This is a genomic window from Flavobacterium cauense R2A-7, from assembly GCF_000498475.1.
Taxonomy (GTDB): domain Bacteria; phylum Bacteroidota; class Bacteroidia; order Flavobacteriales; family Flavobacteriaceae; genus Flavobacterium; species Flavobacterium cauense.
On the sequence record NZ_AVBI01000001.1, the window covers coordinates 403700 to 461370 of the forward strand.

Genomic DNA, 57671 nt, shown 5'->3' on the forward strand with positions numbered 1-57671 from the left:
TAACTTTTGCACTATCTCCCTCTTTTACAGGTTCTTTAGTAAAATCAGCAACGGTACATCCGCAATTTGACTGAACATTTTTTATAACCAAATTATCAGAACTCTGGTTTTTCACAAAAAAAGTATGGTTGACAGTATCTGAAATCTTAATTCTTCCAAAAACAAAATGCTTCTCTGAAATCTCAATTTTAGTATTGGAAGGGTCTAATAGATTATTTATTTCGTCTCTTTTGAAATAATAAAACAATCCTATAACAATAACAACTACTAAAATTGCAACTTTAAAAATATTTTTCATAGCGCTAAATTCTTAATCAATTACTTACACATAACCCATTACAAACTTCTTGCAACCACCATCCACAGTTAACGGTTCTTTCACAAGACCAAACAAAACAAGAACTTCCCCAAACACACCAATCATCAGATGAGCTACAATTACAATTACTTGTTCCGCCGCCACCGCCGCCGCCAATTTCACCTTCTCCGGGTAATTTTTGTGAAATAACGGAATCGTCTACATTGTCCAAACTAGAAAAATAAGAAATCAATTGAGCTTGGGTAAAAAGTAATTTCCCAATCCTCTTCATTTCAGGCAAATATATATTATAATATTGTGCGTGATTTTCAAAGGCATTCTCTTCAAAATATTCCATCCTTAAAGTAGCTGTTAATTGATGTACAAACTCCTTTTGCGAACTATTTAAAACATTTGAATTCTTTAGTGAGTTTAATTTATTATTCCCAATGTGGAACTTATTTTCTTTTGACAACATTCCAAAGGCTATTTTTTGACTATCACCCTTTAAGTTTTTACAGCATTAATCTTTTGGATATCAACCGAACTGACTCCCTCATTTTCACAAGATGAAAACAAACAAATTATTAAAGTCAGCAACCCTAATTTTTTTAGTAAATTCATTATTTATATATTTTTTTCAAATTTAAAAAAATGAAAAAACTACAATTATTATCTATGAGTTTTAAAAAACAAAGATTTTTCTCTAAATTTTTTTATTTTAAATAAAGTAACTATACCACGCCCTGCGCTAACATAGCATCGGCGACTTTAACGAAACCGGCGATATTGGCACCTTTCACATAATCGATATAACCGTCCGGATTAGTTCCATACGCCACACACGACTCGTGGATATCGGTCATAATTGCTTTCAGTCGCTCGTCCACTTCTTCTCTGGTCCAGCTCAAACGCAAGGAGTTCTGCGACATTTCCAGTCCCGAAGTAGCTACCCCTCCGGCATTCGAGGCTTTTCCGGGCGCAAATAATATTTTAGCCGCATGGAACGCTTCCACTGCTTCCGGAGTACAAGGCATATTCGCACCTTCCGCCACACAGAAACAACCGTTAGCCAGTAAGGTTTTGGCCGCTTCCCTATCCAATTCATTTTGCGTCGCACAAGGCAAAGCAATCTCGCATTTTACTTCCCACGGACATTTGCCTGCAACAAATTGAGCATTCGGGTATTTTACAACATACTCATTAATACGACCGTAACGTTCGTTCTTAATTTCCATGATGTAGGCCAGTTTATCCGCATCGATACCCTCCGCATCATAAATATAACCGGAAGAATCCGAAGCCGTAACCACTTTTCCGCCCAATTGCGTTGCTTTTTCAATGGCATATTGCGCTACGTTTCCGGAACCCGACACCACTACCGTTTTTCCCGCAAAGCTCTGCCCTCTGGTTTGCAGCATACTCTGGGCAAAATAGACATCGCCATAACCGGTAGCTTCCGGACGAATCAGAGAACCTCCGAAAGTAATGCCTTTACCGGTTAGTACTCCCGTAAATTCATTGCGTAATTTTTTGTACTGACCGTACATATATCCTACTTCTCTTCCGCCAACACCAATATCTCCTGCCGGCACATCGGTATCAGCACCAATATGACGGGCCAATTCGGTCATGAATGCCTGACAAAAACGCATGATTTCAATATCGGATTTTCCTTTCGGATCAAAATCGGAACCGCCTTTTCCGCCACCCATCGGCAACGTAGTTAGACTGTTTTTGAAAACCTGTTCAAAAGCTAGGAATTTCAGAATACTCAGATTCACCGATGGATGAAAACGCAATCCGCCTTTATAAGGTCCGATAGCCGAATTCATCTGGATACGATACCCTTTGTTAACGTTTGTTTTCCCGGCATCATCAATCCAGGCGATTCGGAACATCAAAACCCTTTCCGGTTCTACCATACGCTCCAAAAGCATTTTGTCCTGGTATTTTTTATTTTGTTCGATGAACGGAATTACGGTTTCGGCCACTTCTTTAACCGCTTGTAAAAATTCCGGTTCGTTGGGATTTTTTTGGGCTACTGCCGCAATAAATGCATTGATTGTTTCTGACATATTTAAGTCTGGTTTAGTGTGTTGTGTATTAAAAGTACAAAAAAAGCGAACCAATTTGGCTCGCTTTAAAATTATTTCCCGGGAAATACTGCTTTTCTTTTTTCTAAAAACGCGGTGGTTCCTTCTTTAAAATCCTCTGTTCCGAAACACTCTCCGAACGCTTTGATTTCTGTTTCGAATCCGTTTACGCCGTCTTTGAAATTGGCATTGATTGATTGAATTGCTTTACTAATGGCAACTCCCGAATTTTTCATGATGCGTTGCGCAATTCCTTTTGTAAATTCAATCAGTTCAGCCTGAGCGACCACATGATTTACCAATCCGGCTCTGTAAGCATCTTCTGCCGTAACCATTCCGGCGGTCATAATCATTTCCATGGCACGGCCTTTCCCGATTAATTGCGGCAAACGCTGTGTTCCACCGTAACCCGGAATAACCCCTAAAGACGTTTCCGGCAAACCCATTTTAGCGTTGTCCGAAGCGACTCTGAAATGACAGGCCATTGCCAGCTCCAATCCGCCTCCTAAGGCAAATCCGTTTACGGCTGCAATTACCGGCTTGTCTAAATTTTCCACAAAATCGAATAACATTTCTTGTCCCTGAGCGGCCAAAACCGTTCCTTTTTCTACTGAAAAATTAGCAAATTCCGAAATATCAGCACCGGCTACAAACGCTTTTTCTCCGCTTCCGGTAACCACGATTACTTTCACCTCAGCATCTTTTTCAAGGCTGCCGAAACCGTGATGTAATTCTTCAATTGTAGCTTTGTTTAATGCATTTAATTTTTCAGGACGGTTAATCGTTATAAGGGCAATGCCGTTTTCTTTTTCGATTAAAATGTTGTTGTAATTCATCTCTTTAAGTATTTATGATGGGCAGTGTTACTGTAAATTCGGTACCTGCTCCTAATTCGCTTTCAAAGGTTATACTGCCGTGGTAACTTTCCACGATGTTTTTAATAATTCCCAAGCCCAAGCCCATTCCGCTGGTTTTGGTGGTAAATTTAGGTTCGAAAATACGATTTTTATTTTCAATACTAATACCCTTTCCGTTGTCTTTCACTATAATTTTTGCATTTTCACCTTCACGGAAAACATTCACAAAAACCATCGGATTTTCTTCGTCTTCCGGTATGGCCTGAATGGCGTTTTTTACCAGATTCGTGATGATTCGAATGAGTTGCGTTCGGTCTATTTTCGTGATGATTTCCTCTTCCTGAGCGTAAAAATGAATGAAATGCTCGTTAAAAATATCCAAAGCCAATTGTACCACATATACGATATTGAGCGTTTCATTTTGTTGTGCCGGAAGCGACGCAAAATTCGAAAACGCCGATGCCACGGAACTCATGGTGTCAATTTGCTGAATAAGCGTTTTCGAATAATCGTCCATTTTCTGTTTGATATTCGGGTCGGTCGGATCAAATTTCCGCTGAAAGCTCTGCACCGTCAAACGCATCGGGGTGAGCGGATTTTTGATTTCATGTGCCACCTGTTTTGCCATTTCGCGCCAAGCCTGTTCACGCTCACTTTGCGCCAACAAAACCGCACTTTCTTCCAATTTATCCACCATTCCATTATAAGCATCGACCAATGATTTTATTTCGTGACTGGAAGCATACAATTGAATTTTTTCGTTCTTTTTATTCAGTTGGGTTTCCCGAATTTTATCGCTGATAGTTTGCAGGGATTTGGTAATATAACTCGAAAGAAAATAAGCGATTACAAACGAGATAAGCAACATAAAGAGATACACCTGCCCGAAACGCGTCAGGAAATTGCGCAATTCGTCCTGATAAAAACTGGTTTCTTCCACATAAGGAAGGTTCAGGATTCCGAGCGGTTTGAATTTGGTATCTTTTAAATAACTATAGGAAGAACGGTATTTTTGTCCGTTAATCATTTGCAGGTCCACGAAACGTTTGCTGGTGGACGACTGAATGATTTTAAGAATAATCGGAGGAATCGGCTTGGCTACTTTGTCTACGGAAAAAGCGCCTTTGGAAGAAATAAGTACATTCCCTTTTAAGTCGTGAATATTGATTTCAAGACTGTGAATGTTCGCCAATTCGTAAATCTTATCTTTAAAAATAAGGGGCAGATTTTCGGTCGTTAAAGGATAGGTGGTCGTGGAAAGAATGTAATTGATGTGTTCGGTAATCGCATCTTCCTTACGTTCCAACCGATCCTGATGGTAATCGCGGGCTTCCTTTTTAAACTGATAAATGGAAACCGCAGCAATTAAGACTGATGCAATTAAGGTAAGCAGTATCATCGAAAGAAAAATTCGTAGTCGAAGCGATAACTGCGTTATTTTAATTGTTCCTCCCATTCTTTAGGACTGGTTTTTTTCTCTCACTTTTTTATAAAATTTATAGCCCAGCATCAGAATAATTGAAAAAAGGAAAATTCCGATGACGCCATAAATCCAATTGAAGGCATCTTTTAAAATCACCAGAAAAACCACTGCAAACAGAATTAACGTGGCACCTTCATTCCAGAGTCTGAAAAAACTGGAAGAATGTTTTACTTCGTTTCGTTGCAACTGCACAAAAATCTGGTGGCATTTTAAGTGGTATAAATATAGTAAGAAAACAAATCCCAATTTCACATGCATCCACGGCATTTTAAGCCAAGCATTTCCCATTGTGGTTCCGAAAAGCATCCAAAAGGCAAAAATACTAGCCAAAACGGCGGAAGGCCATGTAATAATGTACCACAAACGATACGACATCAATTGGTATTGTTTCACCAGAATATCTTGTTCCGGTTGTGGTTTTGCTTTTGCTTCCGCATGATACACAAACAACCGCACAATATAAAAAAGCCCTGCAAACCAAGTGATTACAAAGATGAGATGCAGGGATTTTATGTAGTTATAATACTCGTCCACAAGGATTAGTTTTTAGCCCAATCGGTAATCCATTTGGCGATGGTGTCCATCCAATTGTCATCGTCATTTAAACAAGGAATTGCCAAGAAATTCTCGCCTCCGTGTTCTTTAAACTGATGGTTCGCTTCCATGGCAATTTCTTCCAGGGTTTCCAAACAATCTGCCACAAAAGCCGGTGTTACCACGGCAAGGTTTTTAATTCCTTTTTCAGGCATTTTATTGATCTCAACATCGGTATACGGCTCTAGCCATTTGTCGCCCGCCAATCGGGATTGGAACGTCTGACTGTATTTTTCTTTCGGAAGTCCCAAAAGAGCCACCACTTGTTTTGTGGTTTCATAACATTGGTGACGGTAACAGAATTCATGCGCCGGCGAAGGCGTGTTGCAGCAAGATCCGTCAATTTTACAATGCGATTTGGTCACGTCGGTTTTGCGGATATGACGCTCCGGAATGCCGTGATAGGAAAACAGCAAATGGTCGTATTCAAAACCCTCTAAATGTTTTTTGATGGAATCGGCTAGATTTTGAATATAGTCTTTCTTATTGTAAAAAGCGGGAACGATGGTAAAGGTCATTTGCGGGAAATGTTTTTTACGCAGTTCTTCCGCCAACACTAAAATAGTAGTCGTAGACGCCATCGCGTGCTGCGGATACAAAGGAAACAGCATCACTTCCGTTACGCCTTTATCTGCCAATTCCTGCAAGCCGGACAACATGCTCGGATTTCCGTAACGCATCGCCAAAGCCACCGGAACATCAACCCGATCCTGTACTTTTTTATGGGCTTTCTTGGAGATAACTACTAAAGGCGACCCTTCCGGAGTCCAGATTCTTTTATAGGCTTCTGAAGAACTTTCAGGGCGTTTTCTTAAGATAATACCGCGAACCAAAAGGGCGCGCAACAAATAAGGAACATCAATTACGTATTTGTCCATTAAAAATTCATCCAAATACGGTTTTACGTCTTTTGGCTCCGGACTTTCTGGTGAGCCAAGATTTACCAGCAATACTCCTTTCATTTTTGATTTTTTTCAAAGGTAGTGTTTATTCCTGATTTTTAAAATTTGCGTATTTATGATTTTTTAAGACTTTTTTTAGGTAATTCATAAAAATAAATGCCTATTATTTAGGAATATCATTTTTTTTTGATCAAAAAAATTTTTATTGTTATTTTTTAATTAAATTAGGCTGGTCACAAATTTTAAAAACACAAATAACTAACAATCAAAAACTTAAAAAATGACAAAAAATAAAATTTAACATTTTTACACGCAACCGTTATAAAAAACCACCATCTATGAGAGGTTAACATTTGAATAACACAAAACGACAAAACTTGACATTATGAAGAAATTTACCATTATGCCCCTTATCATACTGCTAAACTTTTCCCTTCATGCTCAAGTTTCCGGAGTTGGTATCGACACTTCCAATCCGCAACAAAAATTACACATTGCATCGCCAACCGGAACTATTCGTGTTGACGGACTCAACTCACCCAACAATCCTTACAATGGAGGAGGAGTCGACAAAACGTATCCGCTCTATGTGGATTACAATGGCGACTTAACCCTTAAAACATCTGCCTACCAAAACAGTGATGGAGGAGATGCTTATTCCACTGCCGCAATTAACGGAACGGTTGCCATAATTCCGGTTGTTCAGGCAGACGATGGTTATGAAACTGTAGAAATCACTTCTTATAATTTTACCGTGGCACGCAACACCATCTTAGAAATAAAATATTCTATTAGTGTTGAAGTATTTCAGGACAATCTTTTAACCATCATTAAAGATGCTTATGCCAGAAATATTACCAATTTTTTCACCATAGACACACCAACTTTATTAGCCACAACCCGGAGGTATGCACCAAGCTCAAAATGTTATTTCAACAGAAACGATATCGTAAGCAATCCCGCAGCTTTACCGGATGCGGCTACCGGCTACATCTATAACAGTGGCACAACATACATTCCTTTAACTCCGGGGTCTCATACCCTCCGATTTTATGGCACTGTATGTTCGGGTACAAACAACCGCGCAACCTATGTACGCTTTGCCGGAGGACCAGACGCTATTTTCTTACGCCTGTATTAAAACCATTCCACTATGAAAAAGACTATCCTATATATATTATTTTTGTTGAGCTGCTTTTCTTATTCTCAAGTAGGAATCGGAACAAGTACACCTCAAAAAGATTTACACGTAGCAGGAACCACCTCTACCATACGTATTGAAAGCCTAAACAGCATCAACAAGCCCACTTTAAACGATGGTGTTAAACTGGCGCCTGTATACGCAAAACCCAACGGCGATTTAACATTAGACCCTCCAGGTTTTACTACCGGTGGTGGCGCAGGAACCAACGAACCTTTAAACTTCCTGATAAGTGTCCCGAATTTTATCCCTAACGGGCCTTTTGGAGACGGAACGGTTGTTGCCAATCCTGTTGGAGTGACGAATGCCAAACAACAAATCGTATCCGTTCCTTTTAACAGCCCTCAAAACGCGTTAATTGAAGTTCGCTACGCCATGACCATTGATCTTTCCGATCAATTCTTACCAGCCGCCGCCGCTTCAACCTTTAATGATATATCCGCAAGAGCAGTTCGCTGTTATTTTTATATTGATTTAAACAGTGACGGACTGGATGCTACGGAACTTACAAAAATATATGGACTTCACGGGGAAGCTTACACTTCCTATTCCCAAGGATCCGTAGGGTATGCCTTTATTCATGGTGTTGGTTACGGAAATATTCCTGCCGGAAACCATTCCTTAGTGTTTTTTGGAGAAACCACAGATGGTAATAGCCGAGACACTTACGTGGGCTTTGGAGGTTCAACCGATTATTTAAAAATTCGTATTTACAACTAAAAGCTATGAAAAACACTTTCACCATATTATCACTTGTATCAACCTTATTTTCATTTGCACAAGTAGGTATCAACAACAGTACTCCGCAGGAGAAATTACACATTTCAGGATCGAATTCCACCATACGTATCGAAGGATTAAATGCTGCTAACAATACTTTAAACTTAGGCGCAAATGAAAACACCCGGGTTTATGCCAATGGAAACGGCGACTTGGTTTTAAGCACAGTACCAACAAGCATCGCCATTTTATTTAATCCTGCCAATTATTTGAGCGACCCTTTGGATACCGGTGGAGCAGACACCAATCAGGTCAATCAAACCGGTGTGGGTTCCGGATATTCGCAAGTCGGTTGGCCAAGACAAACCGGACCGGGATTATCTACCTTTACTCTGACAAGACCTGCCATTGTAGAAATAAACTATGCCATTTCCTATGAAATATACAAAGCCGGAGTTCCCATTGACGATTACCATGCCCGAACCGCGCAATTTTACACCTATTTAAGACAAACCGGACCGGCTGGAGCAATAGTCACTACAGATTATGATGGGAATCCCATAGATTTCGCAGGAAATCCAGGTGCTTTGGGGTACAGCGGGAATTTTTACACCAACGGAAGTGCTGCAGGCGCAGGAGGAGGAGAAGGCTTTAATAAAAAATTCTATGCCACCGGTCACGACTATGTAAAATTAGGCCCCGGAACCTACTGTCCAATGTTTTCAGGCATTCTTTTCGTTGCCAACACAGGGGGAACCGGTGCCGTAAAAATGCAAATTGGCGGTGGAGATGATGAAGTTTTGGTTATTGCTCATTATTACAATTAAAAAACAAATTTCATATTAAAATAAAAAAGCAGTCTTACGACTGCTTTTTTTTATGTCTTTATAGTTAAAAAAAACGTTTTTACAACAATAGCATTGTTTTATGCAAAAAAACAGCATAATAAGCAAAAGCATAATAAATCAATACAATAATGTTACAAATTAGTAACCTAAAACAGCTTTTTCTTTCAATGTTTCTTCCGATTTTTGTATCATCTCCCGAAAACACTAGGGCTAAGAAAACTTCTCACACCAGCTCCTAATAATAACAAAAATAACTTTAAAAGTTATTTTTTTTAATTTTTCAATAAAAACACAATATTATTATTATATTTATACATCAACACTGATATTGTTGTAATATTTATATTTTTTTAATATTTTTTTAATACATAACGCAACCGCATGACTTAATTTGCATCTTATAAAAACAAAGCCCCCCAATTATTAACCAAATACCACAAGAGCATGAGAAACACCTACCTTTTATTCGCTTTGCTCGTTAGCTGTTTTGCAATAGCGCAAACGAGTGCCGTTGGAATTGGAACTACTAACCCTCAACAAAAACTACACCTGGGAAACGGTGTGGGAACACTTCGAGTTGAAAGTCTTGACAAAGACAACAATCCGTACAACGGAGGAAACCTAAATCCAACAGGAACCTATCCGTTATACGTTGACAGCGATGGTGTATTAGGTTTGAAATTACAAACTTTATACAACAGTGATGGCAGCGATGCAATTGACAACCTAACCATTCCGGAAACTAATGTTACTCTAGTAGGAGCAGACGCAGACGGAAAAGTCGAATCTACGTTTAAAACCTACACTATAACCACAACAAGAGCTTGTATTATAGAAGTGAAGTACAGTGTTAGTTTCGAAGTTTACGAAAAAAACACTTTAACTAAGATAAGAGACGCCGGTGCAAGAAGAATCTCAACGTATTACACTTTAGATAATGGCACGCGCAAATACGGACAGGCATCAAGATGTTACATGAACAACAACATGAATAACCCAGCTCCGTTTTTATCAACAGATGTAATGGCAGCTGTAGGTCCTGCTTACAACTCATCCACAACCTACATTCAGGTACCGGCCGGAACACACACCTTGAACTTTAAGGCAGAAATCTCCTCTAACCTACCTTCTCTTCCTACTTACGTAAAATTGGCTGTAGACACAGATTCAATTTTTATGAGAATGTACTAAAAAAGCTTGCTATGAAAAAATTTATACTCCCACTATTATTCCCTACAATACTAACAGCCCAAGTAGGAATAGGTACTTCAAACCCAACCGCTGATTTGCATGTTGCGGGCAATACTTCGACCATACGAATCGAACAATTGAATGCCACAAACGATCCAACCCACAATGATGGTGTAAAGCCTTCACCCGCTTTTGTAACAGCACTTGGCGACGTAACCCTAAACCCTTCCGGCGCCAACGGTACAGGACCAGGAGGCATAATGGCTCCCATCAATTTTTTAATGACGATCCCTAATTTCATTCCGGACGGAGCAACCAACAGAGGCGTGGTTATCAACAACACTACCCTTGAAACCAGCAAAACAGGATTAGTACGTATTGTTCCTTTTACATCACCACAAGAAGCTTTAGTAGAAGTAAAATACAGCATCACCACAATTTTGTCCAGCACCGACTTAAATACGGCATTAACTTATTTTGATGACATCTCAACAAGAGCTATCAAATATTATTTCTGTATCGACATCAATAACGACGGATTAAGTCCCGCCGAAGCAGCCAAAAAATACGGACTAAACGGTCAGTTTTATTCTTCGCACACACAAGGAATTTTAGGTTATTCCTTCACCAACGGACACGGATACTCCAACATCCCACCTGGAAACCACTCACTACACTTTTTTGCGGTTGTAGTTGATGCCGACAACAAATACACCAGTATTGGCGTTGGCGGTCAAACAGACTCCTTAAAAATCAGAATTTACAATTAAAATTACGCCTCATGAAAAAACATATATATCTTCTAGCTTCCCTTTTTCCTGTTTTATCCTACGGACAGGTAGGGATTAACACAACAACCCCGGTACAGGGAGTTCATGTGGGCGGCCCCACTTCAACAGTAAAAGTTGAAGGATTAAGCTACCCGGCAAATCCGAATAATCTGGGTCCCGGAAACACCACCCGTGTTTTCGTAGATGCAAACGGAGACCTAATGCTGGGTAATGTACAAAGTAATATCGCCATTCTTTTCGACTCGGAAAATTACTTGGATGACAACAGTAACCCCAGCGTAAATCAAATTACACAACACGGTTATGGCGATGGTTTTACCTATGCCGGTGTACCCAGAGATATTCCGAACTCAACGTTTACACTAACACAACCTGCCATTATTGAAATCAACTATTCCGTTTCCTGGAACATTGAAAAAAACGGCTCAAACAGGGTTGGAGACGGAAATGCAAGAGCCATACAAACTCTTTTATACTTCAGACAAAACAATTACTTAGGTCCCGTTGTAACGCATGACTTAGACGGCAACCTAATTGGCGGAGCTTTTGAAGTAAGCTCTGGTTCTTCTGTTATAGGCGGCGGCTTAGGACTCTCGGGACAATATTACAACAACAAACATTCCTTAAAAGGAGAATATGAAAATTTCCACAACAACGGAACCGATTATGTAAAACTGCCTGCAGGCACCTACTGCCCAATGTTTTCAGCACAATTAGCCGTTTCCGACGCCAGTAGTGCCGGTGCCATGAAAATGTACATCGGAACTGCAAAAGACGAGGTACAAATAATTGCTCATTATTACAATTAAATAAAAAACCACCCTTAAGGGTGGTTTTTTATTTATAAGCTTTTCTCAAGTAAATATTTTTTAGGCGTCGTACCGTATTTCTTTTTAAAAGCCGCAATAAAATGACTGGCCGTGCTGTATCCGATCTTTAAACCCGCTTCATTAACGTTATACGAACCGGAATCCAATAATCGGCGTGCATATTCCATTTTATAATCAAACAGAAAACCATACACCGTATCACCATATATCTGTTTGAACCCCATTTTTAATTTCTTTAGGTTCAAACCAACTTGGTCTGCCAACTCCTGCAAGCCCGGCGGCTCCGCCATATTACTGATTACAATTTCTTTGGCTTTTTTTAATTTCAGCACATTTTCTTCATCAATCAAAAACGGACATTGTTCGGCATTCGGGTCTTCATTTCGATTGAAAAACAAACTCAACAATTCATACCCCTTTCCTTTATAATACATGTTTTTAATGGAAGGATTCAGCGAATAATGAAACATCTGATTCAAAACAATCGCCATTGACGGACTGATATTCTCTTCCCCATAATATTTCTTATCCCGGTTTTGATCGCTCAGAAACGGAATGTGTTCCGCCTGTTCCGAAAACAATCCATGAAATTTCTTAATGGAAACCAAAACGGAAATTACCCAGGATTTGGGTGCAATTTCCATCTGCAAAGGCAGTTCCTTTTGCGGATTGTACAACAAAAGCGACTTTTCTTCTTTCAATTCCAACGCATAATTGCCCTGATTGAAAATAAATTTAGCACTGCCCTTCAAACCAAAATGAAATTGTATAAGTCCCATGCTTACAGGGCGTTCAAAACGCACCACTTCCTCAGAATCGTTCTGAAACCGTATTAATATGAAATCTTCTTCGATTTTTATCTCTTCCATAGAACCCATAGCGGTATTTTTTCGTAAGTATTTCTGAAAGCTATTTATTATTTTATTTAGAATCATTCAAAATAAAATCATTCAAAAAGCTTGATTTGTATACAAATTTAAAGAAATAACGCTTAAGAAACATTTAAAGGACAAAAAAATCTCTTAGCGACACAAAAAGTCCTTCCAGCGTTATTTTAATAAATCGGTTAATAATACATTTGTTTAACTTTTAGTAAAAAGTGAAAAAGCATGGAAAATAATATACCGTCAAAGCCTGCTTCATTTTATGTTGTTGGATTGAGTTATAAGAAAGCAGACGCCGAGATCAGAGGGAAATTTAGTTTAGACAACGAAGCTAAAGATAACTTATTACTGCAAGCTAAAAAAGAAGGAATCGAAAGTTTAATCGTTACTTCCACTTGTAACAGAACTGAAATTTACGGATTTGCACAACACCCTTTTCAATTGATCAAACTGATGTGTGAAAACAGTCAGGGTACCGTTGAAGAATTTCAAAAAGTAGCTTACGTATACAAAAATATCGAAGCCATTGGTCACATGTTCCGCGTAGGAACCGGTTTGGACAGTCAGATTTTAGGTGATTTTGAAATCATCAGTCAGATAAAAACCAGTTTTGTCGCCAGCAAAAACCACGGCTTAACTAATAATTACCTGGAGCGTTTGTGCAACGCGGTCATTCAGGCAAGCAAGCGCATCAAAAACGAAACGGAAATTTCTTCAGGCGCTACATCGGTTTCCTTTGCCGCCGTGCGTTATATTTTCAACAATGTAGAAGACATTTCCAATAAAAATATTTTGTTGTTTGGTACCGGTAAAATCGGAAGAAACACCTGTGAAAACTTGGTAAAACACTCCAAACACGAACAAATCACCCTGATTAACAGAACCAAAGACAAAGCCGAAAAACTGGCCCGTAAACTGGATCTGATTGTAAAAGATTATGCAGATTTGCAACTGGAAATTCAAAAAGCCGATGTATTGGTCGTAGCCACGGGCGCTCAAAACCCTACCATCGACAAAGCCATCCTGAATCTGAAAAAACCGTTACTGATTCTGGATCTTTCAGTTCCGAAAAACGTTAACGAAAATGTTCAGGAATTAGACAATGTTACGTTAATCCACATGGATCATTTGTCGCAGATGACGGATGAAACACTTGAAAACCGCAAAAAACACATTCCGGCAGCCGAAGCCATCATCGAGGAAATCAAAAACGAATTCATCGACTGGACCAAAGCCCGAAAATTTGCACCGACGATTCATGCACTAAAAGAAAAGCTGAACACCATCAAGGACAAAGAGCTGACTTTTCAACGCAAAAAAATCAGCAATTTTGATGAGGAACAAGCCGAAATCATAAGCAACCGCATCATACAAAAAATTACCAACCATTTTGCTAATCATTTGAAAGACGACAACACCCTAGTCGATGAAAGCATCGAGTGGATTGAAAAAATCTTTCAGATAGAAACTGTGAAAAATGACTAAAACCATACGCATTGGAACCCGCGACAGCGAATTGGCCTTATGGCAAGCACACACGGTACAGCATCAATTGCAGCAATTAGGGTATTCCACCGAAATAGTAGCCGTAAAATCAACCGGCGACATCATTCTCGACAAACCTTTATATGAATTAGGAATCACCGGAATTTTCACCAAAACGTTAGACGTTGCGATGATTTCAGGACAGGTTGACATCGCAGTACATTCGATGAAAGATGTACCGACCGCCTTACCGAAAGGCATCGTTCAGGCTGCTGTTTTGGAACGCGCCAATACCGTTGACATTTTAGTTCACAAAGGCAATCTTGATTTTCTTACCGGAAACGGAACCATCGCTACCGGAAGTTTACGCCGCCAGGCACAATGGCTCAACAAATATCCGAATCATACTGTGGTCGATTTGCGCGGAAACGTAAACACCCGCATGCAGAAATTACAGGAAAGCAATTGGGACGGTGCTGTTTTTGCAGCCGCCGGTTTGGAACGCATCAACCTGAAACCCGAAATGTTTATCGATTTGGACTGGATGATTCCTGCACCCGCTCAAGGCGCCATGATGGTGGTTGCGATGGAAAACGACGAATTTTCGCTGGACGCATTGGCACAGTTGAATCATATCGAAACCGAAATTTGCACCTATATTGAACGCCAGTTTTTACGAACACTGGAAGGTGGTTGTACAGCTCCAATCGGTGCTTTGGCGAAATACAACGAAATTGAAGATACGCTGCATTTTCAGGGTGTTTTATTTTCTTTGGACGGCAGTCAGAAATTCGAAATCAACAAAACGGTTGATATTTCAGAATGGAAAAAACTGGGCTACAATGCCGCTCAGGAAATCTTAACCAATGGCGGTTCCGTACTGATGGCCGACATCAAACTGAAACTGAAAAAATAATGGGTAATTCGGCTCGTATACTGTCTACCAAAAAACTGTTACCCAACCAGAAGCAATTTCTGCTGAACGCGGGATTTTCAGTTGTTGAAGCGGATTTTATCACCACAAAATCCTCCGATTTCGAGTTAAAAAACGTGAACGACATCTTGATTTTTACGAGTCAGAACGGCGTTCAGAGTATTTTACAGCATCCTAAATGCGAGGAACTGAAATCGAAAAAAGTATTTTGTGTCGGACTAAAAACGAAAGCCTTACTCGAAGAAAACGGTTTTAAAGTGGAAGCCTACACCGGTTATGCTGCCGATTTGGCTGAAATAATCACTTTAGTATATCCGAATGAAAATTATACGTTTTTCAGCGGCAATTTGCGTCGGGACACTTTGCCGGAAGCCTTAACCGAAGCCGGAATCGCTTTTAATGAAATCGAAGTCTATCAAACCCTTTTAACTCCGGAGAAAATCGACTCTAAAGTTGATGGCATCTTATTTTACAGTCCGTCCGGCGTGGAAAGTTATCTGAAAAAAAATAAAATTTCGAAAGAAATTGCCTTTTGCATCGGGGAAACCACAGCAGAAGCCGCAAATCAATTCGGAATCAAAAATATCATAATCGCCAATCAACCCACCGTTGAGAACACGATTATCCAATGCATCAACGAATTTAAATAAAACTTTGCAAAACAAGACTTTGTCTCTTTGCCACTATAAAAAAAACTATGATTAAGAACGACCTATTTCTAAGAGCTTTAAAAGGAGAATCCGTAGAACGTCCACCCGTTTGGATGATGCGTCAGGCGGGAAGATATTTACCGGAATTTCGTGCCTTACGTGATAAATATGATTTTTTCACCCGTTGTGAAACGCCGGAACTGGCCGCTGAAATCACCGTGCAGCCGATTCGTATCGTAAAACCCGATGCAGCCATCTTATTCTCCGATATTTTAGTAGTGCCTCGTGCTATGGGCATTCACGTGGAATTGAAAGACAATTTAGGTCCGATTATTCCGGATCCGATTCGTACAATGGAACAGGTCAATCAGGTTTTCATTCCGAATATCGAAGAAACGTTAGGTTATGTAATGGACGCCGTTAAACTGACCAAAGAAATGCTGAACGACGAAGTGCCGTTAATCGGATTTGCCGGTTCGCCGTGGACGATTTTCTGTTATGCTGTGGAAGGAAAAGGGTCGAAAAGTTTTGATACCGCAAAAGGATTCTGTTTTTCCAATCCGGTAGCGGCACATACATTATTGCAGAAAATTACCGACACAACCATCTTATATTTGAAAGAGAAAGTAAAAGCAGGTTGTAACGCGATTCAGATTTTTGATTCTTGGGGCGGTATGCTGTCCCCGGCGGATTATCAGGAATTCTCGTGGAAATACATCAATCAAATAGTTGAAGCTTTAGCCGAAGAAACCGAAGTTATCGTATTCGGAAAAGGCTGTTGGTTTGCCCTAAACGACATGGCAAAATCTAAAGCATCTGCTTTGGGTGTGGATTGGACGTGTTCACCAAGAAATGCCCGTTATTTAACCGGCGGAAACATCACCTTACAAGGAAATTTCGATCCGTCACGATTACTTTCGCCGATTCCTACCATCAAAAAAATGGTACACGAAATGATTGACGAATTCGGCAAAGACAAATACATCGTGAATTTAGGGCACGGAATTTTACCAAATATTCCTGTGGATCACGCCAAAGCGTTTGTGGAAGCGGTGAAGGAGTATAATCAGTAGGCAGTAGCAGTATTCAGTCAGCAGAAAATGAAAGAACAATTCTATCAATACATACAAACGCTTCAGGACCAAATCTGTAAAGGTTTGGAAGACGTGGATGGCCTGGCAAAATTCCGTCAGGATTTATGGGAGCGACCGGAAGGCGGCGGCGGAAGAACGCGCGTAATTGAAAACGGAAACGTTTTTGAAAAAGGCGGTGTAAATATTTCAGCTGTTCACGGTGCGTTACCCAAAGCAATGCAAACCTATTTTGGTGTTGGCGAAGTCGACTTTTTCGCTTGCGGACTAAGTTTAGTAATCCACCCGAAAAATCCGATGGTGCCAACGGTTCACGCGAACTGGCGTTATTTTGAAATGTACGACAAGGAAGGTAACGTGATTAACAGTTGGTTCGGTGGCGGACAGGATTTAACGCCGTATTATCTGTTTGAAGAAGACGCCAAACATTTTCACCAAACCTGCAAAACTGCATGCGACAAGCACAACCCAGAGTTCTATCCGAAGTTTAAGAAACAATGCGACGAATATTTCTGGAACGCGCATCGTGACGAAGCGAGAGGCATCGGAGGTTTGTTTTTCGACCATTGTAAAGCCACGGAAACCATGTCGATGGAAAACTGGTACGCTTTCGTAACGGAAGTCGGCAACAGCTTCCTTCAAGCGTATGTTCCAATCGTGGAAAAAAGAAAAACGTTATCGTATACCGAAGAAAACCGTACGTGGCAGGAAATCCGTCGCGGGCGTTATGTGGAATTCAATTTAGTGCACGATAAAGGCACTTTATTCGGCTTAAAAACCAACGGAAGAATTGAATCGATACTGATGAGTTTACCGCCACATGTGCAATGGGTTTACGACCATCATCCTGAAGCAGGAAGTGAAGAAGAGAAATTAATCAACGTATTAGCAAAACCAATTGAGTGGCTTTAATTGTCCATTACCAATTATAAATTATCAATTATCATGTTTCCATTACACAGAGGCAGAAGATTACGCGTAAACGAAAGTATTCGTTCGTTAGTACGTGAAACCAGTTTAAGTCCGGCGGATTTTATGTTCCCGATGTTTATTGCTGAAGGCGAAAACGTAAAAGTGGAAATTCCTTCCATGCCGGGTATCTTTCGTCGTTCGATTGATTTAACTGTGGAAGAAGTCAAAGAATTGTTCGCTTTAGGCATTCGCGCCGTTAACATTTATGTGAAAGTCAACGACAACCTAAAAGACAATACCGGAAAAGAAGCCTGGAACCCGAACGGACTGATGCAACAAGCGATAAAAGCAATCAAAAAAGCTTGTCCTGAAATGATTGTCATGCCGGATGTAGCCTTAGACCCTTATTCAATTTACGGACACGACGGTATCATTGAAAACGGCGATATTGCTAACGATGCCACCAACGATGCTTTAGTAAAAATGGCCGTTTCCCATGCCCAAGCCGGTGCTGATTTTGTAGCCCCGAGCGACATGATGGACGGACGCGTATTGCGTTTGCGCGAAGGTTTAGATGCTGCAGGTTTTCAGAATGTGGGAATTATGAGCTATTCGGCAAAATATGCTTCGGCGTTTTACGGACCGTTCCGCGATGCGTTGGACAGCGCGCCGAAAGAAGCCGATATCGAAGTACCGAAAGACAAAAAAACCTACCAAATGGATTACGCCAACCGCATCGAAGCCGTTAAAGAAGCGTTAATGGACGTAGAAGAAGGTGCCGACATGGTCATGGTAAAACCGGGAATTGCCTATTTGGATATTGTTCGTGAAGTGAAAAATGCCGTGAATGTTCCGGTAACGGTTTTCCATGTTTCGGGAGAATATGCGATGATTAAAGCGGCCGCGGAAAGAGGCTGGCTCGACAACGATAAAATCATGATGGAGCAGTTAATGTGCATCAAACGTGCGGGTGCGAGTTTGATTTCAACGTATTTCGCTAAAGAGGCCGCTATTTTACTGAACAAATAATATGAAAAAAAACATATTGCTTTTATTATTACTGATTGCGTTTGTTTCCTGCAAAAAAGAAACATCAGAAGCATCCGGAAACAGCAATCCCGAGATAGCACAAACCGTAAAACCGAATGATTTGGGCGAGAAAATTTTCAACGGTAAAGGGATGTGTTATTCGTGCCACAAAACGGATCAGAAAGTGATTGGTCCGAGTTTAAAGGAAATTGCTAAAATCTACAAGGAAAAAGGCGCCAGCATTACCGATTTCCTAACCGAAAAAAGCAAACCGATTGTCGATCCGTCGCAATACAGCGTAATGAAAACCAATTTCGCGATTACCAAAAATCTTCCCGAAGAAGAACTGAAAGCGCTTGAAACCTACATTTTGAGCTTTTCGAAATAAACTACAACTACAATCTGTCCTCTTTCGAGGACATTTTTATTGGATAAAATGTAAAGTTTGTTTGTCTTTTTGGAAAATATATTTTACATTTGAAATGAACTTTAAAACATATTCATTAATATGAAACTAACTTATTTATTTCCGCATCGATTGAAACTTTTGAGTGGTATTGTGTTTTGTATTACATCCATCATACTTCTGACAGCCTTACTTGATGATTTGTTTTTATTTGAAAAATTTGAGCTAAAAACAACCGTATTTGCACTCAACGAAACAGGCATCATGGGACAGAAAAAAACATTTTCATTTATTGAAAACAATATTATTGACGAAATAACAATGACCCTTTTTATACTATCCGGACTGGTTTTTGCTTTCAGTAAAGAAAAGGTAGAAGATGAAATGACCGAAAAAGTAAGATTAGACAGTCTAGTGTGGGCTACCTATTTCAATTACATCGCATTTTTATTTTGTACGTGGTTCTTTTACGGAGTACTTTATCTGAACATTTTGATGTTTGCCGTATTCACCCATTTGTTGTTTTTTGTTATCCGATTTAACTGGAAAATGCACCAAATCCGAAAAACCAACTGCGATGAAGAATAACGTAAAAGTACAGCGCGCCATTGCCAACCTCACCCAAGCGGATCTGGCCGAAAAAATCGGGGTGAGCCGACAAACCATCAATGCGATTGAAGCCGGAAAATATGTGCCTTCGACCGTCTTGGCGTTAAAAATTTCAAAACTGTTCGAAAAACCGGTAAACGATATATTTGAATTGGAAGACACCGACTAATTTGCTATCTTTATCAGATGCAAACCGTCTTCATCAATACTCCGTTGGGCACCGCCAAAATTAAGGGCGATGAGCTGGGTGTTTCCGTCATTTCCATTCTTCAGGAAGGCGAAATATCGAAAGTGATTCCCGTGGAATTAAAAGACGCGGTAAAACAACTTCAGGAATATTTTGAGGGTAAACGCACCACCTTTAATTTTCCAATTAATCCAAAAGGCACCGATTTTCAGCAGAAAGTTTGGAAAGCCCTTTTGGAAATTCCCTACGGAAAAACCACTTCCTATATGGATTTGTCTAAAAAATTAGGCGATGTAAAAGCGATTCGGGCCGTCGCTTCAGCCAATGGAAAAAACCCGTTGTGGATTGTGGTGCCGTGTCATCGCGTGATTGGCTCCGACGGTTCGTTAACCGGATATGCCGGTGGTTTATGGCGCAAAAAATGGTTGTTGGAACACGAGAATCCGCTGAAACAGCAAAGTCTTTTTTAATTGCCAATTATTAATTACGAATTGCGACACTCGAATTCTAATAATCAAATCTTACAATCTTTCAATTAAAAAAAGGTTTCCAAAAACATTATGGCTTCCTATTTAGCCCTGATAGGAGCAACTACCTTGTAGTGCGGATAGCAGGAATAAGGATTCCAAAAATGCCCAAACCCTTCGCTCCAAAAAAATCAAAAACATAAGCCGATTTTGTTTAAATTCGTAACATACGGAAAACCCAAAACCATGAAATTTCTGAAAAGCTTCTTCAAGTGGTTTGCCATCACCTTGGCAGCCATCATTATTCTGATGTATATTTTTGATGTGGATTATTTGCTGCGTGCCGTTCGCACAATTTATTTCCGAGGGTACACCACTGCCTTTTTGGACGATTACACCCATTTCCCAAATCGGGAAATCAAGAAAGGCGTTGCGCAACCTTGGGCGATTGCCAAGGATTACAATTCCGTTCCGGCAACCGAGGAATTAAACAAAACCCATAAAGAGCTGCAAACCGTAGCCTACCTCATCATTAAGAATGACAGTATCTGGCACGAAAGCTATTTTGACGGGTATGGAAAAGATTCGAAATCGAATTCGTTTTCGATGGCTAAAAGTGTGGTTTCAGCGGCCTTAGGAAAAGCGATTATGGAAGGAAAAATCAAAAGTTTAGACCAAAAAGTTACCGATTTTTTCCCGGAACTGAAAGGACAATTCGCCAAAGAAGTTACTGTGGGTGATTTATCCTCAATGGCATCGGGATTGAGTTGGGACGAGAAATATTACAGTCCGTTTTCAATTGTTACCCGAGCGTATTTTGACGATGATTTGAAAAAAGTAATTCTCGGACTGGACGTAAAAGAAAAACCGGGACAATCGTTTAAATATTTGAGTGGTGCTACGCAATTACTGGCCATGTGTATTGAAAAAGCCACCGGAGAATATGTTTCCGATTATGTTTCGAAAAACTTCTGGCAACCCATGGGTGCAGAAAACGAGGCGCTTTGGCAATTGGATCACGAGGGCGACGGCATTGAAAAAGCCTATTGCTGCATTGCGAGCAATGCACGCGATTTTGCACGCTTCGGAAAACTGTACCGCGATTACGGCAAATGGAACGGAAAACAGCTATTGGACAGTACGTTTGTCGCCAAATCGATTGCGCCGAGATTTCCCGACAGTCCGCAATACGGCTACGGGTTCTGGTTGCACAACATCAACGGAAAGCAATTGTTTTACATGCGTGGGCATTTGGGACAATTCGTGATTGTGATTCCGAAAGACAATGTGATTATAGTACGCTTAGGACATCTGAAAGGCTTGCAAACCGAAACCGACCCGCACAGCAACGATTTGTACGTTTATGTAAATGAAGCGTATAAAATGTTGGAAAAACGAAAATAATTCTTTTATTTGTAATACTTTTCACATATAAGCCAAATAACCATAATACAAACCATTCAAAATGATTGAAAAAATTAACCTGGAACACATTCTCTTTTTAGACATCGAAACGGTTCCCGAAGAAGAAAATTTTAACGTTTTAGACGAAACCAAACAAGCACTTTTCGACCAGAAAACGAAATACCAACGCAAAGACGATTTTACACCGGAAGAATTCTACGAACGCGCCGGCATTTGGGCCGAATTCGGAAAAATCATCTGTATTTCCGTCGGTTATTTTACCTTTAAGGGCGATATCCGACATTTTCGGGTGACTTCCTTTTTTGGTGACGAAGTGAAAATCCTCAAAGACTTTTCCAATTTACTGAACAACCATTTCAGTCAGCCCCAACATATTTTGTGCGGCCACAACGCCAAGGAATTCGACTTCCCGTTTATTGCGCGCCGTATGATTATTCATCAGTTGGCGATTCCGATGAAGCTGAATCTGTTCGGCAAAAAACCCTGGGAAGTTCCGCATCTCGACACTATGGAATTGTGGAAATTCGGCGATTACAAAACCTTTACCTCGCTGAAATTGTTAACCAACGTACTTGGGATTCCGTCTCCAAAAGACGATATCGACGGCAGCGAAGTCGCGCATACGTTTTATGTGGAAAAAGACATCGACCGCATCATTACCTATTGCGAAAAAGACGTGATTGCGGTAGCGCAGGTGTTGTTGCGCCTGCGAAGAGAAGATTTGCTGATTGAGGAAGAAATTATTCATATTTAGAAGCTTGATCCCGCCATCCGCTTTATCTTTTTTGCTGTCACGTTTGGTGGAATCCTGTTGAAGCAAAAAAGGATGCCGCTGCTATCGGGGCTAGACATTTGACCGTAAAAAGACGTACTGCGTTCTTCATTACCTGAGAAAAAGGGCGTACAAACGAAGTAAAAAACCTTTGCGAACTTTGCGGTTAAATAGTACATTTACAAAAAAACAGTTTTATGGTATTGAGCAGATTTTGGTTGGTAATTTTTATTTCTTCGATTGCCTTTATTGTCATCGGATTGTTTTCCGGCAACAGCTATTCCATCGATAATGTCCTGAACGGCAAAAAAGACGAACCGATTCTAATCTCCGAAAAATACCTGAACCAGGTTCCGGCGTTCATAAAAGACAGCATCGAAAAAGCACCGGAGAATACCATCGTAATCAACAAAATCGAATCCAATCCGGATACAACGTATGTGTATAAAAACAAAACCGTAAAAGTTTTTAGTGGCGTACAAAAATCGGACGGTTTACTGCCTACCTGTAAAAACACCTTGCTTGATCTGATTCTTCCGCTGATTGCCTATTTGGCTTTTTTCTGCGGATTGATGGAACTTTTGATTATCTCAGGCGCTTCCGGAAAATTGGCTAAAGTATTGAGTCCGGTATTTGTAAAAGTGTTTCCGAGTATTCCGAAAAACCACCCTTCGATTTCTTATATGACCTTAAATTTTGCCGCTAACTTTTTAGGATTAGATTCGGCCGCAACGCCATTCGGATTAAAAGCCATGGAAAGTTTACAGGAAATCAATCCCGAAAAAGAAAAAGCCAGTGATGCGCAAATTATGTTCATGTGTTTGCATGCTTCGGGACTTACCTTAATTGCCACTTCCATCATTGGGTATCGCGCCGCTGCGGGTGCTACCAACCCTGCCGATGTTATGTTACCTTGCATCATCACCTCTTTTATCGGTACAATTGCGGCTTTTCTGATTGTTGGGGTGAAACAAAAAATCAATTTCAAGAGCGCTTCTCTGGTGGCCGTTCTGATGGCATTAATCGCCGGAATCATCGGTTTGCTGATGTATGTCAACCATTTGGATTTAATCGGCAAAAATTATTTCACTTCTAATCTTTCGGCATTAATATTGGTGGGCATTATTGCTTTTACGTTGATTTTTTCCTTCTTTAAAGAAAAGAAATTCACCGAGGCAAACACCACTGTTTTCGAAGCCTTTGTAACAGGAGCCAACAACGGAATCAAAACCGGAGTTACTATTTTCCCTTATGTTTTGGGAATGTTAGTGGCCATTTCTTTGTTCCGAAACAGCGGATTGTTTGAAATTATCAGCAATTGGATTGCCTTTATTTTTTCCAATATGGGGGTAAGCAAAGAAATTACCGATGCCTTACCGGTGGCCTTGCTTCGTCCTTTCAGTTCTGCCGGATCACGTGGCTTTTTGATTGATTCGATGAATACGTTCGGCGCCGATTCCTTAACCGGAAGATTGAGCAGTATTTTCCAATGCAGTGCCGAAAGTACGTTTTATGTGATTGCCGTTTACTTTGGTTCGGTAAACATTAAAAACACACGTTACGCTTTAGGAACAATGCTTTTAGTGGATGTGATTTGTGTAATTACAGCGATTTTCGTGGCGAGTTGGTTTTTTTAACCGCTTTCTGCAAGGTTTCCAAAACCTTGTAGGTATAAAAATAAAACGATGAGTTTTTTTGAAGATTTTTTAGTAGAAATTGGAAGAGATGGAATTTACTATTTGATTAAAAAATTAGGAATGCTCATCAAATGGCTATTTTATCGCGGAAGAATACCCTTCTCACAAATTAAAAGTGAAAATTGGAATACAAGGATTGGTTTCGGATTTATGATACTATTGTCGGGTTTAATACTTTATGTTTTAAATAAAGCTAAATAAATTTTAAAAAACCTTACAGGTATAATATCAACCCATTTTTAATTTCCTTAACACTCATTATATTTACGCTAATTATGAAAACATTTATGGAAAATTTTTCTTTCGGTCTTTTCACATGGCAATTCTTTCTTTTAATTGTATTGCTAATAGTTGTATTGCTAGTAATAAAAATAATTCGAAGAAGTTTTATGAAAAGAAGTTAAAAGGAAAAACGAACGTTTTACAGCTGTATTTAATATCTTTACACTCCTTAAATTACTAAACAATGGACTTTCTATACCAAGACCCGTATCCGATTCAAAAAGACGATACGCACTACCGAAAAATCACTTCCGATTACGTTAAAGTTGAACAATTGGGCGACCGCGAAATCTTAACCGTAGACCCGAAAGGTTTGGAGTTATTAGCCGAAGAAGCCATGAGCGATGTTTCCTTCATGCTACGTTCTTCACATTTACAAAAGCTGAGAAACATTATCGAAGATCCGGAAGCGACCGACAACGACCGCTTTGTAGCCTACAATTTATTGCAAAATGCCGTGGTGGCTGTAGAAGGACAATTGCCTTCGTGCCAAGACACCGGAACTGCAATTGTAATGGCCAAAAAAGGCGAAAACGTGTATACCGGAGCGGATGATGGTGAAGCCTTGTCGAAAGGAATTTTCAACACCTATCAAAAAAGAAATTTACGCTATTCGCAGATTGTTCCAATTTCGATGTTTGAAGAAAAGAACTCGGGTTCGAATCTTCCGGCACAGATTGATATTTACGCTAAAAAAGGCGCTTCCTATGAGTTCTTATTTTTAGCCAAAGGGGGCGGTTCTGCCAACAAAACCTTCTTATACCAAAAAACAAAATCGCTGTTGAACGAAAAATCGTTGGATGAATTCGTTCGCGAAAGAATTATGGATTTGGGAACCTCAGCGTGTCCTCCGTACCACTTGGCGATTGTAATTGGCGGTACGTCTGCGGAAGCGAACTTAGCAGCCGTGAAAAAAGCATCAGCCGGTTATTTCGATAATTTACCAACCAGCGGAAACATGGCAGGTCAGGCCTTCCGTGATTTGGAATGGGAAAAACGCGTACAGCAAATTTGTCAGGAAAGTCACATCGGAGCGCAATTCGGCGGAAAATATTTAACGCATGATGTTCGTGTGATTCGTTTGCCCCGTCACGCCGCTTCTTGTCCGGTGGGAATGGGTGTTTCCTGTTCGGCCGACAGAAACATCAAGGGAAAAATCACCAAAGACGGTATTTTCGTAGAACAGTTGGAAGTGAATCCGAAACAGTTCTTACCGGAAACTGCTCCGCATTTGGAAGCACCGGTAGAAATCGATTTGAACCGTCCGATGGCGGATGTATTAGCGGAATTATCGAAGTATCCAATCAAAACCCGTTTGAAACTGAACGGAACCTTAATTGTGGCGCGTGATATCGCACACGCGAAAATTAAAGAATTACTGGATGCCGGAAAACCAATGCCGGAATATTTCAAAAATCACCCGATTTACTATGCGGGTCCTGCCAAAACTCCGGAAGGGATGCCATCAGGAAGTTTCGGCCCCACCACAGCCGGACGTATGGACGTGTATGTGGACGAATTCCAGAAACATGGCGGAAGCATGATTATGCTGGCCAAAGGAAACCGTTCGAAAGACGTGATGAATGCGTGTAACAAATACGGTGGTTTCTATTTGGGTTCCATCGGTGGTCCTGCCGCAATTTTAGCCAAAGAAAATATCTTATCAGTTGAAGTGGTTGATTTTGAAGAATTAGGTATGGAAGCCGTTCGTAAAATTACCATCAAAGATTTCCCAGCGTTTATTATTACCGATGATAAAGGAAATGATTTCTTTGAAAATCTGTAATATTTAGAAAAAAGAATTAAAAAAAAGAAAACCCGCTTCAATTGAAGCGGGTTTTCTTTTATAAAAAAACAATTTCATGGTTTTGTTTAAACATCATTATTAAAAATCCAGTAAAACAATTCGCTTGAAAAAGATATTTGACAACAAAGCAATTGTAACCTTATGTTGTTTCTTTTCAAATAAAACCTTTTTTAACTAGCCGCTAATTTTAGTTTTTACAAATTACGATGCGGTAATGGTTACTTCTGTTTGAAAAAATTATGTCACATTTATTGTTGCAATTGCCCATTGATTCGGTAAATATTTAACTAATACAAAAAATTTTGTTCCACTTGAATTAAAAAAACCAAAATATCCACGTGATTCGTGAAAATCAACTCCACCATTTACATTAGTAGTCATATGTTTAGGAATTTCAACTTCTCTTAAGTATAAGAATTGAGCATTATACACTCTAACTTTATTACTTGGTATGTAAACATTCTGATCTGGATCATATACAAAAAGGGCGCAAATCCTATTTGAATTCGTATTAATATCCATAATATCTATAACTTTAGAATTATCTCCTTCTAACCCTTGTATTGAAGATAAATAAATTAGATCATTATTTTGAATTGACGAGCTACTAAAAATATTTTTACTATTTGTAAATATCCTACTTCCATTTTCAGAAAGCCAAAATTTATTTCCAAACTTATAATCTCCATGGTATTGTGAATCGTAAAGAAATTGTGCTGTCCCGTTTGTTATACTATATTTATCGATATCGGATGGCACTATTCCATTAGGAGTTGCATAAATATAATTACCTGAAGGGTGAAGTTTAACTTTGGCACTATTAGGGTAACTAGGCACATACCCAATATGATTATATTGACTGAACGTTTCTTGTCCATTGGACAAATTAACGCATATCATTTTTTGATATGAAATACTAGAAGTTATATAAACCCAGTTATTAGGAGCAAGAACAATATCATAAACATCTGCTGATACTGCATAACTGTTTTCAATTGTCATTGATGTCAAGTTTATATAGCTAACGTTACCGTTATGTCCTACCGCAGCATAATTTCCATCCTGGCTTATTGAAATGCATTTTGGTATATTATTTAACGATAATGATTCTTCTACATTAGTTGCAAGATTGAATTTTCTAATTTGATTCGGATTTTCAGAAACTACAATCATAACATCATTAACCCTGTCATATTCTGCATCTATTACATTACCTCCTATAAACCATTTATTTTCAGTATAATTTTCTATTTCAATAAGTTGACTTAATGATTGCCCTTTATTATTGCTTATTCTTGCTGACAAATTATATATCTGTGTAACCATATTTGATCTATCTAAAGTCAGAGTAACTTCAATTGAAGCTCCTGCGGCTAAAGTTCCTGAATTTGGGCTGGCAGATATAACAGAACTAGAACTTGTTTCAGTCCAATTCCAATCAAACGGTGTATCGCTTAAATTTCTTATTAAAAATGAATGCGTATTTTCAAGGTATCCAAAACTTAAATCGTTTTTAGAAATCGACATAACTGCTGTAACTTCATTATTCGGATTATTGTTTCCTTGAGTATTATCATTATCCCCATCGGTACTACAGCCTAAAAAAAATAGCGTAAAAACAAGTGCACAAAAACAAATTAATTTGTTGATTTTATTTTTTTTCATCATAATGAATTCTAAAAAAGTGTAATATAATTCCAACAATATTAGTTCTTTCAAGTCAAATAAAAAAACTTATTTCGTTAATCTAACCCTTAAAAACTACGAATACTACTGAAAAGCTATTCCACATACAGCACCAACCCTTTTAAATAAGCTCCTTCCGGGTGGTACATATTTACAGGATGATCCGGTCCTTGCGTTAGTTTATGCAATACCCGGATATTTCTTCCGCTTTCGATGGCGGCTGCAGCAACAGTATTGTAAAACAAAACATCGTCAATCACCTGAGAACATGAGAACGTAAACAGAATTCCATTAGGTGCCATCGCTTTCATCCCGGCGATGTTCAAACGTTTGTAGGCTTGGGTTGCCGTGTGCTTGCTTTTGATACTTTTCGCGAAGGCCGGTGGATCCAATACTATCAAATCGTATTGCTTTGTATGCTCTTTCATGAACGTAAACACATCCGACGCCACAGCTTCATGGTTGCAATCGTCATGATTTAGTTCCATATTTTTTTCGGCTAAAGCGACTGCCTTTTCGGAAATGTCTACGGAAGTCACCAACTGGGCTCCCGCACTCATCGCATACACGGAAAATCCTCCGGTATAACAGAACGTATTCAGTACGCGTTTTCCTTTAGCATAATGCCCGAGTAATTTTCGGTTATCTCTTTGGTCCAAAAAGAAACCGGTTTTTTGTCCTTCCACCCAGTTTACGGCAAACAAGATGTTGTTTTCTTTGGCTACGACTTCAGGTGTATCACCAAACAAAAAGAAATCCCTTCCGGTTTGCGGTAAGGTGCCGCTGCTTTTGCAGTAAATGGTTTCACAGTAGTCGGTGAAATTTGTTTTTATGGCTTCGGCGATTTTCTCAATTTCCTGAAAAATTCCGCTGGAATGCGCTTGTAACACCCAGTTTTTATCATAATAATCGATAATTAAGCCCGGAATTCCGTCGCCTTCGCCATGAATCAGACGAAAAGCATTGGTTTCTTTCAAATCGAGTATTTTCATGCGTAATTCCCACGCCCCTTTTAATCGGTCGGCCCAGAAATTTTCGGTAAAAAGTTCTTCTCCGAAAGTCAGAATCCGTACCACAATACTGCCGCGGTCACTAAAATAACCGGTTGCCAGATGCTTGTCTTTGGAATCGACCACCTCTACCATTTCCCCGTCATTAATTTCACGGCTCACACCATACACGGCGCCACTGAAAACCCAAGGATGTCTTCGTAGTACTGATTTTTCTTTTCCCGGTTTCAAGATTACTTTCGGATAACTCATTGTTTTGTATTTTGCTGCAAAGTTAAAAACAAAAAGCATCTTTAGTTCATTTTACCAAAGATGCTTTTAAAATATATTCGATTTGAATTAATCGATGTTCATTTCCGGAATATCCCCTTCGATGATTAACTCGGCTTCGGTTGCTTTGATAATCTCTTCTACCGAAACGCCAGGTGCTCTTTCCAGAAGTTTGAAACCTTTCGGAGTTACTTCCATAACGGCCAATTCCGTAACCACTTTTTTCACACAGCCCACACCGGTTAATGGTAACGTACATTTTTTAAGGATTTTCGATTCACCCGCTTTGTTTACGTGCATCATCGCTACAATGATATTTTCTGCGGAAGCGACCAAATCCATCGCGCCACCCATACCTTTTACCATTTTCCCCGGAATTTTCCAGTTGGCAATGTCTCCGTTTTCCGAAACTTCCATTGCGCCTAGAATCGTTAAATCGACTTTCTGCGCACGAATCATTCCGAAACTGAAAGCCGAGTCAAAGAAACTCGCGCCCGGTAAAGTAGTAATCGTTTGCTTACCCGCGTTGATGATATCCGCATCTTCTTCCCCTTCAAAAGGGAACGGCCCCATACCCAACACACCGTTTTCACTCTGGAATTCTACTTCGATATCATGACGTACATAATTGGCAACCAACGTTGGAATACCGATTCCTAAATTTACGAAATAACGGTCTTTCACTTCCTGTGCGATTCTTTTCGCAATCTGATTTTTATCTAAAGCCATGATTAGTCTCTTTTACGGGTTGTACGTTGCTCAATTCTCTTTTCGAATTTTTCACCTTGGAAAATACGTTGCACCATAATTCCCGGTATGTGAATCTGATTCGGGTCTAAACTCCCTACTGGTAGCAATTCCTCCACCTCAGCGATGGTGATTTTTGCTGCACCGGCCATACATCCGTTAAAATTTCTTGCCGTTCCTTTGAAGATTAAATTTCCGGCTTCATCGCCTTTCCAGGCTTTTACAATGGAAAAATCAGCTTTATAGGCCAACTCCATTACATGCATTTTTCCGTTAAACTCTCGTGTTTCTTTTCCTTCCGCAACTTCAGTTCCGTAACCTGCTGGAGTGAAAAATGCAGGGATCCCGGCTTGCGCTGCACGACATTTTTCGGCTAAGGTACCTTGCGGGGTTAATTCCACATCCAATTCACCGCTTAACATCTGACGTTCGAATTCGGCATTTTCCCCTACATACGAGGAAATCATTTTCTTAATTTGGCGTTTTTGCAATAACAATCCCAATCCGAAATCGTCCACACCTGCATTATTGGAAATACAGGTTAAATCTTTCACATCTTTTTTCACCAACTCGGCAATACTGTTTTCGGGAATTCCGCAAAGGCCGAAACCGCCCAACATGATGGTCTGCCCGTCTTTTATATCGTGTAATGCTTCTTCCACATTACGCACTTTTTTATTGATCATGGTTGTTTGTGTTTGTTTAATTCTGGCCTAAAAGTATAAAAAAAACGCCTTTTAAAAAAGGCGTTTTGTATTTAGAAATCGAATTCTTCGGTTTGCGTGTCTTCTTCAACAGCGAGACTGTCGACCACCACTTTCTTAGGCGTCCAGCAATCTACCTTAACAGAATAATTTTCTGGTTTTTCAAACGGTTTCTGAGAAACGTTCAATGATTTGTCTTCATAACATTTTTTCATGAATATCCCCCAGATCGGTAAGGCCATCGTAGCCCCCTGTCCCATATTGGTTTGTTCGAAATGTGCGGAACGGTCTTCATTACCCACCCATACTCCGGCAGCCAAATTTGGCACCATTCCGATAAACCAACCGTCGGAGTTGTTTTGAGAAGTTCCGGTTTTACCTGCTATCGGGTTTCTTAAATTATACGGAACCCCGGTAACTCTGGCAGACTCCGGAGCACTTCCCCAACGCAAACGGGAACCGGTACCGTATTCGGTAACCCCTTCCATCAATTTAATCATGGTATAGGCAACGTCTTTACTCATTACATCACGAGACTCCGGAATCGGTTCATATAAAACCACTCCGTTTTTATCCACAATTTTTACGATTACCTGAGGTTTCATGTAAACGCCCTGATTGGCGAACGTGCTGAAAGCCGCCACCATTTCTTCCACCGTAATATCTACCGCCCCTAATGCAATAGAAGGCTGAACCGGGATTTTAGAACTTACTCCTAATTTTTTTGTGATATCCACTACCGCTTCAGGTCCAACTTTATCAATCAATTTAGCAGAAACCGTATTAATGGAATTTGCCAAAGCCGATTTCAGATTCACCAAACCCCGGTAACTTCCGTTTGAATTTTTTGGTGTCCAATCGGCATCGATTCCATAACGTCCTTTAGGCATGGTAAAAGGAGAATCGACTATGGAATCACAAGGGGACATTTTCAACTGTTCAATAGCCGTAGCGTATAAGAACGGTTTGAACGTAGAACCTACCTGTCTTGCTCCCTGCCCAACGTGATCGTATTGGAAATGTTTGTAATTGATTCCGCCAACCCATGCTTTAACGTGGCCAGTTTGTGGCTCCATGGCCATCATTCCGGTTTGAAGGAAGTGTTTGTAATATAAAATCGAATCACGCGGCGTTAACAACGTATCTTTTTCTCCTTTCCAGGTAAACACTTTCATTTTAGTTGGAACGTCGAATGATTTTACAATTTTATTCTCGTCAAAACCTTTCTCGTTCATAATACGCCAACGTTCTGAGTTTTTCATGGAACGTTCCATGATTAATTTTGTTTCGGCCGGAGTAATGTTTATGAACGGCGCGTTTGGATTGTCTTTTTGTCTTTTATTGAACTCCTGTTGTAAATTGGCAAGGTGTTCGGATGCCGCTTCTTCTGCATATTGCTGCATCCTAGAATCGATAGTAGTGTAGATTTTCAATCCGTCACGGTAAATATCGTATTCACCATCGCCGTCTTTTTTCGGATTGTCTTTAACCCATTTTTTCATAAAATCACGCAGGTATTCTCGGAAATAGGTAGCACTTCCTTCGATATGGCTTTCCGGAGTGAAATGCAAAACAATCGGTTTGCTTTGGAAAAATTCTTTTCTTTCTTTAGTGAGGAATTTATTCTTCTCCATTTGATGCAATACCACATTGCGTCGGTCGGTAACTTTTTTCAAACGACGTACCGGGTTGAACAAGGACGGATTTTTAAGCATTCCCACAAACATGGCGGCTTCATCTACAGTCAAGTCTTTCGGCTCTTTTCCGAAATACACTTTCGATGCCGAACGGATTCCTACTGCTGTGTTTACAAAATCCACAGTGTTTAAATAGTGGGCAATAATTTCTTGCTTGGTATACTGTCTTTCCAGTTTGGTGGCAATAATCCACTCTTTACATTTTTGGACGATACGGATAGGTAAAAATTTTGAACCTTCACCATGAAATAAATTTTTCGCCAACTGTTGGGTTAAGGTACTGGCTCCTCCACTGCTTCCCATACTCAGCATCGCACGCAGCGTTCCTTTGGTATCGATTCCGGAATGTTCGTAAAAACGCTCGTCTTCGGTAGCGACTAATGCCTTAACCAAATGGTCGGGTAGTTCGGCGAATTTTACCGGAGTACGGTTTTCAAGGTAGAATTTACCAATGGTTACACCATCAGAAGAGATGATCTCGGTTGCCACATTCGAATTCGGATTTTCCAATTCGTCAAACGATGGCATCGAACCAAAAAGGCCCCATGAGGCAAAAAGGAAAAATAAAATTACACCTCCAAAACAGTAAAAAAACAGTTTCCAGAATTTCTTTACGTAAGGAGAAAAATTTTCTTTTTTATTGTTGATCTGCGCCATTTTAATTCGTTTTTTCTATTCTAAAACCTACTTCTGAAACTCCTTGCAATTGTTCCACGCCGGGTACTTTCCCAGTTTCGCGAACCGCTTGTTGCACCGTTACCACATATTTTCCGGCTTTGGGGAATTTTGCATTTTCCTTGTACCAGAGTTTGCTTTCTTTTACATCGGAAAATCCTTCTCCCATCAAACTACCATCTGGGTTAGCCATCTGGTATTCAAGTGTATCCACTTTGGTTACCCCATCGGGTTGCAACATAGAAACAATTAAAAACAGGTTATTATACGGATACTCGTCATTATTTCTAATGTTCACAAACATATTATACTCCTGAACAGTGTCTTTCTGTTCAAAAGCGAAGGTTACTTTTTGTTTTTTATGCCAAGAACCGTCAATTTCCATGTACTCGTCAAAAATTCTTTTCTTGTCGCAGGAAACAAACAATACTGCTAAAGCAAATCCAAAAATCAAAAATCTATTGTTTCGGCTCATTTTTATCGTTAGAGGGTTTATTTCTATTGGGTTTTCTTCGCTTATTGTTTCTGTTTTGTCCTTCCGATGCCGGTTTATTTTGCCCGCCTTGTCCTTCAGGAGTGATTTTATTTTGTCGTTCCGGAGCCGGTTTGTTTTGTCCGTTCGGCACAATCTTATTTTGTCGTTCCGGAGCACCTTTTTGTTTTTCAACCTCTGCTGTAGGGCGCTTTTTATTATTGGGACGTTTCTTTTTCTTCGGTTGATCGAAACGGGTTAAACTGTCCTGTCCAACGGCATTTTGGAAATTTTTCTCCTCTTCTACAACAGTCTCCACCGCATAATCTTCAATTGCAGCAATACGCGTTTTTTCCTTGTTTAAGGCAACAATCTCCTTTACCTGATCCACTTTTAAAACGTGCCATTGGGCAAAATTATTGGTATAAGCGAACCACATCAAGCCTTTGAAAATGTCGATTTTCTGGCAAACCGCATCACCTTTTTCGGTATACAATTTGGTTTCCATTTCCGGGAAGCCTTTTAAAGCATCCAGATAGGTGTCCAATTCGTAATTTAAACAACACTTCAATTTACCGCATTGACCGGCTAATTTTTGCGGATTTAACGACAATTGCTGGTAACGCGCTGCCGAAGTATTCACGCTTCTGAAATCCGTAAGCCAGGTCGAACAACACAATTCGCGACCACACGAACCAATACCGCCCAAACGTGCCGCTTCCTGACGGAAACCAACCTGTTTCATTTCAATTCGGGTGCTGAATTCTTTCGCAAAATCCTTAATCAACTGACGGAAATCGACACGATCGTTCGCCGTATAATAGAAAGTTGCTTTGGAACCGTCGCCCTGGAATTCAATATCCGATATTTTCATTTCCAACTTTAAAGCAATCGCCATTTCACGGGCGCGCACTTTCATTGGCTCTTCCTTATCTCGGGCATCACTCCAGATATCGATATCTTTTTGAGACGCTTTTCGATATATTTTCGGCACTTCACCTTCGTGATTTACCCCTTTTTTCTTCATTTGTACTTTTACCAATTCTCCCGTTAAAGTAACAATACCCACATCATGACCCGGCGAAGCTTCTGTCGCCACGATATCGCCAATGCTTAAGGTTAATTTTTCGGTATTGCGGTAAAATTCTTTTCGGCCGTTTTTAAAACGCACCTCAACGCAGTCAAAAGGCTCCTGACCACCCGGAAGTGCCATATTGGAAAGCCAATCGAAAACGGTTAATTTGTTGCAGCTGTCGGTGCCGCAAGTCCCATTATTTTTACACCCCTTTGGCGCACCGCCATCAGAGGTTGAACAACTGTTACATGCCATAATTTGAATATATAGTGGTCGTCCGTCAAAGCGAACTACGATTCATAAATTGATTTTGTGCGTAAAGATAGTGTTTTTCACTTACAAAGTTACAACCTCAAAACCGGCTTAGTTTTAAAATTATGTGAAATTAAAAAACCTGTTCCATTACAAACGGAACAGGCTCATTAAAAGTATTTTAAAATTTATTTTAGGTCTCTTTTACCGAAATAATATTGACCGGACAGGCTTTTTCCGCCAATTCACAGGCTTCTAAAATGGTGTAATCGTGTGACTTTAAGGTGTGAAATCCTCTGGTGTCTACCGATTTCAACAATACCGTTTTCCCGTCTTTTTTAGACATTTGAAACTGTCCCGGCGCCATTTCCACGCAATAATTACAACCGATGCACTTATCGCGCTGCAAAGTAACTACTACCATTAAACTTCCACAATTTTATAGAGTTTGTCCGACAAACGGATTCGAAACGGCAATTTAAACGTACAACTATCGCCTTTGGTTGCCTTTTCTGCAATTTTTTCGTTTACGTACATTTCTTCAATCACCATTTCCTGTGCGCCGGTACTCGGACCGGTAATCAAAATTTTATCACCTTGTTTGATGTCATAGGCTTCGATTTTGAATTCCCCCACATTGGCCTTCTGAAAGAAATGCACCCCTTTACCCACATACACTTTTTTCTGTGTCGCGCTGGAACCCGGATTGTCACTCCATTCCCCTAATTTTTGTCCGAGGTAATAGCCCGACCAGAATCCGCGGTTGTAAACAGTGGACAAATCTTCCATCCAGGAATTGATTTTTTCTTTGGTGAACGTTCCTTCGTAATAGGCGTCAATCGCTTCACGGTAGGTTTTTACAACGGTGGCCACATAATCAGCAGCTCTTCCGCGGCCTTCTAATTTCAGCACTTTGATGCCCGAATCGATTACCTGATCCAGAAAATCAAGCGTACACAAATCTTTAGGCGACATCATGTATTCGTTGTCGATTTCGATTTCGAAGCCCGATTCCTGATCGATAACCGTATATTTTTTACGGCAATTCTGTTTGCAGGCCCCGCGGTTCGCCGAAGAATTGTGCGAATGCAGACTCAGGTAACATTTCCCCGAAACCGCCATACACAACGCTCCGTGGCCGAAGATTTCAATTTCCACCAGATTTCCGGATGGGCCTTTGATTTGCTCTTTTTCGATATCCTCGGTAATTTTCTTCACCTGGCGCAAACTCAGCTCACGTGACAACACGATGGTATCCGCAAACAAACTATAGAATTTTACGGTTTCGATATTCGTCACATTCAACTGGGTCGAAATGTGCACTTCGATTCCCATTGTTTTGGCTGTCATAATCACCGCTTGGTCCGAAGCTATTACCGCCGTGATTCCGGCTTCTTTGGCTTTGGTCAGTAAGGTTTTTACCACCGACAAATCGTGATCGTATATAATGGTATTTAACGTCAAATAGGTTCTGACGTTTTTTTCGTTACAACGTCGGGCAATTTCCGGCAAATCGTCCATCGTGAAATTTACGGTGGCTCTTGCGCGCATGTTCAATTGTTCCACTCCAAAATAAACCGAATCACAACCATTGTCTAACGCCGCCTGCATCGATTCGAAATTTCCGGCCGGAGCCATCAATTCAATTCTTCCTGTTGCTGTCATCCTAGTTCTGCAATTTGAATAATTTATCCGAAGCTCTCACTTTGAACGGAACCGAAAACGTGATTTTATCGCCTGCTTTAGCTACATCGCCGGGAGCGCCGTTTACGAACATGTTTTCCACAATTAAATGCTGATTGCCGGTTGTAGGTCCGGAAATTAAAATTTTATCGCCGGTTTTCAGTTCAAGATTTTCGATGATAAATTGTCCGACCTGAGCTTTGGAAAAATAATGCTGCCCTTTCCCTACCATTACTTTTTTCTGCGCGATACGCTGACGGATGGTTTTGGGTTTTTCTTCCGAAGCTTTGGCTAAAGGCGTCGCGGTTAATTCACCGGAATGTTTAAACTTCAGTGCTTCCGATTTTCCTTTTCGGAATACTTTATTGCCTACCTGAATGCCGCGGCGTTGTTTTACCTGTTCGGCCAACGGAAGATGTGTGGTTTCCAGACATTCCACGGAACAACAGTGCTCCATTTTTTCAGCACACTCATTGCATTGAATGAACAACAAATGACAGCCGTCGTTGGCACAATTGGTATGATTGTCGCAGGGTTTACCGCATTGGTGGCACTGTGCTATGATATCGTCGGTGATGCGTTCCCCCAAACGGTGGTCGAACACGAAATTTTTCCCGATGAATTTGCTTTCCAGTTTTTCTTCTTTAATCTGTTTAGCGTAATTGATGATGCCGCCTTCCAACTGAAAAACGTTTTTGAATCCCTGATGTTTGAAATACGCAGATGCTTTTTCACAACGAATTCCTCCGGTGCAGTACATCACCAGGTTTTTATCTTCTTTAAAATCTTTCAACTGTTCGTTGATAATCGGCAACGATTCACGGAACGTTTCCACATCCGGCGTAATGGCACCTTTGAAATGCCCTACTTCACTTTCATAATGATTTCGGAAATCCACCACTATCGTATTAGGATCCTCTAAAATCGCATTGAAATCCCGTGCATTTAAGTGTACACCTTTGTTGGTTACATCGAAGGTTTCGTCGTTCAGACCGTCGGCTACAATTTTATGACGCACTTTCACGGTTAATTTTAAGAACGAATGATCATCGTGCTCTACCGCTACATTCAAACGGATGTCTTTCATAAAGTCATAAGCTTCCAATGTTTCGCGAAAGGCTTCGAAATTTTCGGCCGGAACCGACATTTGTGCGTTGATGCCTTCTTTGGCAACATAGGTACGGCCAAGCGCATCAAGCTTGTTCCATTCGATAAACAAATCGTCTCTGAATTTTTTAGGATCTTCAATGTGCGCATAGGCGTAGAAAGACAACGTAAGGCGTTGTTTTCCGGCTTGATCAATCAGCTCGGCTCTTTCTTCTGCGCTTAAGGTGTTATACAGTTGCATGCTATAAACGTTAAGTGAGAAATAGGTTATGAATTCTAAACGGAAGAATTCCGGTGCAAAAATAAACATTTTACAACAATTTCAAAACGAATTGATTTTCAACACAATAAAAGAAAATAAAAAAGAATTTCAACTGTTGATAAGATTGTATTTGAAACTTAAAAAAAAGCATTATTTTTACGAAAAATAGATAGCCATGAGTTCAGAAAAAGAAGCCAAACTAAAAGCCTTACAACTAACATTAGACAAACTGGATAAAACCTACGGAAAAGGAACCGTAATGAAACTAGGCGATACTGCCGTGGAAGAAGTGGAAGCCATTCCATCAGGATCATTAGGAGTTGATTTAGCCTTAGGAGTTAACGGTTATCCGCGCGGAAGAATCATTGAGATTTACGGTCCGGAGTCTTCGGGTAAAACCACGTTAACCTTACACGCCATTGCTGAAGCTCAGAAAGCAGGAGGAATTGCCGCCTTTATTGATGCCGAACATGCGTTCGATCGTTTTTATGCGCAAAAATTAGGGGTTGATATCGACAACCTTATTATATCACAACCGGACAACGGGGAACAAGCCCTTGAAATTGCCGAAAATCTGATTCGTTCGGGAGCGATTGACATCGTGGTAATCGACTCGGTTGCCGCGTTAACGCCGAAAAGTGAAATCGAAGGCGAAATGGGAGATTCCAAAATGGGATTGCACGCTCGTTTGATGTCGCAAGCCTTACGTAAATTAACGGCTACCATCAGCAAAACCAATTGTACGGTTTTCTTCATCAACCAGTTGCGTGAAAAAATCGGGGTAATGTTCGGAAATCCGGAAACCACTACCGGAGGTAACGCGTTGAAATTTTACGCATCGGTTCGTATTGACATCCGTAAATCAACTCAAATTAAAGACGGTGAAAACGTAATAGGAAACCGTACCAAAGTGAAAATCGTTAAAAACAAAGTGGCGCCACCTTTCCGTACTGCCGAATTCGACATTATGTATGGCGAAGGGATTTCGAAAACCGGAGAAGTTTTGGACTTGGCCGTAGAATTTGAAATCATCAAAAAAAGCGGTTCTTGGTTCAGTTACGGGGACACCAAATTAGGACAAGGTCGTGATGCTGTAAAAGCATTAATAAAAGACAATCCGGAGTTGATGGACGAATTGGAACAAAAAATCAAAGAATTAATCAAAATAAATAACAACTAAACAAAAATCCCGAAAATTTCGGGATTTTTGTTTTTTATACGCAACCTTTTAAAAATTCTGCATCTAATTAATAGAAACAACCTGTAAAATGAAAAAGATTTTTTTAGTACTTCTGATTCCTTTTCTATTCCTGTCTTGTAGTAAAGATTCGGAAAATGACGATATTACTTTGGAATTATTACCCGTAAGCGAGGTTGAATTACCAAGTAATTTTGGTGTGAATAAAGAAAATATTATTAAAGTAAAGTTTATTCGCCCAACCGACTGTTATGCTTTCAATCAGTTTTATTACGAGATAGAAGGAAACATCAGTACCATTGCAGTAGAATCGAGTGTTTTCCATTACAACAACGGTGGTTGTCCGGCTTTACAGAGCAATAATGTAGCCACACAAAATTTAAAATTCAGACCGGAAACTATCGGAGAATATACCTTAAAGTTTTGGAACGGGAAAGACGCGAACGGAAACGATTTGTTTTTGACCTACAATGTTCTTGTGGAATAATAAAGTAATACAATAATTGTTTTGGGGTTAGAACAAATAATACAAAATTGTCAAAGAAACGATACGGCCGCTCAAGAGCAGCTGTACAGACTTCTTGCTCCAAAATTATTCGGTGTCAGTCTAAAATATTCCAGGAATTATGCTGAAGCCGAAGACAATTTACAAGATGGTTTTATATTAATTTTTGAAAAAATAAACAAATACGAATTCAAAGGTTCTTTTGAAGGCTGGGCAAAAAGAGTAGTCATCAATAACATTTTGCAAAGGTACCGCACCGAGGGCGTCTTCGAGATTATTCATGAGAACATTCCCGACACTCCCGATGTGGAAATAGAAGAAGATTCGGTATCCATGGATTTTCTGGTTTCCATCATTCAGCAGTTGCCCGATCGATATCGTTTGGTTTTTAACCTTTATGTCATTGACGATTACTCGCATAAAGAAATTGCTGAAATGCTGAAAATAACCATCGGAACCTCAAAATCAAATCTGGCCAGAGCCCGAATGATTTTAAAAGAAAAAATAGAATCGCAACAAACAAACAAGAAATTCACATCGGCTAAATGAGTGAAAGAACGAACATAGACAGACTTTTTCAGGAAAAATTCAAGGACTTCGAAGTTACGCCTTCCGATAAGGTATGGGATAACATTCAGTCTAAAATGAATACCAAAGAAAAGAAAACCAACCTGCTGCCGTTTTGGTTAAGGTTGTGTAGTTTTGCGGCCGTTTTCTTAATTGGTTTCTCGGTTGCCACAACCTTCATTGCCGGCCCGTTTGGTTTGAAAAATCCTTTTGTCAACACTAAGGAAAACACTTCCGGATCCGACAAACAAAACAAGATGAACCCTACCCCATCCGTACAAAACACGATTGTGGGTACCAACGGTTCGGAAAACAGTGCAAAAGACAGTAACAACACCAATGCGGTTCCTGCAATTGGAAACACCACTGCTAATTCGAATAACGCAATAGTTTCGTCGGACCGCAACACCACTACCGATAAAAAAAGCATTGCTTCTGAAAAGAACTCCAGAGAAGAGGTCGTTACCAAACAAGCGAATTCAGGCAATTCCAACCGTGCTTTGAGAGGAAATACCATTCAAAATACTGCTGTCACAAACAACATGAATTCCTTGGCTTCAAGCGATTCAAACAAAAGAACAACAACAGTGGCTTCCAAAGAAAAACAAGCCAAATCGGATGCTGTGCTTTCCAAAGAAAACATGAAAACGGCTTCAGCAACAACTGTTCCTGCCAATACTAACCCGGAAGCGCTTTCAAAAAGCGCTACGATTGCTTCGACAGAAACGGAAGATGTTTTAGCGGAAGATTTGAAAATAAAAAATACGGATGCTGATTTCTTATACTATCCGACCAATTCGAAGGTTGCTTATGAATCCGGCAACAAACACGTTCCGAATAAAAAAGAAAGCAAACCGGTTTTAAAAATTGCCGAAGCAGAAAAAGCAATAACGGAAACCAATAAACCGGTTGTGATTTCAGTTAAAAACAAAGTATCTGAAAACAACGTGGCCGGTAACAAATCCATCAGCAATGCGTTATCTGTAACAACCGATTCTTTAGCACAGAAGAAAAAAGAAGTGGCTGAAAAAACGGAAGAGAAAAAAACAACCGAGGAAAAAGGCGCCAAAGAAAAGAAAGATGCCAAATCCAAATGGATTGTCAGTTCAACTTTTTCACCAATATACATGAATCTTAACGGTTCGGGATCGGCATTGGATTCCAAATTTGCCGAAAACTCCAAAAGCTATCAAACCAGCATGAGTTACGGTGTTGGGGTAAAATATGCGATAAACGACAAATGGAGTGTGAGAACCGGTGTTAATGCGCTGAATTTCGAATACAACACGAACGATATCATCTTTTATTATTCTAATAATGGCGCCGGTTTAGATAACGTAAACGAAAATGGTACCGGAACAGGTATTGTCATCGAAAACCAAAATCCGAAAGGTATTGCTTATAATGGCGACGGTATGGTTACCACACGCTACAAAGGAAACATCAATCACAGAATCAATTATATAGAAGTTCCCATGGAGCTTTCCTATAAAATTTTGAATAAAAAATTCGGAATCGACATAATCGGCGGCGTTAGTTCAATGTTTTTGAACGACAACAGGGTTTCATTAGTTTCATCGGAGTCCAACCTGAATGTGGGTGAGGCAAACAACCTTAACAAACTGCATTTCAGTACTAATGTTGGTTTAGGTTTACGATACAATTTCATGAAAACCTTCCAAGCCAATGTGGAGCCAATGTTTAAATATCAAATCAACACCTACAATGGTGATGCTGGAAACTTTAAACCCTATTTCATGGGTGTTTACAGCGGAATAAGTTTTAGTTTTTAAGTTAGTTAAGTTTTAGTTAAGTCAGTTGCTTTCTGTGGTGGGGAGCAGCGTAAAAAGCACTCTTTTGGGTTAGAGTGCTTTTTTATTTGTATTATTTTGCGTTTTCAAATACTAGCAACTGTTCTAAAATAACCTGTCGAACCGCATCTTTTATTGCCTTTTTATCCTCTAACGTTTTTCCTTTGGTTTCGATGGGCGGATGGATTTTAATTCTCATTTTTCCGGGGCTACCACTAAAGAAGCGAAACGAAAACCGCTCTTTTACATCTCCGAAAGTCATCGGTAAAATCGGCAACTGGTGCTCGATGGCGATACGAAAAGCACCGTCTTTAAATTCGTCCAGGATAATACTTTCATCGTCGGGAACGCCGCCTTCGGGAAAAATACAAATACTTAATCCCTGATTGATACGTTTTTGGGCACGTTCAAAAACCTCAAAACGACTTTTGGAACTGTTTCGGTCCACCAAAATACAGGTCCGTTTGTAGAAAAAACCAAAAATCGGGATTTTCACCAACTCCTTTTTACCCACAAACACAAACGGATGGTTTTTTACCAGAAGTAGCATCAGCATGACATCCATCATGGACGTATGATTGGCCACCAACATATAACTTTTTCCATCTTCCAATTCGTAGTCCTTCTCTACCGTATAATAGAATCCCATTCCGTACAAAATAATTCGGGCCCACAAACGCGCAAGCACAAAAAATTGCGGATAGGTTCGTTCCGAAAGAATGGAAAGCACCAAAATTGGAAACATAATAAGAATGGGCACGGTCACCAAAATGTAAAACCAGATACGCCAAAGCGTCCAAAAAAGAATTTTAAAAATTTTCATAGTACCAAAAATAACAATTCGAGGCTTACATTTTCGTAAAACCTTTACCTTTGCGTAAATTATTTACCAATGGCAAAAATATTAACCGGAGTTCAAAGTACAGGAACCCCACACTTAGGAAATCTTTTGGGTGCAATTTTACCGGCCATCGAAATGGCCAACCAACCCGAAAACGAACCGTTTCTTTTCATCGCCGATTTGCATTCGGTGACCCAAATTAAAGACGGAAAAACATTGCGTGAAAACACCTATAGTGTAGCAGCAACTTGGCTTGCCTGCGGTTTGGATATTAATAAAGTGGTGTTTTACCGTCAGAGTGATGTGCCGCAAACTGCCGAATTATCCTGGTATTTAAGCTGTTTCTTCCCGTTTCAGCGTTTGACGTTGGCTCATTCTTTCAAAGATAAAGCCGACCGTTTGGACGATGTGAATGCCGGATTGTTTTCCTATCCGATGTTAATGGCGGCCGACATTTTATTGTATGATGCCAATTTCGTTCCGGTTGGAAAAGACCAATTACAGCATTTGGAAATCACCCGCGATGTGGCTTCCCGTTTTAATTTTCAGATGGGTGAAACCTTTGTGCTTCCGGAAGCGAAAATTCAGGAAGACAGCATGATTATTCCCGGAACCGATGGTGAAAAAATGAGTAAGTCCCGAAATAATTTTATCAATATTTTTCTGGATGACAAAGCATTACGCAAACAAATCATGTCGATTGAAACCGACAGTACCCCATTGGAAGAACCGAAAAATCCAGATACCTGCAACGCTTTTGCCTTGTACCGTTTATTGGCCACTCCGGAACAAATTGAAACCATGCGCAACAATTACTTGGGCGGGAATTACGGTTACGGCCATGCGAAACAGGCGTTGTTCGAATTGATTGTAGAGCGATTCCAAACCGAACGCGAAAAATATCACTACTACATGAGCAACCTTGAAGAAGTGGACCGATTACTGAAAATAGGTGCCGGAAAAGCGCACAAAGTTGCCGATGGTGTTTTGGCCCGAGTGAGAGAAAAATTAGGATTTGAATAAATACTAAAGACATCAGAAACCACAATACCGACAACTTATACTTTTTACAACCGCAGTTTTGCAGATTTTTTTATACTCTGTAAAACTGCGGTTTTCTTTACTCCTTTAAATGGCTTCAAACAATTTTCCTGGTAACGGCCGAATGACACCCTTCAGTTCCATATTTAAAAGCAGCGAAGAAATTTTAAAAATTGGAAATTCGCATTCGAATGCAATGCTGTCAAGCAATTCCTTTCCGTTCTTTTGAAGGAAGTCGTATATTTTTTGTTCCTCGGCATCCAACGAAATAAAAAGTTGTTTCTGAATAGGTTTTACAGCTTTTTCTTCAAGTTCCCAATTCAGCATATAAACAACGTCGGCAGCAGAAGTTAGCAAATGAGCACGTTGGGTTTTGATGAGATTGTTGCAACCCTGACTGTATTTGTCCGAACTTCTTCCCGGCACCGCAAACACATCCCGATTGTAATCGTTGGCAATATTGGCCGTGATTAACGAACCGCCTTTCTCGGCACTTTCGATTACAATGGTGGCTTCCGACATTCCGGCAACGATGCGGTTCCGTTTGATAAAATTCTCCCGTTCCGGACTGGACGAACTCCAAAATTCCGTTAGAAATCCACCGTTTTGTTCCATCTTTGCGATGTACCTTTTGTGTATTTTGGGATAAATCTGATTGAGTCCGTGTGCCAGTACACCGACGGTTTGCAAACCACAATCGATTGCCGACTGATGCGCGATGATGTCCACACCGTAAGCAAAACCGCTGACGATAACCGGGTTTAACGGCGCTAAATCTTCAATTAATTTGCGGCAAAAATCGGCACCGTAACTGGTTACCTGTCGCGTTCCTACAATGCTAATCAGTTTTTGACGCTGCAAATTAATCGCGCCCGACTGAAACAAAACTACCGGACCGTCGATGCAATGCTTGAGGCGTTCGGGATAGTGTTCTTCCTGATAAAAGCTAAAATCAATGTTTTGGTTTTCGATAAAATCCAGTTCCGATTTGGCCAGATCGAAAACGTAGGTATTTTGAAGATTCCGGTACAGCATTTCCCCTACGCCATCGATGGCAAAGAGTTGTTTTTTCTTGGCGGAGAAAACCTGTTCGGCAGAACCGCAGTGATGGATAAGTTTTTTGGCAACGATGTCACCTACTCCTTCAACTTTTAATAAAGCGAGGGTGTAATACAAATCGGATGTTGTCATGGCGTATAAATAAAGTTCAAAGAAAATCAATTTTTTCATATTTTGAAATAAAAAGATTACAGAAATTAAAACAGACTCTCCCATAGCCCCGGTTGGAGTGGCATCTTTTTAGGCCTGATAAGGACTAAAAAATAGAACGGAAAACGGGAAAACGGACCGCAAAAAAGCCCAAGCCCTTAGCTCCCAAATCGTTACAGCAAAAAACGCAATTGTTAATAACATTTGTTGATAATTTTTGGTTATAGCTATTGAATAATTAAATTTGTAGATATGAAGATTGAAAACTACATCTCGGCTTTATTGTATCGCTATCAATGCGTTACTGTTCCCGGTTTTGGTGCGTTTCTGACGGAAATCCAGTCGGCGCAGCTTAACGGAAGCACCCATACATTTTATCCGCCCAAAAAAGTGGTTTCGTTCAATCCGCATTTAAAAAACAATGACGGTTTGCTGGTGAATCACGTGGCGTTGCAGGAAAAAATTTCCTATGAAGACGCGATTATGGCCGTGCAAAACGTAGTGGCGTTATGGAAAGAGCAATTGCAACGAAGAGAAACCTTGGAATTGAAAAATATTGGTTCCATTTCGGTGAATGCAGAATGGAACTGGGTTTTTGAACCGATAACGGCAGTTAATTATCTGTCGGATGCTTTTGGTTTGAGCGCGGTGGTTTCCCCTGCGGTACAACGGGAAGTATTGAAAGCACAAGTGGAAGCTTTGGAAGAAAAAGCTCCGATTGTTTTCACGCCGGAAAGAAAGAAAAATTATTCGTTCCTTAAATATGCTGCAGCCATTGTAATGACGCTGGGTGCTGGAGGTGCGGCTTACAAATACCAATACGAGCAACAGTTTGCCAACGACAGCCTGATGGTGGAAAAAGCGGTACAGGAAAAAGTACAAAGCAAAATTCAGGCAGCAACCTTTTTTATTGAAACTCCGTTGCCGGCGGTGACGTTGAATGTGAGCGACAATGCGGTAAAACCGTATCATATTGTGGCGGGTTCGTTCCGAAATGAAGCGAATGCGGATAAAATTTTCAATGAACTGAAAGCCTTAGGTTTTGAACCTATCCGTTTGGAGCAGAATCAGTTTGGCTTGTTTCCGGTTTTGTATGGCAGTTTTGCCAGCTATACCGAAGCGCAAACCAAAATGAAGGAAATTCATAAAAGCCACAACAAAGAAGCCTGGCTATTGATTAAAGAGCTATAAAATTATTAAATCCTCAAAAATTGAGGATTTTTTTATGTTTTTATTGCTAACTTTGCAAAAACACACGACCGATGCAAGAGAAATTTCCTTTAGACTCCCTAACCGTTTTAACCGACTTGGTTTTACCGGGAGAAACCAACCCACTGAACAATCTTTTTGGCGGCGAATTGCTGGCACGCATTGACCGTGCGGCGAGTATCACGGCGAGAAGACATTCCCGAAGAATCTGTGTTACGGCTTCGGTGAACCATGTGGCGTTTAACCGTGCGATTCCTCTGGGCGCCGTGGTAACCATTGAAGCAAAAGTTTCCAGAACCTTTACCAGTTCAATGGAAATCGTAATCGATGTTTGGACGGAAGACCGCGAATCCGGAATAAAAAACAGTGCCGGACAGGCCATTTATACTTTTGTAGCCGTGGATGATACCGGAAATCCGGTTCCTGTGCCACCGGTAGTGCCCCAAACCGAAGAAGATAAAAAACGATTCGAAGCGGCCTTGCGCAGAAAACAGTTGAGTTTAATTCTTGCCGGAAAAATGAAACCAGCCGATGCTACCGAATTGAAGGCGTTGTTTGCCGGGGAATAAAAACAGATAACAGATTGCAATTTGCAGATTTAAAAAAGCGTTTGTTTGGGCAAACGCTTTTTTGTTTGTGTTAAATTGTTTACGGTTTTATTATCTAAATTAAAATTTGTAAGTTTTATTTGCTAAATTAGTAATCTAATTATTAATCAAACGATTATGAAGCAACAAGCAACAAGCAACAAGCAACTTTTAACTTACCTATTTAGCCTTCTTTTATCGATGTGCGTACTTTCAAGTTGTGAGAAAGACTTATACGAAGATGCGTTTCAAAATGATAATGCTAAAATGATTGTCAAAAGGATGAACAAAAAAGATCTTGAAAAATTTCCTCTTTTACAGCAAAAACTAAATCATATAGAATTATTTAAAAATTCTGTTCATAACAAAATAATAACCGATACTGTCTACAATTTCGCCATAAGCACTGATGAAGCGGTGTACATAGAAGAAGGAGATTATCATTCCTTTACTTTTCCAATTAACAGAAAAGACAGCTACGGGAAACTTGAAAACCTATTGGTTTCTAAAAACAAAGAGGGCGGATACAATACTTTTCTTGTACAATATGATTTTTCCGCTTTAAAGTTAAAAACCATAACAAAAGAGGAACTTAAAACACACTCAACCAAGTTCACTTATATCGATTTTGACAGCAATAATTTGCTAAATTCCAAAATTGGAGCATTCTCGGTATACATGTGTAGCGAAACATGGACTGGAGTAGAACATGAAATCTATGAAGGTAATTATGATGGTGATGCAGTTGATGTGGAAATCATATGGACAAATACAGCTTCTACTTGCAGTTGGGTGGCAACTACAGATGGTTTTTTTGGAAGTGGCGGAACAACTTCATCGACATCTTCCGGAAACGGAACGGGCAACACAGGAGGCAGCACACCAAACACCGGAAGTTCGAACATTGACATTGTAGGCACACTTTATACTGCCCCAACACCATGTACCAACTGTCCTGATTTAAACTTAATGTATGCCGACTTTCTTTCCGAATTAAACAATACACAATTATCTTATTTAAACGCTAATCTTGACATAAAAGAACAGATTAAAAACTATTTTAATCAGCCGGGCGCAAGTAGTGCATTTGCACTTGAGGCTTTGAATAATATTATTAATGGGGGTGACTCAGACTTTAGAAATGAGGTCATTTTACATCAATCCGTAAAAAACAATCAAAAACTAAAATGTGTTTTCGATAAATTAAAGGGTTTATCGAGTACAATTTTTAACGACATTATTAATGATAACTTTGCCAGCTCTAAAAAAGCCCATATTAGATTTGAAATTGGCAATACCCCAAATGGTGAAGACGCCGTGACGTTACCTTTTATCGGCAACCCCAATGACCCAACAAGTGCTGTATATAAAGTTATCATAAACAGCAATTCAATTAATAATTTATCAAACATAGAAATTGCTCTAATCTATATTCATGAATCGATACACGCAGAATTACTAGACAGATGTTTTAGATTAGGATTAATTAGGAGCATTAGTTATCAAAATGGAACACCAAACATTATATTCAACGATAACCCGGATATTTCATATAATACTTCTGATACATTATTTAGCGCCTTAGCTATACATTATTTTCATTATGATGGTGGTTCTGAATGGAATCACAATTTATTTACAATTTTGAACTACAGAACAAAGATGGTCCAGAATTTGATTAATATCCACCCATGGTTAAACAGTTCGAATAGTGATTTTGTAAACAACGTTAATAATGATCCTTATATTGTAGGAGGTCCATACTCCTTACAGCAACTAATGGAATATATCAGTTGGATTGGTTTAGAAGGCACACAGGAATACAATAATACTATTTTCAACAATCAAAACGAGTTGTCTAAAAAAGTTTACATTCAAATTGCAGCTAAAACAAAGTATACGAACAATTGTAATTAAAAAACATATGAAAAGTAAAGCATTAATACTCGTTTTGATTTTTTTTAAGAGCTATATTGCCTTTCCGCAAGATAAAAAAGCAATTTTAATAAATTATGACAAATCAATATATATTAATAAAGACGCTTTGATTAGTAATGTATACCACGTTTATGCAAGTATCAAAAGCTCAGACCCAAGATTTCTATCTGATCAGTATCAATTTCAGATAATTGGGACTGGGCTTGACGAATTACCTTTGGAAAAAATCAAAGAAAAAGCAGATCTAAACACTGTTAAGAAAAGTCTATCTTTTACAGATTTAAAAAAAATGAAGGCCTGTGAACTCCATGAATTACTGAGTTTATGTAAGAATATCTATTTAATAAAAAAAGAAAATGATGAGTATTTTTTTTGGAGATTACATTATACCGGAACAACAAAGAATGCAGTTATCACAAACACAAACTAAGACAAACTATTTACAATTACTTTTTGATATTTTCTAATTCAACAAAAAAAGCCGTCTCGCGACCGGAGGGCACTAAAAAAACGCTTATTTTGATTGGCGTTAATTTTAGACGATAGAAAAAACGGTAACAAAAAAGCGAATCAATAATTGGTTCGCTTTTTTTATTACATATTACTAATCCAACTCTGCGGATTGAGCGTTGTCGTATTTTGCAGCACCAGGAACTTCATTACGGATTTTCCGGAAGAGTTGGTGTGAATTCGGCCGATATTCTGTTTCGCAGCAACCTTGTCTCCTTTACCCACTGCCACACTCGACAAGTTAAGGTATACCGTGATGTAATCTCCGTGTTGGATATAAACGGCTTTATTGTTGGCGTTAATTACCTGAACCTGCAAAACCTCACCGGCAAAAACTGCTCTGGCATTGGAACCGCTTTCGGTGGTAATCTCCACGCCACTATTATGGACTGTCAAATCCGGGTACGATGGATGTGGCTGATCGCCATACCCTAGCGAAACATACCCTTTCGCTACCGGCCAAGGCAAACGCCCGCGGCTGGCTTTGAAATTGTCTGCCAATTCTTTTCCTTCTGTCGTTAGGACAAATTTGGCTGGGTCTGCTGCTCCGGAAGTTGATTTTACAATGGTTTTCCCGGAAGCATTCGCTTTTTTATTCGCAGCCGCAATCGCCTCACGAATCATTTTTTGGATTTGTTTGTCGATAGCTCTGGATTCAGCCTGTTTTTTCTTGATTTCAGCGGCGTATTTTTTCTTGTCTTTCTGTACGATTTGGGCTAGGCGTTGTTGTTCGGCTTTGTCTTTTTCGTATTCGCGTTTCTCCTTTTCGCTTTCTGCCAGTACTTTTTCTTTTTCCTTTTTTTTCACTTCCAGCACCGTGGTAGCCTGTGAAAGTTCATTGGATTTCATTTTGATTTCATCGCCCTGCATTTTCCGGAAACTGGCATATTGCTTCATGTACTGCATACGCTTATAGGCCTGAAGAAAATTCTGGGATGAAAGAATAAACATGTACCGGCTTTGTTCCGAACGGCTCTTGTACGATTTGACAATCATGTTCGAATAATCGGTTTTCAGGTCTTTTAATTCCCGATTTAGTTTATTGATTTCCAATTGCTTCAGATAAATATCATCGGAAAGCAATCTTTTTTGCTTGGCAGTCGTATTAATCAATTTCTGGCTCAACTGAATTTTCTTATTCTGTTGGGCAATCTGACCTAAAATGTTTTTTTCTTTTTTCCTTTCTTCCTGAAGACGCAATTGCACTTCCTGAATTTCTTTTTGGAGTTGTGCTTTTCGTTCTTCCAACTGGCGCTGCTTGTCGTCGTTAGGCTGTGACCAGGCAACTGTGGCCAAACAAAAGAAAAATATAGTGAGCAGTACTTTACGCATCGTTGTAAATAATTTTGGCAAATTTAGTCAATAAAAATTTGTTCGTAGCCTTCCGGCACATCATAGCTGAAAGATAATCCTTCATCAAACGAAACGGAATTGTATCCGATTTGTATGGCGACTTTATCTTTCTGAAACGCCTGAATGAAAATATCAAACGGCATAATTCCTTTCGGAGATTCTTTATGGGAAAGATAATTAATTTCCAGGGAACGGTCTTCTTCTTTTTGGGCAAGTACTTCTTTTTTCAGCAGAAAATTAGCGCCTTCAAATAAAAACTCTTTTTCAGTTGCACCGCTTGATTTGCTTTTTAGTTTGTACAGATTGTTTTCTACCGATTCCACATATTTTCCTTGAGTCAAATCGTCTAAGGCCAATCCGAGAAACAGATTCTGGACTTTTTGATAATCAAGGTCTGTTCCCAGCCATTTGCTTAATAACGAATAATTGCCTTCAAAATATTTGCCGTTGATTTTTTCATAATAACTGACTTTCTCCGGTGTAATCATCGCTTTGGCCATTGTGATTCCGAAAAAGCGCACAATCACCAAAATCTTTTCATCCTTTTTCATGCGGATTTCCGCCGTAACATTTTGCGTTTGTTTGTCATCTTCATACCGCGCACTCGCTTTAATGTTCAGCGTTTCAAAATTTTTCCTGTTGGCATAGTGTCCGGAAATAATTTTGGATACCGCTACATTATCAGCGGCACCCTGTTCGGCAACCACCTGTTTCGTTTTACAGGAAACTAAAAATAAAAGTCCGAAGACCACAAGCCACTTTTGCATTATTTTTTTTGTTTTAGCAATTGTTCCGCCTTATTGAAATAGGTGTATTTCTTGGTTTGATCCCCTAATCCGTTATAGGCTTCTCCTAACTGAATATTGAAATTGATCTCCAAATCAATATCTCCTGCTACAAAATCCATACCTGAATTTAAAATCCCAATTGCTTTTTTATAATTCTTCATTTGATTTTGCGCCATGCCGGCATAAAAATACAATCGGGCATGCGTAGGATACAATTCCAGAAAATCTTCGGCTTTCCTACTTACTTTATCAAATTGGTTTTTCTCGGCATAGGCTTCCAGCAATAATTCTATAACGAGTATATCGTCTTTTTGTTTCAACAGACTTTTTTCAAAGTAATGAATGGCCTTGTCGGATTTTTTCTTGTTCAGAAAAAAAATACCGATTTCTTTGGCCACATTTACCGAAGTGTCGTCATCAAAATAATCTACTGCTTTATCCAGTTCCTTATCGAAAGTATTGGTATTGTTTACAAAAATTAAAAATTCGTTTAAGATGCGGTGTTTGATTTTGCGTTCGATTTTAGAACTGTTCAACACCAGATGCATTGCCTGAGCTGCTTTTTCACCGTTCCCGTTATTGAGGTGGAATTTAAACAGACTTACTTGTGCCCAATCGGAATTAGGAATGTTTTTTTCTAATTTCCGGGCCACTTCCATCGCTTTTTCCTCCTGATTGCTTTCGGAATACAGGTAAATCAGCTGAATGTAATTTTCTTCCACTTGCGGAAATTTCACAATCGCGGCTTCCAATTGCTCTTTTTCCGGTTTTTTGGACTGATTTTCACTCAAAATCTGAAGTTTGTAGGTTTCCATCATTTGAGAGATGTTTGAGGTGCGTTCCATTTCTTCAATTAACGCCAGCGCTTTATCAAACTGTCGTGTGTACATGTACAACGAAACCAAATCGTCCTGGAAATTCTTGTCAAATTCGATTAGTTTCTGCACCACAACAATCGATTGCGGATAATCTTTCGTTTCATAAAAAACATCGTAAAGACCATTCCAATACCAACGTTCTTTCGGATTTAAATCGACCGCTTTCTGAAAAGCCCGTTGCGCCTCGGGATATTTTTTCAAAGCCAGCCAATTTTTCCCCAATTCATGATACAAAACCGGATTGTTGGGTTCGGTTTTCAGACACTTCTCGAGTTCAGGAATGGCTTTGTCGTAATTTTCAATCCCTTTTTGTTTAAGGGCTTCGAAGAAATGTTCTTCAAATTCGTTTTTCGCAACTGCAATGGAATCCGGTTCGGTTTGGGCAAAAGAAACGACTGAGAACAGTAAAATTCCCAACGAAAACGCTCTTATTATCCAAACTTTCCCTTTCATATCCTTATTCTAAAACGGAATAATCTCCGATACTGACATTTGTAAAATTCCCGTCAAACGTGGCATGATTTCCAATCATCGCGTTATCAAGATTTGCATTTTTAATATGGGTATGCGTTTGTATCAAACTGTTTTTGATTTTCGAATTCGTTACATGGGTGGCATTCCCCAAGGATACATTTGGTCCAACGACTGTGTTGATCAACACCACATTTTCACCTATAAAACAAGGCGGAATAATCGTGGAATTTTCAATTCGAACCGTATCCGAAACCAAATTCGAACCGTCTTTGTGCAGGAAATTCAACATACGGGAATTGGTATCGACCGTTACATCTTTGTTTCCGCAGTCCATCCATTCGTCTACCTTTCCGGGAACAAATTTCAGTCCTTTTTGTTTCATGTTTTCCAGTCCATCCGTCAATTGGTATTCCCCTCCTTTAACAACATTATTATCCAATAAATATTGCAATTCGGCGCGTAAAGTTTCCCCGCTTTTGAAATAATAAATTCCGATGATTGCTAAATCCGAGACAAACTCTTTCGGTTTTTCCACGAAATCCACAATCTGATTGTTTTCATTCAGTTGTACTACCCCAAAAGCACTCGGGTCTTCCACTTGTTTTACCCAGATTACACTGTCGGCCGAAGTGTCCAATGTAAAATCAGCGCGGAAAAGTGTGTCGGCATACGCTACTACAATCGGACCACTCATACTTTCCTTAGCACACATTATGGCATGAGCCGTTCCCAAAGCCTCGTTCTGATAGTAAATCGTTCCTCTGGAGCCCAATTTTTCAGCAATCGCAATTAAATCATTTTCCACCGCTTTACCGAAACTTTCATGAATGATAAACGCGATTTCGTCGATTTCCTGATTGATGACCCCGGCAATATCTTCCACCAAACGGTGTACAATAGGCTTTCCGGCAATTGGAATTAAAGGTTTTGGAATGGTTAGGGTATGTGGGCGAAGACGTGAACCGCGTCCTGCCATAGGTACTATTATTTTCATGATAACTTATTAAAAGATTGAAAAATTAAAAAATTGAAAAATCCATACGAACCTTTAAATCGTTTAATCTTTAAATTATTAAATCTACTTATTTTACTCCGGTACTTCCAAAACCACCTTCTCCACGTGATGTTTCGGAAAGCTCAACCGTTTCCTGCCATTCCGCGCGTTCGTGTTTGGCGATAATTAATTGGGCAATGCGTTCACCATTTTCGATTACAAAAGGCTCGTTGGATAAATTGACCAAAATCACACCGATTTCACCGCGGTAATCTGCATCGACCGTTCCGGGAGAATTCAAAACCGTAATCCCTTTTTTGAATGCCAGTCCGCTTCTGGGGCGCACCTGAGCTTCGTAGCCAATAGGCAATTCGATGAAAAGTCCGGTTTTCACCAAGGCTCTTTCCAGAGGGTTTAATGTAATTGGGTCGGATATATTGGCCCTCAAATCCATTCCCGCCGAAGCATTTGTTTCGTAGTTGGGTAACGGATGTTGGGACTTATTGATGATTTTAATGGTCATTCTAAGAAAAATTAAAATAATGAAAGTTTAAAAGTAAAAAAATTATACCACTTTGCGTTTGATAATGCGTAGTAATGTTTCCTTTTCGTTGTGATAAATGAAATAGGTGAAAACCAATATTGCGGCGATTCCGAAAATATAGCTTTCGCGGAACATCGGAACATAAAACGAGAGTCCGGCCAACAATGTCGAAACCCCCAAATAACCGAAAATACGTTTTTTATCATACGGAATCGGATACTGCTTGTTCCCGAGATAATAGGAAATCATCATCATCGAACCGTAGGCAGCTAAAGTCGCCACAGCCGAACCCATGTAACTGAATTTCGGAATCAGTAAAAAATTTAAAATTAGGGTCACCAACGCTCCAAATGCCGAAATATAAGCTCCGATTTTAGTCTTGTCAATCAGCTTGTACCATACCGAAAGATTGGTGTAAATCCCCAAAAAGAAATTGGCTAAAATAATTAAAGGAACGACTTTCATCGCGTCCCAATAATCACTATTCGGTACTAAAAATAATTTTATAATGTCCGAAAAAACGACCACTCCCAAGAAAATCAATGATCCAAAAATCACAAAATATTTAGTCACAGTGGCATAGGTTTGTGGCGCGTTTTCATTACCGGCATGACTGAAAAAGAAGGGTTCGATTCCTAAGGTATAAGCCGTTCGAAACAAAACCATAAACAAACCGATTTTGTAACAAGCGCCATAGGCTCCGATATCGGATAAACTTACATTCAGGAATTTTAAAAGGATTTTATCGAAATGCTCGTTGATTCCAAAAGCAATTCCAGCAAATAAAATGGGTCCGCCATAACGCATCATCTGTTTCCAGAGCGTTGCGTTAAAGTGCCATTTCATCGTAAAATAATCGGGAAGGAAAACTAATAACGTGGCCAGGCTTGCGATGAGATTAGCGATAAAAATGTAGCCAATCTGGAATTTAGGAATGTAAATACTGCTCCAAAAACCGTCCGGTTGTGTCGCCACAATTTTGGGAAGAAATATCAAAAAGAAAATATTTAACCCTAAATTAATCAATACATTTCCAATCTTGATTACTGCATATTTTATTGGGCGCTGTTGGGCTCTTAACTTGGAAAAGGGAACCACAACCAAAGCATCCAGTGCCAATATCCAGATGGTATAAATAATGTATTGTGAATCAACTTCGATAGCGCTTGCGATACTGTCTTTGAACAAAATAGCAATCAATAAAAAGGCAATGGTTGACCACACTAAGGAGATTGTAGTCGTTTCTATAACACTTTTCTTGTTTTCCTCTTTATTGTAAAACCGGAAAAAAGCCGTTTCCATTCCGTAAGACAAAATCACATTGAAGAACACCATCCATGAAAAAATTACCGTTATTTCCCCAAATTCGCTTTTGTTTGGCAGGTATTTAACGTATAATGGATTGAGTAAAAAACTGATCATTCGCGGAAGTACCGTGGCGATTCCGTAAATGAACGTTTGTTTGAAAAGATTTTTATATAAACTCAAAGCGTTTTGTTTTGACTAATGATACGCAAAAGTAACATTTATCTTGGTTTGTTCATCGACGGATACGCCAGCATTTCTTTTTCCTTCACATTTTTGATGGTATGTACCTTCGTTTTACCGTTTTGCTTAAAATAGAGCACGGCCTTGGTACTCTCGGGCAAAGGCTCGTTAACCGGCTCTTGGTCTGGCATATTTTTTCCGCCGCTCTTTGTGATGATGTAAGCGGTATAATGCAATCCGTCCTGCGTTTGAAAAACGGCTTCTTTCCCTTTAAAAACTACTTTTTCAAGTTTCGTTTGATTGGAAAGCGGCGTTTGGAAAACCACGTGAAAATTAATTCCGGCTCCGCCACCACGTACACCGGACACCCAGCCTTCAAAATAGGTTTCCGTAAGCGATCGTGTCACGCTTTCGGAGATTTTTTTTTGCGACGCACAGGAAACAAAAAACATAGCAGTTAATAGAAGGAATATGTGTTTCATGATTTTTTGGGTTAGTCCGTTTCATCGGTTGTAGAAAATCCCCGATTCCGCTGTAAGTATTTTAGCCTTAAATGTAGTTATTTTAATGAAGATGTAAAAGTCAAACCCTATATTTGTTGTGATATTACAGGCTGACTTCAAAATGAAAAAAATCTTTGTTTTATATATGTTGCTTTGTACTGTTTTTACTTTTTCGCAAAACGCAGTTACAACAAAAAAAATACCTTCTCCCTTCGTTAAACACGGCATTTCCCTACCTGATGATTACGCTTGGCTGGAGAATACCAAATCTGCAGACGTGACGAATTGGGTCGACAATCAGAATAAAACAACAGAAACCCACTTTGAAGAAATCAATCTGACAAAATCGATCGCTTCCAAAATTAGGGAATACGATCGTTTGGCTGTTGGAGTCTTACCGGAGAAAAAAGGGAAATATTTTTATCAGTTGTATCGGAAAGACGACACAAAATCGGCTTATCTTACTTACCGGAAAAAAGTTGATGATTTTCCTATGGAAATTGTCAATCCTTACAAAATATACAATGAGCCGACGGTTTTTATCAACGGATATTATCCGTCCAAAAACTCCAAATATGTAGCAACCAAATTCAACACCAATGGCAGCGACAAAAACGAAGTACGGTTTTACAATTTAACTTCGGGAAATAATGTGCCGGATGCCCTTAAAGACCTGAAATACTCGGGTGTGGAATGGAACGAAGACGAAGGCGTTTTTTACAAAAGAAACCAAAACGCTCAGGTTTTTGCCAAAGATTCCACTTATCAGTTGTATTATCACAAAATGGGCGAAAGTCAGGACAAAGACATCCTGGTATTTGACACTTCAAAATCCGAGACCAACTTTACCTTTTTCACGTCCCGCGGACGTCTTTTTATTACAGAAACAAACAAAGAAGAGACTGTTAAAAAATACTATTCGGCTTCTTTGAAAACGGTTCCGTTTCAGCTTGAAAAATTCATTGAAGACGACAGCCGAAATTTTAAATTTATAAGTTATCGCAACAACAGAGTGTATTTTTCTTCCGGAAAATACGATTGGGGAGAAATCCGATCAATGGACATTGCAAACCCCAAAGACGAAGTCGTCGTCATTCCGCAGATTTACAATAACTTATTGGTAAGCCAATATTTTATTGACGATT

At 39.7% G+C, this 57671-nt stretch carries 58 protein-coding genes (2 of these 58 running past the window's edge); 31 read left to right on the plus strand and 27 right to left on the minus strand.

Features of this window, described 5'->3' with window-relative positions:
* The 7 genes from FCR2A7T_RS14600 to hemH form a co-directional block, all read right to left on the minus strand.
* Positions 1 to 298 carry the 5' portion of a DUF1573 domain-containing protein gene (locus FCR2A7T_RS14600; protein WP_023569563.1) on the minus strand. It extends 113 nt beyond the left edge of the window, so only the first 298 of its 411 coding nucleotides appear in the window; its start codon is at positions 296 to 298; its stop codon lies off the left edge, out of view.
* Between the two features lie 16 nt (positions 299 to 314).
* Complete coding sequence (locus tag FCR2A7T_RS01840) at positions 315 to 788, minus strand: bacteriocin fulvocin C-related protein (protein ID WP_262493722.1); 474 nt, start codon at positions 786 to 788, stop codon at positions 315 to 317.
* A 244-nt stretch (positions 789 to 1032) separates the two neighbouring features.
* Entirely contained in the window at positions 1033 to 2376 is a 1344-nt protein-coding gene (gene gdhA / locus FCR2A7T_RS01845) for an NADP-specific glutamate dehydrogenase (RefSeq protein WP_023569566.1), read from the minus strand.
* A gap of 71 nt (positions 2377 to 2447) precedes the next feature.
* Positions 2448 to 3230, minus strand: a complete 783-nt coding sequence (locus FCR2A7T_RS01850) for an enoyl-CoA hydratase/isomerase family protein (RefSeq protein ID WP_023569567.1) — start codon at positions 3228 to 3230, stop codon at positions 2448 to 2450.
* A gap of 4 nt (positions 3231 to 3234) precedes the next feature.
* The gene (locus FCR2A7T_RS01855; protein ID WP_023569568.1) at positions 3235 to 4650 is read right to left on the minus strand and encodes a sensor histidine kinase; all 1416 of its coding nucleotides are present in this window, start codon (positions 4648 to 4650) and stop codon (positions 3235 to 3237) included.
* Between the two features lie 60 nt (positions 4651 to 4710).
* Positions 4711 to 5268, minus strand: coding sequence for a CopD family protein (locus FCR2A7T_RS01860; protein ID WP_023569569.1), 558 nt, complete (start codon positions 5266 to 5268; stop codon positions 4711 to 4713).
* A 5-nt stretch (positions 5269 to 5273) separates the two neighbouring features.
* A complete protein-coding gene (gene hemH, locus FCR2A7T_RS01865; protein WP_023569570.1) occupies positions 5274 to 6290 on the minus strand; it encodes a ferrochelatase in 1017 nt (338 codons plus the stop codon).
* A gap of 325 nt (positions 6291 to 6615) precedes the next feature.
* Between hemH and FCR2A7T_RS01870 the strand changes: the two genes are divergently transcribed.
* The 6 genes from FCR2A7T_RS01870 (at position 6616) to FCR2A7T_RS01895 (ending at position 11790) form a co-directional block, all read left to right on the plus strand.
* Positions 6616 to 7371: a hypothetical protein gene (locus FCR2A7T_RS01870; protein ID WP_023569571.1), complete on the plus strand. Its 756-nt coding sequence runs from the start codon at positions 6616 to 6618 to the stop codon at positions 7369 to 7371.
* A gap of 12 nt (positions 7372 to 7383) precedes the next feature.
* The gene (locus FCR2A7T_RS01875; RefSeq protein ID WP_023569572.1) at positions 7384 to 8151 is read left to right on the plus strand and encodes a hypothetical protein; all 768 of its coding nucleotides are present in this window, start codon (positions 7384 to 7386) and stop codon (positions 8149 to 8151) included.
* A 5-nt stretch (positions 8152 to 8156) separates the two neighbouring features.
* Positions 8157 to 8978, plus strand: coding sequence for a hypothetical protein (locus tag FCR2A7T_RS01880; RefSeq protein WP_023569573.1), 822 nt, complete (start codon positions 8157 to 8159; stop codon positions 8976 to 8978).
* A 465-nt stretch (positions 8979 to 9443) separates the two neighbouring features.
* Positions 9444 to 10190: a hypothetical protein gene (locus FCR2A7T_RS01885; RefSeq protein ID WP_023569575.1), complete on the plus strand. Its 747-nt coding sequence runs from the start codon at positions 9444 to 9446 to the stop codon at positions 10188 to 10190.
* Positions 10191 to 10201: 11 nt separating this feature from the next.
* Entirely contained in the window at positions 10202 to 10960 is a 759-nt protein-coding gene (locus FCR2A7T_RS01890) for a hypothetical protein (protein WP_035116833.1), read from the plus strand.
* An 11-nt stretch (positions 10961 to 10971) separates the two neighbouring features.
* On the plus strand, positions 10972 to 11790 hold the full coding sequence (locus tag FCR2A7T_RS01895; protein WP_023569577.1) for a hypothetical protein: 819 nt from the start codon (positions 10972 to 10974) through the stop codon (positions 11788 to 11790).
* 32 nt (positions 11791 to 11822) lie between these two features.
* Here the strand turns inward: FCR2A7T_RS01895 and FCR2A7T_RS01900 are convergent, their stop codons facing one another.
* Complete coding sequence (locus FCR2A7T_RS01900) at positions 11823 to 12689, minus strand: helix-turn-helix domain-containing protein (RefSeq protein WP_023569578.1); 867 nt, start codon at positions 12687 to 12689, stop codon at positions 11823 to 11825.
* Positions 12690 to 12920: 231 nt separating this feature from the next.
* Here FCR2A7T_RS01900 and hemA point away from each other — a divergent pair, with 231 nt between their 5' ends.
* The 15 genes from hemA (at position 12921) to FCR2A7T_RS01975 (ending at position 26427) form a co-directional block, all read left to right on the plus strand.
* Positions 12921 to 14180, plus strand: a complete 1260-nt coding sequence (hemA, locus tag FCR2A7T_RS01905) for a glutamyl-tRNA reductase (RefSeq protein WP_023569579.1) — start codon at positions 12921 to 12923, stop codon at positions 14178 to 14180.
* On the plus strand, positions 14173 to 15096 hold the full coding sequence (hemC, locus tag FCR2A7T_RS01910; RefSeq protein WP_035116835.1) for a hydroxymethylbilane synthase: 924 nt from the start codon (positions 14173 to 14175) through the stop codon (positions 15094 to 15096). Before hemA ends, hemC begins: the two co-directional genes overlap by 8 nt.
* Positions 15096 to 15764 carry a uroporphyrinogen-III synthase gene (locus FCR2A7T_RS01915; RefSeq protein ID WP_035116837.1) on the plus strand — a complete coding sequence of 223 codons (669 nt, stop codon included), beginning with the start codon at positions 15096 to 15098 and terminating at the stop codon, positions 15762 to 15764. The genes hemC and FCR2A7T_RS01915 overlap by 1 nt, the downstream gene beginning before the upstream one ends.
* Before the next feature lie 47 nt (positions 15765 to 15811).
* Complete coding sequence (gene hemE / locus FCR2A7T_RS01920; protein WP_023569582.1) at positions 15812 to 16837, plus strand: uroporphyrinogen decarboxylase; 1026 nt, start codon at positions 15812 to 15814, stop codon at positions 16835 to 16837.
* A gap of 27 nt (positions 16838 to 16864) precedes the next feature.
* A complete protein-coding gene (gene hemF, locus FCR2A7T_RS01925) occupies positions 16865 to 17767 on the plus strand; it encodes an oxygen-dependent coproporphyrinogen oxidase (protein WP_023569583.1) in 903 nt (300 codons plus the stop codon).
* 33 nt (positions 17768 to 17800) lie between these two features.
* A complete protein-coding gene (gene hemB / locus FCR2A7T_RS01930) occupies positions 17801 to 18796 on the plus strand; it encodes a porphobilinogen synthase (RefSeq protein WP_023569584.1) in 996 nt (331 codons plus the stop codon).
* Position 18797: 1 nt separating this feature from the next.
* The gene (locus FCR2A7T_RS01935) at positions 18798 to 19184 is read left to right on the plus strand and encodes a c-type cytochrome (RefSeq protein WP_023569585.1); all 387 of its coding nucleotides are present in this window, start codon (positions 18798 to 18800) and stop codon (positions 19182 to 19184) included.
* Positions 19185 to 19304: 120 nt separating this feature from the next.
* A complete protein-coding gene (locus FCR2A7T_RS01940; protein WP_035116839.1) occupies positions 19305 to 19790 on the plus strand; it encodes a hypothetical protein in 486 nt (161 codons plus the stop codon).
* Positions 19780 to 19980, plus strand: coding sequence for a helix-turn-helix transcriptional regulator (locus FCR2A7T_RS01945; RefSeq protein WP_023569586.1), 201 nt, complete (start codon positions 19780 to 19782; stop codon positions 19978 to 19980). Before FCR2A7T_RS01940 ends, FCR2A7T_RS01945 begins: the two co-directional genes overlap by 11 nt.
* A 17-nt stretch (positions 19981 to 19997) precedes the next feature.
* The gene (locus tag FCR2A7T_RS01950; RefSeq protein WP_023569587.1) at positions 19998 to 20468 is read left to right on the plus strand and encodes a methylated-DNA--[protein]-cysteine S-methyltransferase; all 471 of its coding nucleotides are present in this window, start codon (positions 19998 to 20000) and stop codon (positions 20466 to 20468) included.
* 243 nt (positions 20469 to 20711) lie between these two features.
* A complete protein-coding gene (locus FCR2A7T_RS01955; protein WP_035116841.1) occupies positions 20712 to 21869 on the plus strand; it encodes a serine hydrolase domain-containing protein in 1158 nt (385 codons plus the stop codon).
* Positions 21870 to 21930: 61 nt separating this feature from the next.
* Positions 21931 to 22644 (plus strand): 3'-5' exonuclease, encoded by a 714-nt coding sequence (locus FCR2A7T_RS01960; RefSeq protein WP_023569589.1) that lies wholly within the window; start codon positions 21931 to 21933, stop codon positions 22642 to 22644.
* 215 nt (positions 22645 to 22859) lie between these two features.
* On the plus strand, positions 22860 to 24299 hold the full coding sequence (locus FCR2A7T_RS01965; protein ID WP_023569590.1) for a nucleoside recognition domain-containing protein: 1440 nt from the start codon (positions 22860 to 22862) through the stop codon (positions 24297 to 24299).
* Positions 24300 to 24347: 48 nt separating this feature from the next.
* Positions 24348 to 24560 (plus strand): hypothetical protein, encoded by a 213-nt coding sequence (locus FCR2A7T_RS01970; RefSeq protein ID WP_023569591.1) that lies wholly within the window; start codon positions 24348 to 24350, stop codon positions 24558 to 24560.
* 265 nt (positions 24561 to 24825) lie between these two features.
* Positions 24826 to 26427 (plus strand): fumarate hydratase, encoded by a 1602-nt coding sequence (locus FCR2A7T_RS01975; protein ID WP_023569592.1) that lies wholly within the window; start codon positions 24826 to 24828, stop codon positions 26425 to 26427.
* Positions 26428 to 26685: 258 nt separating this feature from the next.
* Here the strand turns inward: FCR2A7T_RS01975 and FCR2A7T_RS01980 are convergent, their stop codons facing one another.
* From FCR2A7T_RS01980 to trhO, 10 genes are all read right to left on the minus strand, one after another.
* Positions 26686 to 28113: a YncE family protein gene (locus FCR2A7T_RS01980; RefSeq protein ID WP_035119074.1), complete on the minus strand. Its 1428-nt coding sequence runs from the start codon at positions 28111 to 28113 to the stop codon at positions 26686 to 26688.
* A gap of 116 nt (positions 28114 to 28229) precedes the next feature.
* The gene (locus tag FCR2A7T_RS01985; protein WP_035117015.1) at positions 28230 to 29396 is read right to left on the minus strand and encodes a class I SAM-dependent rRNA methyltransferase; all 1167 of its coding nucleotides are present in this window, start codon (positions 29394 to 29396) and stop codon (positions 28230 to 28232) included.
* An 87-nt stretch (positions 29397 to 29483) separates the two neighbouring features.
* Entirely contained in the window at positions 29484 to 30143 is a 660-nt protein-coding gene (locus FCR2A7T_RS01990; protein WP_023569595.1) for a CoA transferase subunit B, read from the minus strand.
* Positions 30144 to 30145: 2 nt separating this feature from the next.
* Positions 30146 to 30847 (minus strand): CoA transferase subunit A, encoded by a 702-nt coding sequence (locus tag FCR2A7T_RS01995; protein WP_023569596.1) that lies wholly within the window; start codon positions 30845 to 30847, stop codon positions 30146 to 30148.
* A gap of 71 nt (positions 30848 to 30918) precedes the next feature.
* The gene (locus tag FCR2A7T_RS02000) at positions 30919 to 33219 is read right to left on the minus strand and encodes a penicillin-binding protein 1A (RefSeq protein ID WP_023569597.1); all 2301 of its coding nucleotides are present in this window, start codon (positions 33217 to 33219) and stop codon (positions 30919 to 30921) included.
* 1 nt (position 33220) lies between these two features.
* Positions 33221 to 33712, minus strand: coding sequence for a gliding motility lipoprotein GldH (locus FCR2A7T_RS02005; RefSeq protein WP_035116843.1), 492 nt, complete (start codon positions 33710 to 33712; stop codon positions 33221 to 33223).
* Positions 33696 to 35039, minus strand: coding sequence for a PSP1 domain-containing protein (locus FCR2A7T_RS02010; protein WP_023569599.1), 1344 nt, complete (start codon positions 35037 to 35039; stop codon positions 33696 to 33698). Before FCR2A7T_RS02010 ends, FCR2A7T_RS02005 begins: the two co-directional genes overlap by 17 nt.
* 190 nt (positions 35040 to 35229) lie before the next feature.
* Positions 35230 to 35460: a ferredoxin gene (locus FCR2A7T_RS02015; RefSeq protein WP_035116845.1), complete on the minus strand. Its 231-nt coding sequence runs from the start codon at positions 35458 to 35460 to the stop codon at positions 35230 to 35232.
* Positions 35460 to 36701: a peptidase U32 family protein gene (locus tag FCR2A7T_RS02020; RefSeq protein WP_023569601.1), complete on the minus strand. Its 1242-nt coding sequence runs from the start codon at positions 36699 to 36701 to the stop codon at positions 35460 to 35462. Before FCR2A7T_RS02020 ends, FCR2A7T_RS02015 begins: the two co-directional genes overlap by 1 nt.
* Position 36702: 1 nt before the next feature.
* Positions 36703 to 38067: an oxygen-dependent tRNA uridine(34) hydroxylase TrhO gene (trhO, locus tag FCR2A7T_RS02025; protein ID WP_023569602.1), complete on the minus strand. Its 1365-nt coding sequence runs from the start codon at positions 38065 to 38067 to the stop codon at positions 36703 to 36705.
* A 196-nt stretch (positions 38068 to 38263) separates the two neighbouring features.
* Between trhO and recA the strand changes: the two genes are divergently transcribed.
* The 4 genes from recA (at position 38264) to FCR2A7T_RS14610 (ending at position 42151) form a co-directional block, all read left to right on the plus strand.
* Positions 38264 to 39268, plus strand: a complete 1005-nt coding sequence (gene recA, locus FCR2A7T_RS02030) for a recombinase RecA (protein WP_023569604.1) — start codon at positions 38264 to 38266, stop codon at positions 39266 to 39268.
* Between the two features lie 88 nt (positions 39269 to 39356).
* Complete coding sequence (locus FCR2A7T_RS14605; RefSeq protein WP_023569605.1) at positions 39357 to 39773, plus strand: hypothetical protein; 417 nt, start codon at positions 39357 to 39359, stop codon at positions 39771 to 39773.
* Between the two features lie 21 nt (positions 39774 to 39794).
* Entirely contained in the window at positions 39795 to 40340 is a 546-nt protein-coding gene (locus tag FCR2A7T_RS02040; RefSeq protein WP_023569606.1) for an RNA polymerase sigma factor, read from the plus strand.
* Positions 40337 to 42151, plus strand: a complete 1815-nt coding sequence (locus FCR2A7T_RS14610) for an outer membrane beta-barrel protein (RefSeq protein ID WP_051369482.1) — start codon at positions 40337 to 40339, stop codon at positions 42149 to 42151. Before FCR2A7T_RS02040 ends, FCR2A7T_RS14610 begins: the two co-directional genes overlap by 4 nt.
* 91 nt (positions 42152 to 42242) lie before the next feature.
* Here FCR2A7T_RS14610 and FCR2A7T_RS02050 read toward each other — a convergent pair whose 3' ends face one another.
* A complete protein-coding gene (locus FCR2A7T_RS02050) occupies positions 42243 to 42992 on the minus strand; it encodes a lysophospholipid acyltransferase family protein (protein WP_023569607.1) in 750 nt (249 codons plus the stop codon).
* 69 nt (positions 42993 to 43061) lie between these two features.
* Here FCR2A7T_RS02050 and trpS point away from each other — a divergent pair, with 69 nt between their 5' ends.
* Entirely contained in the window at positions 43062 to 44033 is a 972-nt protein-coding gene (gene trpS, locus FCR2A7T_RS02055) for a tryptophan--tRNA ligase (protein ID WP_023569608.1), read from the plus strand.
* A 105-nt stretch (positions 44034 to 44138) separates the two neighbouring features.
* Here trpS and dprA read toward each other — a convergent pair whose 3' ends face one another.
* Positions 44139 to 45242, minus strand: coding sequence for a DNA-processing protein DprA (gene dprA / locus FCR2A7T_RS02060; RefSeq protein WP_035117021.1), 1104 nt, complete (start codon positions 45240 to 45242; stop codon positions 44139 to 44141).
* Between the two features lie 270 nt (positions 45243 to 45512).
* Here dprA and FCR2A7T_RS02065 point away from each other — a divergent pair, with 270 nt between their 5' ends.
* From FCR2A7T_RS02065 to FCR2A7T_RS02080, 4 genes are all read left to right on the plus strand, one after another.
* Entirely contained in the window at positions 45513 to 46451 is a 939-nt protein-coding gene (locus FCR2A7T_RS02065; protein WP_023569610.1) for an HU domain-containing protein, read from the plus strand.
* A gap of 71 nt (positions 46452 to 46522) precedes the next feature.
* Complete coding sequence (locus FCR2A7T_RS02070; protein ID WP_023569611.1) at positions 46523 to 47038, plus strand: acyl-CoA thioesterase; 516 nt, start codon at positions 46523 to 46525, stop codon at positions 47036 to 47038.
* Positions 47039 to 47194: 156 nt separating this feature from the next.
* On the plus strand, positions 47195 to 48973 hold the full coding sequence (locus tag FCR2A7T_RS02075) for a hypothetical protein (RefSeq protein WP_023569612.1): 1779 nt from the start codon (positions 47195 to 47197) through the stop codon (positions 48971 to 48973).
* A 7-nt stretch (positions 48974 to 48980) separates the two neighbouring features.
* The gene (locus FCR2A7T_RS02080; RefSeq protein ID WP_023569613.1) at positions 48981 to 49424 is read left to right on the plus strand and encodes a hypothetical protein; all 444 of its coding nucleotides are present in this window, start codon (positions 48981 to 48983) and stop codon (positions 49422 to 49424) included.
* Between the two features lie 164 nt (positions 49425 to 49588).
* On the opposite strand, the gene FCR2A7T_RS02085 is transcribed toward FCR2A7T_RS02080, so the two are convergent.
* From FCR2A7T_RS02085 to FCR2A7T_RS02115, 7 genes are all read right to left on the minus strand, one after another.
* On the minus strand, positions 49589 to 50836 hold the full coding sequence (locus FCR2A7T_RS02085; RefSeq protein ID WP_023569614.1) for a murein hydrolase activator EnvC family protein: 1248 nt from the start codon (positions 50834 to 50836) through the stop codon (positions 49589 to 49591).
* Positions 50837 to 50859: 23 nt separating this feature from the next.
* A complete protein-coding gene (locus tag FCR2A7T_RS02090; protein ID WP_035116852.1) occupies positions 50860 to 51624 on the minus strand; it encodes a DUF4292 domain-containing protein in 765 nt (254 codons plus the stop codon).
* Positions 51624 to 52976: a tetratricopeptide repeat protein gene (locus FCR2A7T_RS02095; protein WP_023569615.1), complete on the minus strand. Its 1353-nt coding sequence runs from the start codon at positions 52974 to 52976 to the stop codon at positions 51624 to 51626. The genes FCR2A7T_RS02090 and FCR2A7T_RS02095 overlap by 1 nt, the downstream gene beginning before the upstream one ends.
* Positions 52977 to 52980: 4 nt before the next feature.
* A complete protein-coding gene (locus tag FCR2A7T_RS02100) occupies positions 52981 to 53991 on the minus strand; it encodes a sugar phosphate nucleotidyltransferase (RefSeq protein ID WP_035116855.1) in 1011 nt (336 codons plus the stop codon).
* A gap of 88 nt (positions 53992 to 54079) precedes the next feature.
* Positions 54080 to 54514 (minus strand): dUTP diphosphatase, encoded by a 435-nt coding sequence (dut, locus tag FCR2A7T_RS02105; RefSeq protein WP_023569617.1) that lies wholly within the window; start codon positions 54512 to 54514, stop codon positions 54080 to 54082.
* A gap of 42 nt (positions 54515 to 54556) precedes the next feature.
* Positions 54557 to 56023, minus strand: a complete 1467-nt coding sequence (locus FCR2A7T_RS02110) for a lipopolysaccharide biosynthesis protein (RefSeq protein WP_035116857.1) — start codon at positions 56021 to 56023, stop codon at positions 54557 to 54559.
* Positions 56024 to 56061: 38 nt separating this feature from the next.
* Positions 56062 to 56505: a hypothetical protein gene (locus tag FCR2A7T_RS02115; protein ID WP_035116860.1), complete on the minus strand. Its 444-nt coding sequence runs from the start codon at positions 56503 to 56505 to the stop codon at positions 56062 to 56064.
* 142 nt (positions 56506 to 56647) lie between these two features.
* Here FCR2A7T_RS02115 and FCR2A7T_RS02120 point away from each other — a divergent pair, with 142 nt between their 5' ends.
* A protein-coding gene (locus tag FCR2A7T_RS02120) for a prolyl oligopeptidase family serine peptidase (protein WP_035116862.1) crosses the window boundary here: on the plus strand, positions 56648 to 57671 show its start. 1061 nt of this gene lie beyond the right edge of the window; 1024 of the gene's 2085 nt are visible here — the first part of the coding sequence; the start codon lies at positions 56648 to 56650; its stop codon lies off the right edge, out of view.

What these genes read in the sequence shown, in the direction of transcription:
- gdhA (WP_023569566.1), bottom strand. Translation starts at nt 2,376, where the DNA reads ATGTCAGAAACAATCAATGCATTTATTGCGGCAGTAGCCCAAAAAAAT.
- FCR2A7T_RS01850 (WP_023569567.1), bottom strand. Translation starts at nt 3,230, where the DNA reads ATGAATTACAACAACATTTTAATCGAAAAAGAAAACGGCATTGCCCTT.
- FCR2A7T_RS01855 (WP_023569568.1), bottom strand. Translation starts at nt 4,650, where the DNA reads ATGATACTGCTTACCTTAATTGCATCAGTCTTAATTGCTGCGGTTTCC.
- hemH (WP_023569570.1), bottom strand. Translation starts at nt 6,290, where the DNA reads ATGAAAGGAGTATTGCTGGTAAATCTTGGCTCACCAGAAAGTCCGGAG.
- FCR2A7T_RS01870 (WP_023569571.1), top strand. Translation starts at nt 6,616, where the DNA reads ATGAAGAAATTTACCATTATGCCCCTTATCATACTGCTAAACTTTTCC.
- FCR2A7T_RS01875 (WP_023569572.1), top strand. Translation starts at nt 7,384, where the DNA reads ATGAAAAAGACTATCCTATATATATTATTTTTGTTGAGCTGCTTTTCT.
- FCR2A7T_RS01880 (WP_023569573.1), top strand. Translation starts at nt 8,157, where the DNA reads ATGAAAAACACTTTCACCATATTATCACTTGTATCAACCTTATTTTCA.
- FCR2A7T_RS01885 (WP_023569575.1), top strand. Translation starts at nt 9,444, where the DNA reads ATGAGAAACACCTACCTTTTATTCGCTTTGCTCGTTAGCTGTTTTGCA.
- FCR2A7T_RS01890 (WP_035116833.1), top strand. Translation starts at nt 10,202, where the DNA reads ATGAAAAAATTTATACTCCCACTATTATTCCCTACAATACTAACAGCC.
- FCR2A7T_RS01895 (WP_023569577.1), top strand. Translation starts at nt 10,972, where the DNA reads ATGAAAAAACATATATATCTTCTAGCTTCCCTTTTTCCTGTTTTATCC.
- FCR2A7T_RS01900 (WP_023569578.1), bottom strand. Translation starts at nt 12,689, where the DNA reads ATGGGTTCTATGGAAGAGATAAAAATCGAAGAAGATTTCATATTAATA.
- hemA (WP_023569579.1), top strand. Translation starts at nt 12,921, where the DNA reads ATGGAAAATAATATACCGTCAAAGCCTGCTTCATTTTATGTTGTTGGA.
- hemC (WP_035116835.1), top strand. Translation starts at nt 14,173, where the DNA reads ATGACTAAAACCATACGCATTGGAACCCGCGACAGCGAATTGGCCTTA.
- FCR2A7T_RS01915 (WP_035116837.1), top strand. Translation starts at nt 15,096, where the DNA reads ATGGGTAATTCGGCTCGTATACTGTCTACCAAAAAACTGTTACCCAAC.
- hemE (WP_023569582.1), top strand. Translation starts at nt 15,812, where the DNA reads ATGATTAAGAACGACCTATTTCTAAGAGCTTTAAAAGGAGAATCCGTA.
- hemF (WP_023569583.1), top strand. Translation starts at nt 16,865, where the DNA reads ATGAAAGAACAATTCTATCAATACATACAAACGCTTCAGGACCAAATC.
- hemB (WP_023569584.1), top strand. Translation starts at nt 17,801, where the DNA reads ATGTTTCCATTACACAGAGGCAGAAGATTACGCGTAAACGAAAGTATT.
- FCR2A7T_RS01935 (WP_023569585.1), top strand. Translation starts at nt 18,798, where the DNA reads ATGAAAAAAAACATATTGCTTTTATTATTACTGATTGCGTTTGTTTCC.
- FCR2A7T_RS01940 (WP_035116839.1), top strand. Translation starts at nt 19,305, where the DNA reads ATGAAACTAACTTATTTATTTCCGCATCGATTGAAACTTTTGAGTGGT.
- FCR2A7T_RS01945 (WP_023569586.1), top strand. Translation starts at nt 19,780, where the DNA reads ATGAAGAATAACGTAAAAGTACAGCGCGCCATTGCCAACCTCACCCAA.
- FCR2A7T_RS01950 (WP_023569587.1), top strand. Translation starts at nt 19,998, where the DNA reads ATGCAAACCGTCTTCATCAATACTCCGTTGGGCACCGCCAAAATTAAG.
- FCR2A7T_RS01955 (WP_035116841.1), top strand. Translation starts at nt 20,712, where the DNA reads ATGAAATTTCTGAAAAGCTTCTTCAAGTGGTTTGCCATCACCTTGGCA.
- FCR2A7T_RS01960 (WP_023569589.1), top strand. Translation starts at nt 21,931, where the DNA reads ATGATTGAAAAAATTAACCTGGAACACATTCTCTTTTTAGACATCGAA.
- FCR2A7T_RS01965 (WP_023569590.1), top strand. Translation starts at nt 22,860, where the DNA reads ATGGTATTGAGCAGATTTTGGTTGGTAATTTTTATTTCTTCGATTGCC.
- FCR2A7T_RS01970 (WP_023569591.1), top strand. Translation starts at nt 24,348, where the DNA reads ATGAGTTTTTTTGAAGATTTTTTAGTAGAAATTGGAAGAGATGGAATT.
- FCR2A7T_RS01975 (WP_023569592.1), top strand. Translation starts at nt 24,826, where the DNA reads ATGGACTTTCTATACCAAGACCCGTATCCGATTCAAAAAGACGATACG.
- FCR2A7T_RS01980 (WP_035119074.1), bottom strand. Translation starts at nt 28,113, where the DNA reads ATGAAAAAAAATAAAATCAACAAATTAATTTGTTTTTGTGCACTTGTT.
- FCR2A7T_RS01985 (WP_035117015.1), bottom strand. Translation starts at nt 29,396, where the DNA reads ATGAGTTATCCGAAAGTAATCTTGAAACCGGGAAAAGAAAAATCAGTA.
- FCR2A7T_RS01990 (WP_023569595.1), bottom strand. Translation starts at nt 30,143, where the DNA reads ATGGCTTTAGATAAAAATCAGATTGCGAAAAGAATCGCACAGGAAGTG.
- FCR2A7T_RS01995 (WP_023569596.1), bottom strand. Translation starts at nt 30,847, where the DNA reads ATGATCAATAAAAAAGTGCGTAATGTGGAAGAAGCATTACACGATATA.
- FCR2A7T_RS02000 (WP_023569597.1), bottom strand. Translation starts at nt 33,219, where the DNA reads ATGGCGCAGATCAACAATAAAAAAGAAAATTTTTCTCCTTACGTAAAG.
- FCR2A7T_RS02005 (WP_035116843.1), bottom strand. Translation starts at nt 33,712, where the DNA reads ATGAGCCGAAACAATAGATTTTTGATTTTTGGATTTGCTTTAGCAGTA.
- FCR2A7T_RS02010 (WP_023569599.1), bottom strand. Translation starts at nt 35,039, where the DNA reads ATGGCATGTAACAGTTGTTCAACCTCTGATGGCGGTGCGCCAAAGGGG.
- FCR2A7T_RS02015 (WP_035116845.1), bottom strand. Translation starts at nt 35,460, where the DNA reads ATGGTAGTAGTTACTTTGCAGCGCGATAAGTGCATCGGTTGTAATTAT.
- FCR2A7T_RS02020 (WP_023569601.1), bottom strand. Translation starts at nt 36,701, where the DNA reads ATGACAGCAACAGGAAGAATTGAATTGATGGCTCCGGCCGGAAATTTC.
- trhO (WP_023569602.1), bottom strand. Translation starts at nt 38,067, where the DNA reads ATGCAACTGTATAACACCTTAAGCGCAGAAGAAAGAGCCGAGCTGATT.
- recA (WP_023569604.1), top strand. Translation starts at nt 38,264, where the DNA reads ATGAGTTCAGAAAAAGAAGCCAAACTAAAAGCCTTACAACTAACATTA.
- FCR2A7T_RS14605 (WP_023569605.1), top strand. Translation starts at nt 39,357, where the DNA reads ATGAAAAAGATTTTTTTAGTACTTCTGATTCCTTTTCTATTCCTGTCT.
- FCR2A7T_RS14610 (WP_051369482.1), top strand. Translation starts at nt 40,337, where the DNA reads ATGAGTGAAAGAACGAACATAGACAGACTTTTTCAGGAAAAATTCAAG.
- FCR2A7T_RS02050 (WP_023569607.1), bottom strand. Translation starts at nt 42,992, where the DNA reads ATGAAAATTTTTAAAATTCTTTTTTGGACGCTTTGGCGTATCTGGTTT.
- trpS (WP_023569608.1), top strand. Translation starts at nt 43,062, where the DNA reads ATGGCAAAAATATTAACCGGAGTTCAAAGTACAGGAACCCCACACTTA.
- dprA (WP_035117021.1), bottom strand. Translation starts at nt 45,242, where the DNA reads ATGACAACATCCGATTTGTATTACACCCTCGCTTTATTAAAAGTTGAA.
- FCR2A7T_RS02065 (WP_023569610.1), top strand. Translation starts at nt 45,513, where the DNA reads ATGAAGATTGAAAACTACATCTCGGCTTTATTGTATCGCTATCAATGC.
- FCR2A7T_RS02070 (WP_023569611.1), top strand. Translation starts at nt 46,523, where the DNA reads ATGCAAGAGAAATTTCCTTTAGACTCCCTAACCGTTTTAACCGACTTG.
- FCR2A7T_RS02075 (WP_023569612.1), top strand. Translation starts at nt 47,195, where the DNA reads ATGAAGCAACAAGCAACAAGCAACAAGCAACTTTTAACTTACCTATTT.
- FCR2A7T_RS02080 (WP_023569613.1), top strand. Translation starts at nt 48,981, where the DNA reads ATGAAAAGTAAAGCATTAATACTCGTTTTGATTTTTTTTAAGAGCTAT.
- FCR2A7T_RS02085 (WP_023569614.1), bottom strand. Translation starts at nt 50,836, where the DNA reads ATGCGTAAAGTACTGCTCACTATATTTTTCTTTTGTTTGGCCACAGTT.
- FCR2A7T_RS02090 (WP_035116852.1), bottom strand. Translation starts at nt 51,624, where the DNA reads ATGCAAAAGTGGCTTGTGGTCTTCGGACTTTTATTTTTAGTTTCCTGT.
- FCR2A7T_RS02095 (WP_023569615.1), bottom strand. Translation starts at nt 52,976, where the DNA reads ATGAAAGGGAAAGTTTGGATAATAAGAGCGTTTTCGTTGGGAATTTTA.
- FCR2A7T_RS02100 (WP_035116855.1), bottom strand. Translation starts at nt 53,991, where the DNA reads ATGAAAATAATAGTACCTATGGCAGGACGCGGTTCACGTCTTCGCCCA.
- dut (WP_023569617.1), bottom strand. Translation starts at nt 54,514, where the DNA reads ATGACCATTAAAATCATCAATAAGTCCCAACATCCGTTACCCAACTAC.
- FCR2A7T_RS02115 (WP_035116860.1), bottom strand. Translation starts at nt 56,505, where the DNA reads ATGAAACACATATTCCTTCTATTAACTGCTATGTTTTTTGTTTCCTGT.